Genomic DNA, 57,671 nt, shown 5'->3' with positions numbered 1-57,671 from the left:
GGTCGGCAAGGAAAACCCCTTGCTCCTGGCCTCGAATTTCTCGGGCCGCTGGCCGGGTCTCGTGGGCCTCCTGAACACGGGCGCCTGCCTGGAGAGCCTGGATCGGCCGTTCTCGCGGATCTGGACGGACGCGGAGGACTGGACCGCAGACAAGGCATTCATGGATCGGCTCGATACATGGTGTCGGACGGGCCGCCTCACCTGGCCCGAGGACGCGATCCGCGAGCCCGGCCCGGTCGCGCCGGCGGCGGAGGCGATCGCCCGGAAGGTGGCCGCGGAGATCCACAAGCGGCGGGTGCTCCTGCTCATGCTCGGCGACACCTCGATGGGCATGATCAACGGGTATTTCGGGCCGCGGCTCCTGAACAAGCACGGGTTCACGGAGCACAAGATCGATCAGGCCTGGATCATCGATCGGGGCCGCGGAATCTCGGAAAAACGGATCGACGACGCGCTCCGGTTCGTGAAGGATCGGGGGCTCACGTTCCACTGGGGCGAGAACGGCGCGGCCGATTTCGACGAGCGCGCCACGCGCGAGCAGCTCCGCGATTACCTCGTGGTGCTCGACATGGTGAACGAATACAAGGCCGATTGTCTGGGCTGGCAATACCAGCTCGGGCTGATCCCGCTGCGCCCGCCCTCGGACCTCGCCGAGGGCCTGTTCAACTCGGCCTGCCGGCCCGAATCGAACGGCACGACGATCGCGTGTGCGACCGAGGCCGATCAGGGCAACGCCATCCCGATGGAGCTGATGAAGCGTCTCCTGCGGGAAAAAGGCCTGCACGAGGCCGTGATGTTCCACGACGTGCGCTGGGGAGCCGAGCACGAGGGGCGATTCTTGTGGGTGCTCCTGAACTCGGGATCGTGCGGCGCATACGCGTTCAACCACGACAAGGACACGCTGCGCGGCGCGCATAGCTACAGGCAGCCGGCGATGTATTTCCCGACGCCGGGCGGCACGCTCGCGGGCGAGAGTTTGCCCGGGGCCATGACCTGGGCGCGCACGTACATCAAGGAAGGCGCGCTCTGGATGGATATCGGCAAGGGTGAAGTGGTAAAACTCCCGCCCGCGGTGCGTGATGCCTGGTGGGAGGGCACGACGCGGGAATGGCCGTTCATGGCCGCGGATATGGGCATCGGCCGCGATACGCTGATGGCGCATTACCTCTCGAACCACGTGGCCGTGGCCTACGGGGACGTGTTCGACGAGATGGTCGCGCTGTCGCGCGAGCTCGGCTTCAAGGTACGAATCCTGGCCGATCGGGCGGGCTAGGGCGCACGAACGCTCCGCTCGGTCGGTATCTTTTTCAGGGATATCGACCGGGCGTAGGCGAGCGAGACGAGAATGCAGTCCACGTTGCCAACGTGTTGCGTTCTCGTTAGCCTTGTCGAGCGAGACGGAAGCGCCTCGGTTCCGCCGTTCCGAGCGAGGGTCGATGCAAACAGCCGACGAATGCCGCGCAGCGCGGCTCGAGGCCCCCCGGAGCGATCATGTCGGGCCGGGGCCCGGGAAGACGTGGCCGCACGCCTACGGCCTCTCGATCGCAGTCATGCTCGTCATCGTCCTCGTCCGGTTCTCCCTGGAACCGTGGTTGGACGGCAATGCTCCCCTCCTCGCCCTGCTCCTGCCCGTAGCCATCGCCGCCGCGTACGGCGGGCTCTGGGCGGGCATCTTCACCACGTGTCTCTGCGGGTTCCTCGGGCTCGTGCTCTTCCTGAGCCCGCTCGGCAGTCTGCACGTCGATTCGCTCGCGGATCAGGCGCGCCTCGCCCTGTTCGTGATCACGGGGCTCGGCATCAGCGTGCTCAACGAGCGAGCGCGGCGCGCGCGAGAGGCCGCCGTTTCGCGTGATCTCGAAGCGCGTATTCGAGCCGAGGCCGAGGTTCGTCGTCGCAATGCGGAGCTCGAACGGAGCATCGCCGAACGCGCGGCCGCGCTGGAAGCGAGCGAGCGCGAGGTCATGGCTTCCCTCCGGGTCGCGCGAAGGGCCGAGGAGGCGCTGCGGGAGAGCGAGGCCGTCGCGCGCCGCCAGCTCGCCGAGCTCGAAGCGACGTATGCCGCCGCGCCGATCGGGCTCTGCGTGCTCGATCGGGAGCTCCGCTGGGTACGAATCAACCAGCGGCTCGCCGAGATCAACGGCATTTCCTCCGCCGCGCACATCGGCCGCTCGGTGCGCGAGCTTCTGCCGAACATCGCGGACGTGGCCGAGCCGATGCTGCGCCAAATCCTGGAGACGGGCGTGCCACAAAAGGACGTGGAGCTCGTCGGCGAGACGCCCGCCCAGCCCGGCAAGAAGCGGGTCTGGATGGAGAGCTTTTTCCCGCTGCGGGATGCGAGCGGGACCATCGTCGGCATCAACGTGGTCTGCGAGGAGGTCACCGAGCAAAGGGAGGCCGCAGCCGCCCTCGCCGAGAGCGCGGATCGGCTGCGCATGGCGCTCGACGGGGCGAAGGCCGGGTGGTGGGAGTACGACGTCGCGAGCGACCTCTACACGTGGTCCGACACCCAGTACGAGCTCTACGGGCACGACCTGAAGAACCGCCCGCTCCGCCTCGCCGACTGGCGCAGCCGGGTGCATCCGGCCGACCTGCCGGAGGCCGACGCCGACATGGCTCGTCGCACGGCGGAGCGGAGGCCAGACTTCACGCACGAGTTCCGCATCCTGCACCCGGAGAAAGGCGAGCGCTGGATCCATTCGCTCGGGCGCATCACCTACGACGAGGAAGGCAAGCTGGCCCGGATCGTGGGGATCAGCCGCGACGTGACCGAGGAGAAGAAGGCCGCCATCGAGCGTCTGTTCCTGCTGGAGAGCGAGCGCGCAGCGCGAGCCGAGGCCGAGCGGGCGAGCCGCATGAAGGACGAGTTCCTCGCGACGCTGTCGCACGAGCTGCGCACACCGCTGAACGCGATCCTCGGCTGGGCGCAGCTCGTGCAACGGCCCGGGATCCGGCCGGAGCAGCTCGCCAAGGGGCTCGCCGTGATCGAGCGGAACACGCACCTCCAGGCGCAGCTCATCAACGATCTGCTCGACGTGAGCCGCATCGTCGCAGGCAAGATCCACGTGGAGCTCGAGCCAACGCAGCTCTCGCCCGTGGTGGAAGCCGCCATCGAGGCCTGTCGCGCCTCCGCGGAAGCCAAGGGCGTCGCACTGCGCGGGCCCCCGGATCCAGCGCGCGTCGCGGTGCGCGGCGACCCGGCGCGCCTGCAGCAGATCGTGTGGAACCTGGTCTCGAACGCAATCAAGTTCACGCCGAAGGGCGGGCGCGTCGAGGTCAACCTGAAGCAAGAGGGCGAGGGCGCAGTGATCACCGTGCGGGACACGGGTCAGGGCATCGCGCCCGAGTTCCTTCCGTTTCTGTTCGAACGATTCCGCCAGGCCGACTCCTCGATGGCGCGGCGGCACGGCGGTCTCGGCCTGGGGCTTTCCATCGTGAAGCGTCTCGTCGAGCTGCACGGGGGCGTGGTGTGCGCCGAGAGCGAGGGCCACGGCAAAGGCGCAACGTTCAAGGTCGAGCTGCCCTGCGAGGCCAGCGAGCGCAGCCGTCCCCCCTCGCGGCTGCCCCCAAGCGTGCGCGCAAACGATCCGCGAAACCTGCAAGGCGTGGCGGTGCTCGTGGTCGACGACGAGGCCGATTCACGGGAGCTCGTGAAGCGCGTGCTGGAGGAGCACGAGGCAGTCGTGTGCACAGCCTCCTCGGCCGCGGAGGCGCTCGACGTGTCGGCATCGCAGACGATCGATCTCATCGTGAGCGACATCGGCATGCCAGACATGGATGGATACGCGCTCCTGCGGGAGCTCCGGGCGCGCCGGAACGGGCACGGAAAGGAGGTCGTCGCCGTCGCAGTGACCGCATTCGCGCGGCCAGAGGACCGAGAACGCGCACTCGCCGCAGGCTACCGCGCGCACCTCGCGAAGCCGTTCGAGCCCTCCGAGCTGGTGTCGTTGCTCGCAGGGCTGCGCGAGGCGAGTTAGGGGTTTTCACGGCGTTGCGCCGGGTTTTCCCCCCGGGCCCGACCAGGGGGTGTCCACCCCTGGCCCCGGACCAGCGCAAGCGCTGGACCGGTGGTGGATCGACCGCGATGCGGTCGATCCAAGGGGCATCGGTTCAGCGGCGCGTTTCGCTCGCGCGCCGCGCGCGATCGAGCGCGACCGCGGTCACGACGATCCCGCCCGTCACGATGTCCTGCACCCAGTTGTCGATGCCAAGGTAGGTCGATCCCGTGCGGATCACGGTCATCAGGAGGGCGCCAAAGAGCGCGCCCGCAACCGAGCCTTCACCACCCGCGAGGGAGCCGCCGCCAATCACCACAGCCGCGATCACCTCGAGCTCGAGGCCAATCGAGTCCGTTGGATCCCCAACCGTCAACGTCGAGAACTCCATCACACCCGCGAGCCCGGCGAAGAGGCCCGCAAGGCCGTAGACGAGCCATTTCACGCGCTCCACGCGCACGCCGCAGAGCCGCGCCGTGGCCTCGTTCGAGCCGATGGCCACGATGTGCCGGCCGCCTTTGGTGTACACAAGCATCGCGGCCACGAGCGCGGAGGTGGCCAGCATGATCCACACGCCCGGCGGAAACAGGGCCCAGCCGTAGCCAGGCGGGAGCGGGGCGACGAGGGCCTCGATGCCCGAGGAAGGCGCGTCGATCTTCTGCTCGTCCGCGAGCCCCTTCGCGAGGCCGCGAAGCGCCCGCATCGTGCCGAGCGTCACGATGAACGGCGTGATCCGCAACGTCGTGACAAGCGCGCCGTTCAAGAGCCCCGCAACGAGCCCGCTCGCCATGGCCGCCACGGCAGCGAGGATCGCGGGCGCGCCCTCTTTCAGGCAGAGCGCGCAGACGACCGTGGAGAGCGCGACGTTCGAGCCGACCGAGAGATCGATCCCGCCGAGCAGGATCACGAGCGTCATGCCACTCGCCGCGATCCCGACGACCACGGTCTGGCCAGCCATCGTCGTGAGGTTCTCCGCCCGCGTGAACGAGCCACCCGCGACGATCGCGAAGATCACATAAACGACGACGACGGCCACGAGCGGGCCGAGGAACGGGTACTTACGCAAGTACTTCATGAGGCCCCTGCCTGCTCCAGCATCACCGCGCGGACGTCGAGCTCACCCACCGGCCGCGCCGGGCCGAGCTCGCCCTTGTGCATGACCGCGATGCGATCCGCGATCCCCACGAGCTCCTCGGCCGAGCTCGACACCACGAGCACGGCCTTGTTCGATTCACACGCGAGCCGGTCGATGAGCGCGTAGATCGCGGCGCGGGCGCCCACGTCCACGCCGCGCGTGGGCTCGTCGAGCAGGAGCACGTCGACGTCGTGGTATAGCAGCCGCGCGAGCGCGACCTTCTGCTGGTTGCCGCCCGAAAGCGACGAGGTGGGCGCGTCGGGGCCCGCGCAGACGATGCCGAGCTTCTCGATGAACCGCGCGGCCGCCGCGCGCATGCGAGAAGGCGCGACGAACCCGAGCGGTCCCAGGCCGACGAGCCGCGAAAGCGTGACGTTGTCCGCGATCGAAAGCCCAAGCGCGAGGCCCTCGCCGCCACGATCCTCGCTGAGCAAGCCCACGCCCTGCGCGAGCCGGGCCGCTGGCGAGGCCGGGCCGACGTACGCGCCCACGCGGACCTCGCCGCGGCGCACGCGTTCGAGGCCAAAGATCGCGCGGAGAAGCTCGGTGCGGCCCGAGCCGACGAGGCCGGCGATGCCGAGCACCTCGCCACGGCGAAGCTCGAAGCTCGCGCGCACGGGCAAACCCGCGCCCGCGAGATCACGCGCCCCGAGGACGACGTCGCCGGGGACACGCGGCGATCGGGGGTAGAGATCCTCGATGGATCGACCGGCCATCATGGTGACGATGTCCGCAGGCGTGGCCTCCGCGACGCGCCCAGTCCCGGCCGTGCGGCCGTCACGGATGACCGTGAAGCAATCGGCGATGCGGCGGATCTCGTCGAGGTGGTGCGAGATGTACACGATGGCGAGGCCGGCCTCGCGCAGGCGCGCGACGACGGAGAAGAGGGCCTCGACATCGTCGGCGCCGAGGCTCGACGTAGGCTCGTCGAGCAGGAGCAAGCGGCAACGCGGCTCGGTGATGGCGCGCGCGATCTCCACGAGCTGCCGCTCTCCGGGGCCGAGGTCCCGCACGAGCGCGTCGGGCCGCAAGCGATGTTTCTTCGCGCCCGAAGGATCGATCGCGAGGAGCGCGCGCGCCGCGACCCCCCGCGCTTCCTCGCGCTTGAGGACGCCGAGCCGCGTGGGCTCGCCGCCGAGCAGGACGTTTTCCTCCACGGTCATGTGCGGGCAGAGCGCGCGCTCCTGGCTGACGAGGCGCACGCCTGCCGCGCGGGCGGCGGCGGGGTCTCTCGGCGCGTAAGGCGCGCCGTCGAGCGTGAGCGTCCCGCCGTCCGGCTTGACCGCGCCGGCCAGGATCTTCACGAGGGTGCTCTTGCCCGCGCCGTTCTCGCCGAGCAGCGCGTGCACCTCGCCCGCGCGGACCTCGAGATCGACCCCGGCGAGCGCGATCGTCGCGCCGTAGGCCTTCGCCACGCCGCGCGCGACGAGACCGCTCACTTGCCGAGCCACGGCGTGAGGTCGGGCGCGACGATCGCCTTCGTCTCCGGTTTGTCGAGACTCGCCTTGTCGACGACCACGGCGCCCGTGTCGATGCGCGGCGGCACGGCCTTGCCCGCGAGGACCTCGGCCATCGTGCGCACCGCCTCGTAGCCGATCTTGAAGGGATCCTGCACGACGAGCGCGTCCACGTGCCCGTCCCGGAGCGCGCTCACGAGCTTCTCCGACGCGTCGAACCCGACGAACTTGATCTTGCCGGCGAGACCCGCCTTCCGGAGCGCGAGCAGCATCCCGAACGTGGTCGATTCGTTGGGGCAGAAAACACCGTCCACGCCGCCGCTGCCGGCGTTCTGCGCGGCGAGCAGGCTCTCGGCCTTCTCGAAGGCGCTCTCCGTGGTGGCGCCGCCGTACTGGTTGTCGCTCACGACCTTGATGTCCGGGATCTTCCGGATGGCCTCGAGAAAGCCCTCCTCGCGTTTCTGCGTGCTCGCCGAGCCCTCCTGGTAACGGAGCACCGCGATCTTGCCCTTCTGCCCGAGCAGCGCGGCAAGCTTCTCGCCGGCGAGCCGGCCGGCCGCGAGGTTGTCGGTCGCGACGAAGCTCTTGTGGGCGCTCCCCGCGAGATCCGAGTCGAAGATCACGACGGGGATGTTCGCCGCCACCGCTCCCGCGACGGGTTTTTCGAGCGCCTTGTCGTTGAGCGGCGCGAGCACGATGCCGCTTACGCCCTGGGCGACGAAGCTCTGCACGACATCGATCTGTCCCTTGAGATCGTCCTCCGCGAGCGGGCCCTTCCACACGATCTCCACGCCGATCTCGCGCGAGGCTTTGACGGCGCCCGCGTGCACGGCCTTCCAGAACTCGTGCGTCGTGCCCTTGGGGATGACGGCGATCTTCTTCGCGCCGCCCTCCTTGCGGTTGCACGAGAGCAGAAGCAGCGTCGCGACGAGCACGAGGGCGAAACGAAGGGTCCGGCCAAACATGGGCGCGGAGTATAATCGGCCAGGATGCAAGACCGTCACTATCTCGGGATCGACGTGGGCACAGGCAGCGTACGCGCCGCCCTCTTCGACGGCCAAGGACGCAAGCTCGGGATCGGCGTGCGTCCGATCGCGCTCCACCGCCCCGCGCCGGACTTCGTCGAGCAGTCGTCCGACGAGATCTGGACGGCCGCATGCGAGGCCACGCGCGTGGCCCTCCGCGAGGCGGGCGATCGTCCCGAGCTCGTGGTGGGCGTGGGGTTCGACGCGACGTGTTCGCTCGTGCTGCTCGACGGCGAAGATCGCCCCGTGACCGTCAGCCCCACGGGCGACGATCGCTGGAACGTGATCGTGTGGATGGATCACCGCGCGATCGAGCAGGCGGCGCGCATCAACGCGGGCGGTCACGAGGTCCTGCGGTACGTGGGCGGCGTGATCTCGCCGGAGATGCAGACGCCGAAGCTCGTCTGGCTCAAGGCGCACCTCGCCGCGAGCTACCGGCGCGCGGCGCGCTTCCTGGATCTGCCGGATTTCCTGGCCTATCGCGCGACGGGCAACGACGTGCGGTCGCTCTGCACGACGGTCTGCAAGTGGACGTACCTCGGGCACGAGCCCGGCGCGGACGGGAGCATCGGGCGCTGGGACGACGCGTATTTCCGCTCGATCGGCCTCGGCGATCTCGTCGACGAGGGGTATGGACGCATCGGAACACGCGTGCGTCCGATGGGCGAGCGCGCCGGCGGTTTGACCGAGCGCGCCGCGGCCGAGCTGGGCCTCCGCGCCGGGACGGCCGTGGCGGTGCCGATCATCGACGCGCACGCCGGCGGTCTCGGTTTGCTTGGGATCCCAACGAATGGAGTTGCGCCGGACGAGGCCGCGATGGAGGAGCGGCTCGCGCTCATCGGCGGGACGTCGACGTGCCACATGGCCTCGTCCCGCGAAGCGCGCTTCGTGCCGGGCGTGTGGGGACCGTACAACTCGGCGATGATCCCGGGCCTCTGGCTCACGGAGGGCGGGCAAAGCGCGACCGGCGCGCTGATCGATCACGTCGTGCATTCGCACGCGCGGGGGCCCGAGCTCGCCGAGGAAGCGCGTCGGCGCGGGACGACGGTGTACGCGCTCTTGAACGAGCGGCTCGATGCGCTCGCCGCGAAACACGCCTTCCCTGCGGAGATCACGCGGGACGTGCACGTGCTGCCGGATCACCACGGAAACCGGTCGCCGCGGGCCGATCCGACGCTCAAGGGCATGGTGAGCGGGCTCGGGCTCGCGGACGACGTGGATGCGCTTTCGGTCCTGTACCTCGCGACGATCCAGGCGCTCGCGCACGGGACGCGGCACATCCTCGCGGCGATGAACCACGCGGGGTATCGGATCGAGGCGCTCTACGCGACGGGCGGGGACACGAAAAACCCGATCTTCGTACGGGAACACGCGGACGTGACGGGCTGCCGCGTGATCCTCCCCCGCGAGCCCGAGGCGGTCCTGCTCGGCGCGGCGATCCTCGGCGCCGTGGCCTCGGGCGATCAGCCGACGGTGCTCGCGGCGATGGGCGCGATGAGCGAGGCCGGCGCGGTCGTCGCACCCACGGGCGGCGAGGTCGCGCGCTTCCACGACCGGAAGCACCAGGTGTTCCTGCGCATGTACGAAGATCAGATGGCGTACCGCGCCCTCATGCGCGAAGAAGCGTGACGAGAGGACAGGGAACCGGATGAATTGGCGCGAGCGTTTCGCGGACAAGATCACGACAGCCGAAGGCGCGATACGGGCGATCCCCAAGGGACGCCGCATCCTCATCGGCTCGGGCGCGGCGGAGCCGGCGCGGCTCGTCGAGGCGATGACCGAGAAAGGGACGCACCTCGAAGGCAACGAGATCGTCCATCTGCTCACGCTCGGCCCCGCACCGTACGTGAAGCCGGGGCTCGAAAAACGCTTCCGTCACACGGCGTTTTTCATCGGCGCGAACGTGCGCGACGCGGTGGCCGAGGGGCGCGCCGACTTCATGCCCGTCTTCTTGTCGGAGATCCCGCAGCTCATCTGCTCGGGCCGCGTGAAGATCGACGTGGCGCTCGTGCAGGTCTCGCCGCCGGACGAGCACGGCTACGTGAGCCTCGGCGTGTCGGTGGACATCGTGCGCGCCGCGATCGACACGGCCGATCTCGTGCTCGCCGAGGTGAACCCGCGCATGCCGCGGACCCATGGCGACTCGTTTCTGCACGTGGATCGGATCGCGCACCTCGTGCCCGTCGACGACGAGCTCCCGGAGCGCGAAGCCGAGCCGCTCGACGACGTCGACCGGGCGATCGGCCGCCACGTGGCGAGCCTGGTGCCGGACGGCGCGACGCTGCAGATGGGCATCGGCAAGATCCCGGACGCGGCGCTCGCCGCGCTCGAAGGCCACCACGATCTCGGCATCCACACGGAGATGTTTTCCGACGGCGTGATGCACCTCGTCCAAAAAGGCGTGATCACCTGCCGCAAGAAGACGCTCTTGCCGGGGAAGATCGTGACCTCGTTCGTGATGGGAAGCCGCGCGCTCTACCGCTGGGTGCACGACAACCCCTTCCTCGAGATGCGCTCGTCCAGCTTCACGAACGACCCGTTCACGATCGCGCGGAACGACCAGATGATCGCGATCAACGCGGCGCTGGCGATCGATCTGACGGGCCAGGTCGCGGCCGACACGCTCGCCGGGCGTTTCTTCTCGGGCATCGGCGGCCAGGTGGATTTCATCCGCGGCGCGGCGCGGAGCCGCGGGGGCAAGCCGATCATCGCGATGCGCTCGACGGCGAAAAAAGGCACGGTCAGCCGCATCGCGGCGACACTCGAGGCCGGCGCGGGCATCGTGACGAGCCGTGGCGACGTCCATTACGTGGTGACCGAGCACGGTATTGCCGATCTTTGGGGCAAAAACATTCGCCAGCGCGCGCTCGCGCTCATCGACATCGCGCACCCCGATCACCGCGCGGATCTGCTCGCGGCCGCGAAGCAGCGTCGCTACATTTTCGCCTGATTTCCCCTGCCGGAAGCTGCGCCGAACCCTGGAATTTGGCCCTCCCGGGGCGATACGTCTAGGCTCGGCGCACTTCCTGCTCGGCAGGGGATCACATGCGTGGAACAAAGCGAGCCATTCGTATTGCGGTGCTGTTCGCCGCGCTCGGGACGATGTCCGGAACGATCCACGTGGCCTCCGCAGGCCAGGCGGAATTCCGTGGCCCCATCGATACCGACAGCGACGGCGTCTCGGACATCTCGGACAACTGCCCGCGCGTCGTGAATCCGTCGCAATCCGATTGCGATGGAGACGGGACCGGCGACGCGTGTGACACGGCGAGCGTGATCTCCGAGCAAAAGGTGAACGTCACGCCCGACATGGAGAGCTGCCTGCAGTACAAGTTTCACGGCTGCGCCGGGCCGAAACGCGCGATGGTGCAATACCAGTGCCTCGCGCGCGGGACGTCGTGGACCGAGAATCGCTGGTGCACGAGCGGGCAGGTGCAGCGGAGCAACACGTCGAACTTCCAGACGTGGGAGTATTACCTCCGCAACGTCCCGTGGCCGTCGTGTTCTGAGTGATGGATCAGGGCTGGGCAGGGGCGCTGGCGTCGTCCGCCTTTTTCGCGCGTGACTTCTTCTTCGCCGGGGCTGCCCTCTCGAACAGCGCCGCATAGAGCCCGCGGTGCCCGTCGTCCTCGGCGGCCTTGGCGCCGCGCTTGAGGCTCGCAAAGGCCGTCTCCCAGGCCTGCTCCAGCGCATCCCGCTTCGCCATCGCGTCCGCGCGCGCCTTTTCGAGCTTCGCGATGGGCTTGATGGCGGCCTCGACCTTGCGGGCGGCATTGCCGGTCGCCTTCGCGGCGTCGAGGCTTTGCTGGGAGAACGAGGCCTTCTTTTTGAGAATGGCCTTCTCCAGGCCGAGGAGGACTTTGGCCTCCCTGGCGTACCCGAGCTCCTTGACCTTGTTGGGCGCGGCGACGCCGAAGGGCTTGAACGGATTGGCGCGGGGCAATCCGTCGGCCGGCAGCACGCTCGCGAGGGTATCGACCGAACCGTCTTGATCGACGTCGGCCTCGGCGACCTTCTCCTGCTGCGCGCGCAGGGCCTCGGCTGCCTTTTGCGCGGCGGCCGCCGCGGCGCTGTAGCTTGTGTGGATCTTCTCGAACGCGGCGATCCGCCCGGCGATGGGACTCGTATCGATCGAAGCGGCGGCGCTGAGGACAGCGTCGCCGGCTTCGATCCGTGTCCCGGGGCTGCCTCCGCTCTGGATGGTGGGCATCGTTCCTCCGACCTTTTCAGGGGTGTCCGGATTGGAACGGATCGGGGGGAGCGGATGCAAGTCCTTTCTTTGCGTCCCGGCGTCGCGAGGCCGAGGCGCGCCCTTCGCCGCCGCTGCGGAGGTGGATGCGGCGGCGAAGGGCGCTATCGGAGGTGGATCAGGGATCCACTTCGATGATGCAGGTGTAGGTCCCGGGCATCAGGCCGTTGGCCGCGGCCGTCGCGGGATCGATGAATGCCGCTCCCGAGCTTGCGATCACAGTGCCGCTCGCGTCGCGGCAGGTGATCTTGCTCTTGGTGCCGTTGACGGCCTGGCTCGTGGCCTTGCACTCGATGTTGGTGAGCGGCGTGTCAGTGAACGTGACCGTTGCCGCTCCACTGGCGCACGTCCCGTTCGCGCTCACCACCACGGGTTGCGCGTTCGGATTGTCGATTGCGTAGCCGCTCGGCGCGCCCGTCTCCGTCACGTTGTAGGTGCCGAAGTCCAGATTGTCGACGCACGCGGTGCCATCGGGACCGGTGGTGACGGGGATGGAGCTGCCGGCCGGCGTCGTGATGGTGAAACTCGCCCCGGGGAGCGACGGAACCCCGGCCTTGATCGAGTTCTTGATGATCTTGAGGGCACCGCGCTGTTGGCTGTTGACGTAGATGCACGTCACCGAGCCGCCCGCCGTGAGGTTGATGTCGACCTCCTTCGGCGTGGCCGGGTCCTGCGTCCCGGTGGAACCTCCCGTGCCGGTGCAGCTCACGCTGGTGAATTGGAACCCGGCCGGGTCGGCCCCCTCGGTCACCGTGTACGTGCCGGCCTGCACCTGCGTGATGGACTTGGTATTGCCTGCGCTGTCCGAGGTCGTGTTGCCGACGTCGTTCAGGCTGAAGCTCGTGTTACCGGGGATGGTGGAGGTGAAGCCGAAGTTCTGGTTGAGGCCCCGCGGGTTGGTGCGCTTGATGATATTGATCTCGCCGCAGTTCGCGATCCTGAAGTCGCCCGGGCCCACGAGATCCTTCATCGCCGCGGTCGCCGAGTTTCCGGAAGAGCGGCTGACCGCGTAAGCCTTGCCAAAGCCCTCGCAGACGCCCGGCTGGAAAACCCCGGCGGCGGTCAAGTTGATCCCAGCCTCGCCGAATTCATTGGTCCCGAGGTTATCCGGGGGGCTGGGGCTGATCCCGTCCGTGACTGCCCCAGATGTATTGACCCGCGCTTCGGCGAACCCGAGCGCAGTCAGGTTCGTGGCGGGCCCCCAACATGGCGCGGAGCTGCTGCCTACCTCGCATGGCCCGGAGGTAACCCACCGCCGCAGGGTGATGGTCGGCGTATTGGTCGCACCGCCCTCGAAGTCGTACACGATCAGCATGTCGCCTGCGGTCCGCTGGACCAAACCACCCGAGCCGGCGGGACAAGCGCCGCTCGTGGCCTTGTTGAACTCGAAGCCAATGTGCGCCGACGGCGAGGTCGTGTTCTGCGGGATGCGGACCCAGGCGAGGTTCAGAAAGACGTTCCCGTTCACGGTCTTGGTCGCAAAATAAGCCCGCTCGAGGTCGTCCTTGTTCGGGGGCTTGCCCGTGCCGACCGACGCACAGTTGTTGTCCTGCTTCACCCCGCCGGCGAATGAATTGTCGCTGTTCGAGGCCTGCCGGTCTTCGAAACCGGCGAAGTCCCAGCCCGCGGTCGACTTGGTCGTGGCCCGGTTCGGCGCAGACCCGGTCCACGTGGTCGTGGCGAAGCTGTTCCAGTCGAAGCCGTCGGGGGCCGGCCCCGGCGCGAGGTTCCCATCATCATCCTCGAACCCTGACGCCGTGCCGACCGGGCCAGCGACGATGGCGGACACAGCCGTGCCGACGTGCTCCTCCGGCGGCTCATCCGAACCGCACGCCAGCATTCCCACCATGGCGAGGCATGCCGCTGTGAAGCCACTCCTACGATAGCTGAGCATCGATCCCCCTCCCATTGCGAACAAGACAAGACCCCGGAGTCCGCCCTCGCGCCCATTGCTCGGATCGGTCCCTGTCGTGACGCGCAGGCGCATTCGCGCTCGGGCTCCTCCCGATCGAGCGAATGCGCCGGCATCATCCCGATGCTTCGTCGCCCTCGTCGAGGGCGCCCCGTGGTCGCGCCCCGCCACTGCAACAGCGGGACCTCACCGCGGCGCGAGGCGGGACATTGCTCCCCGTTTGACCGGTCCGATCATCCCGCGTCCGGGCCGAGCCTGGATTTCCATTCGCCACATTCTGCGGCGTCTCGCGCAATTTCAGGTCTGCCCGCGGCGGTGGGGACGCACTGCGATCCAGCATGGGCGCCGTCTTCTGGGCGCCATCGTGTGTAAGTTCCACAACAGGAAACCGACGCGAGGGTGTCCCCGCGATAGCCAGTGCCCCGCTTTTGAACACGAACAGACGACCGGACGCGTGCTCAGCCGTAAAATGGATGGCCCACCGGGAGCCCCGGTACCCGATCCGAACGCTTCGGTGCACCTACCGGGAGCCCGGGTACCCGATCCGAACGCTCCGGATCGCCGACCGGGACGCAGGGTACCCGATCCGAACGCTTCGGATCGCCGACCGGGCCTCCGGGTCCCGAAGCCGAACGCTTCGGATCGCCTACCGGGCGTCCGGGTTCGTCAACAGGCTCCCGTGAAGGACGGGCGCAGCAAGGATGGACTGCCACGCTTGTCGATACGGCCTCGTGTGGAGCGGGTCGTGCACGAGCGCCACGAGTTCCTTTCCCTTCGGTGGCTTGGAAGGATGCGTCTTCTTCGTAGAGAACTTGCCAGCAATGCGGATCCCGGCGGCAGGGCCGTGCTTCCTCTTCCAATCGCGAAAGGAGTGCTCCTTGCCGCGCGCGGCGGCGGCCCAGTCCTTTCGGGCGAACCGGCGGAGCTCCTCGGCGTCGTGCACGAGGAGCTCCGTATCACGGATGGAGGAGAGGAGGCTCGAAGGCGGGAACTACGTCATTCCCCACCCGGCGCCGGGGCCGGATTGGGATCGGCGGTCGGGGCTTCGTCGTCGCTCGAGCCGAACTTGAACGTATTGCGCGCCCAGACCGAGAGGTCGTCGAAGAGCGAATACGCGACCGGCGTGGCGAGCAGGGTCAAGAGGAGCGCGAGCGACTGGCCGCCGATGATGACGAAGCCCGTCGCGCGGTTCGTGCCCGCGCCGGCGCCGCTGGAGGCGACGAGCGGGACCATGCCGGCCACGAACGCCGCCGTCGTCATCAGGATCGGGCGGAGACGATCCTTGTTCGCGAGCAGGATCGCTTCAAGACGCGGCAGCCCCGATTCGCGCAGCTTCAGCGTGTGATCGATCTGGAGAATCGAGTTCTTCTTCACGACGCCGAAGAGCACGAGGATGCCCAGCATCGAGAAGATGTTCAGCGATTGCCGGAAGATGATCACGCTGAGGATCGCGAACGGCACCGTCAGCGGCAGGCTGAGCAGGATCGTGATCGGGTGCAGCCACGACTCGAACTGCGCCGCGAGCACGAGGTACATGAAGATGAACGAGAGCAGGAACGCGAGACCGAAGTTCTTCGCCGCGCGGCCGAGCTCGCGGGACCGGCCCGTCGCGCTCGCCGAGTAGCCCGGCTCCATCCCGAGATCCTTCGCGGCCTTGTCGAGTGCCTCGATGACCGTGCGCTCCGAGAAGCCCTTCTGCAGGTTGCACATGAGCATGACCTGCCGCTGCCGGTTGTAGCGGTCGATCTTCGACGGGCCCGAGCCCTCCGTGAACGACACGAGGTTCTCCAGCGAGACCGTGCCGAGCCGCATCGAGGGCACCGTGAGCCGCTTGAGCCCCTCGACGTTCGAGCGGTAGCTCGGCACCGCGCGGACGTGGACCTCGTATTGCTCGCCCTTCTCGTTGTAGTTCGTCACCTCGTAGCCACCGACGAGCAGGCGCAGCGAGCTCGCGATGTCGGCGACGCTCACGCCGAGATCCGACGCCTTCTCGCGATCGATGTGCGCGCGAAGCTCGGGCTTGCCGAGGATGAGCGAGGTGTCGGCGTCGACGACGCCCGGCAGCGTCTTCATCTTGGCGAGCAGCGCCTCGGCGTAGGACGAGATCTTCGTCATGTCCGGGCCGGTGATCTGGTACATGACCGGGTAGTTCGCGCCGCCGCCCATCGAGTTCACGGGGCCGATCGAGATCCGGTAGTCCTTGCCGTACCTGGGCAAGAGCTCCGCGCGCGCCTTGTCGATGAGCTCCTGCTGCGAGAGCTTGCGCTCGTTCGCGGGGACGAGTTTTACGTAGAGGCTCGCGAGGTTCGGGGTCTTCTGCGCGTCGTCGCCGACGGTCGTGATCGCGTACGCGACGCCCTCGATCTTCTCGAGATCGCCGACGATACGCGTCGCGATGAGGCGCATCTCGTCGAGACTCGTGCCCTCGTTCGCGCGGATGCTCGCCTGGAACTGCGACTCGTCCTCGTCGGGGAGGAAGTTCGCGTTCGCCCGGCCCGCGAGGACCGGGATCGAGAAGAGCGCGACGACACACGAGACCACGATCACCCAGCGGTGCGACATCGACCAGCGGAGGATCCGGACGTAGAACCGCTCGATCGCCCCGTAGATCCCCGTCGACTCGCCGTGGCCGTGGCCGTGCCCATGGCTCGGGGCCGGGGCCGGGGTCGGGGTCGCGGCGGCCTTCTCTTGGCCGGCGCTCCCCTTCTTCACGTGCTTGCGCAGCCACCGCGCGCACATCATCGGCGTCAGGGTGAAGCTCACGAGGAGGCTCACCATGATCGAGAACGACATGGTCAAGCCGAACGAGCTCATGAAGCGGCCGACGATGCCGCCCATGAACGCGACCGGGAGGAAGACGGCGACGAGCGAGAGCGTCGTCGCGAGCACGGCGAGGCCGATCTCCTTCGTCCCGTTGATCGCGGCCTGCATGGGCCGCTCGTCGTTCTCCTCGATCCGCTTGAAGATGACCTCGAGGACCACGATCGCGTCGTCGATGACGATGCCGACGGCGAGCGTGAGGGCGAGGAGCGTGATCGAGTTCAGCGTGAAGCCCGCGGCGCGCATGATGCCGAAGGTGCTGATGACGCTCGTCGGGATGGCGACGGCCGCGATGATCGTCGAGCGGGCGTTGCCGAGGAACGCGAACACGATGAGCGCCGCGCAGAGGGCGCCGAGCACGAGGTGCTCCTTCACCGAGTGGATCGAGTTCTCGATGAACTCGGACTGATCGCGGGCAATGTCGATCGTGTAGCCCTGGGGCAGGCGCTTGCCGAGCTCCTCGAGGCGCTCCTTGACGGTGTTGACGACCTCGACCGTGTTCGTGCCGCTCTGCTTGCGGACGTTGAGCACGACCGTCGCGCGCTGGCCCTTGAAGCCCACGGACTCGGGCTCGGCCGTGCCGTCCTCGACCTCGCCGATGTCGCTCAGGCGCACGCCGTAGCCGTCACGCGTGGCCACCACGATCTCGCCCATCTCCCGGATCGACTCCACGCGGCCGCGCGTGCGGAGCGTGAGCTGGCGCGAGCCCTGCTCGACGCGCCCGCTCGGGAGCTCGATGTTCTGCGTCTTCAGCGCGCGCTCGACCTCGGGGCCCGAGATGCCGTACTTCTGGAGCTTCTCCGGGTCGATCCACACGTTGATCTGTCGCGGGCGACCGCCGATCAGCGTCACCTGGCCGACGCCGTTGATCGACTCGATCTGCCGGCGCACGGTCTTGTCCGCGATCTCCGTGACGTCACGCACGTTGCCCGGGCCCGAAAGCGCGAGCGTGAGGATCGGCGCGGCGTCCGGATCCATCTTCGCGATCACGGGCTGCTCGATGCCCGGCGGCAGCTCGTTGAGGACCGCGTTCACCTTGTCGCGGACCTCCTGCGAGGCGACGTCGACGTCCTTCTCCAGGACGAACGTCACGATGACCATGCTCACGCCCTCGGAGGAGGAGCTGCGGAGCTCGTCGATGCCGCTGATCGTGTTGACCGCGCTCTCGATCTTGTCGCTGATCTCCGTCTCGACCTCTTCAGGCGCCGAGCCCGGGAGGATCGTGGTGATCACGACGGCCGGGAAGTCGACCTTCGGGAAGCGATCGAGGCCGAGCTGCACATAGGAGAACAGCCCGACCACGGTCAGAATGAGCACGAGCACCGTCGCGAAGACGGGTCGTCGTACACAAATCGCTGCGAGCCATTGCATGGGTTACTTCGCTCCGGACGCGGGGGCGACGTTCACGTCGACGCCGTCCTGCAAAAGGTCGACTCGCTCGGTCGCGACCTCGTCGCTCGGGAGGACATTGCCGCGGATCTCGACCTCGCCGTCGATCTCGCGGCCAAGCGTGACGATGCGCTCGACGACGCGGTTGCCCGAACGAACGAAGACACGATTGGCGCTGCCGCTCGATCCGATGGCGGCGCGGGGGACGAAGAGCGCGTTCGTGTCGGCCTCGCCGAGCTCGACGTACGCGCGCGCGAAATAGCCGGGCTTGAGCAGGCCGTCGGCGTTCGCGACCTCGGCCTCGATCGGCAGCGTGCGCGACTGCGCCTTGAGGCTCGCGCCGACGCGCTTGACGAGGCCCTTGAAGGTCTTGCCCGGGTGCGCGGAGACGGTGAGCGTCACCTCCTTGCCAACGGTGACCTTCGACGCGTCCGTCTCCGGGACGTCGATGCGCAGCCGCAGCGTCTCGTCGCGCACGACGACGGCGACGACCTTGCCCATCGGCGCGAACTCGCCGACCGTGGCGCGGCGCTCGGCGACGGCGCCGTCGAAGGGCGCGCGGATGCTCGTGTCGGCGACCGATTTGCGCGCGAGGTTCGCCTGGGACTGCGCGGCCGCGAGGCCGGCCCAGCCTTGCGCCGCGCCGTTCAGCGCGGCCTCGTACTGGGCGCGCGCCTGCTCGGCGCGGGATCGCGCCTGATCCCACTGGGACGCGGCGACCGATCCACCCTCGTAGAGCTTCTTCGTCCGGTCGGCCTCGGACACGGCGAGGTCCATGCTCTCCTTCGCGGCGCGCACCTCGGCCACGTTGTTCGCATCGAACTTCTCGCCCCTCTTCACGCCGAGCTTGGCGAGCGCCTGGGCCGCGGACGCGTCGGCGGCCTGGGCGCGGAGGGCGGGATCGCTGCTGTCGAGCTGCACGAGGATGTCGCCCTTCTTCACGCGCGTTCCCACGTCGATCACGACCTTCGTGACGATGCCGGAGGTCGCGGCGGCGACCTCGCTGGTCTCGTCGGCGGCGAGCGTGCCGGTCAGCTCGAGCGTGGGCGACAGCTTGCGCTCGGTGACCTTCGCGAACTTCACCGCCGGCGCGGGCTCGGCGGTGGCGCTCTCCGCGGGTTTTGCCTTCTGCTCGGCGCTCTTTCGTGCGCACGACGGCGTGAACGAAAGGAGCAGCGCAAGCGCGGCGACGTACGCGGATTGATCAAGACGCATCATCGTTCTCCAAGATCGTTTTCATCACGCGGGCGCCCGGTGCGATCGGCCCGGCCCGCGCCGTTCAAATAGAGGTCCACGAGAAGCGAAGCCTCGGCTTCGAGGTCGGGGTGGCTCTGCTCCATGAGCATGCCGATGGAGGAAGAGCGGATCAGGCCGCCGAGCGCGCGCGCGAGCGGCACCGGATCCATCGGCCGGAGCGCGCCGGACTGGAGCCCTTCGTTCACGAGCGCGAGCATCGTGGCGCGGAGTTTTTCGAAGTGCTCCACGGCCTTGTCCTTGAGGATGCTCGACGCCGAGGCCGTGCCCTTCGCGAAGAGCCCGCAGTCGAGGGCCACCTGATGGAAGTCGCGGTGCGCCTCGACAAACTGGAGCGTGCGGATGACGCAGCACGTCAGTTTCTGCTCAAAGGGCTCGGGATCGGTGGGCTGCGGCCGGAGGTTGTCGATCATCTGATCGAGCCGCACCTCGAGCAGCGCATGGAGCACGTCTTCTTTCTGCTCGAAGTGGTTGTAGACGGTGCCGACGGCGATCCGCGCGTGGTCGGCGATGTCCTGGATGCGCGCGCCGTGGAAGCCCTGCTTGGCGAAGACGTGCTCGGCGGCGTCGAGGATCGCGTTGCGGAAGAGCGCCTTGGCCTCGTCACGGCGACGTGGAAGCGTTGTTCGTCGATCGGACGAGTTGCTCACGGGATGAACCGTCGCTCATCTTTTGAACGTGCGCAACGACCGTTCGTAACAAATGTGGGGATCTCGGGGGGTGGCTCACGGTCCGTGGCCATCAAGACGTGTAGCGCCACCGTCGAGCGCGTAGTGCAGGTCACGTCAACTCAACGAGTCCGAGTCCCGCGCGCTCGAACGCGCCGCACCCGGCACGCCGACCGCGCAGGACCCGTCGTCGAGGTCACCCTCGACGGTGCTCGTTCAGGGGGAGAGCACGGCAGCAGCGGTTGGTGACATCGAGGCCGATACCGCGGGCGAGTGGCTCGACGTCAGGCGACCTCGATCCCAAGAGCTACGTGGTGGACGGACGAGCGGCAGCGACGGGCGCATTTCGCCCCGTGGCTTGCCGAATCCGTCTCAGGGGGGAGGCGTTCATGAAGTTCCTGAAGATCGCAGCACTGCTTTTGGCCGCCGCCGCGCCGGTGGCATTCGGGGGTACGGCGTACGCGGACGAGTCGGTGAACGACGCGCTCACGATCGCAAGCGAGGAGAGCACGCCCGAGGAGTCCACGACTGCGGAGGCGGAAGACGCGCTCGCGGCTGATATGGGGTGCCCCTCCAACCCGTGGCTGTGCATGAGGCATTGTCAGTCGGTGCGTCCCGGCTCGCGGGGGAAGTGTGTTGGACCGGGTCGCTCCAAGTGCGTTTGCCAAGGAGGCTGGCCCCGCCCCCCCCACTGAGCTCATGGGCTAGCCGAGTCCGCTAGGCTCATTCCCACGACAAGAGCTCGGGTACGGCCATCCTGCCCGAGGTGCCAACGCGGAACAGCGGGCGACCGGCTCGACGTCGGATCGCTCGTGCCGGCATACCGAGAGGTAGTTAACGATTGAGGGCCTTGTTGCGCCTCCTCCGAGCGCGTCGCGAGACCCAGCCCAGCACGACGAGCCCGAGCCCCGCAGCGCCGGAGGGCGCCCCGCCCGGCACGCCGACCGCGCAGGACCCGTCGTCGCCGCTGCTGCCGCCGCCACCACCACTTCCGCTTCCGCCGGCGCCTCCGCTTCCGCCGCCGCTTCCGCTTCCGCTTCCGCCGGTGCCGCCGCTTCCGCCAGCGCCACCGCTTCCGCCTCCGCCAGCGCCGCCGCTTCCGCCTTCGTCACAGACGCCGCCGGGGTGGACGTCGGCCGCGGTCCACATCGGCTCGTCGGGGGGCCACTGCGAGGTGCCCGGCGGGTCGACGCGCACGTGGCAGGGCGACGAAACCACCCACGATCCGCCCTTGTTTCCTGCGGCGTCATGCGTCGTCACGCGGAACTTGAAGGCCGTCGCCGGCTCGGCGCCTTGGAGCTCCAGGGCGAGCTTCTGGAACCGGATCATGCTGCCCGCGCGCACCGATCGCTCGAATGCGAGGTCCTGCATCGCCGCGTCGCGGAACGCCTCGACACGCCACACCTCGGGCGCCGCCCCCGCCTCCGGCGCGTCCGTGTCGACGTGCAGAAAATACGCGAGATCACTGTCGATCTGGCAATCGCCGCCGCTCGACTTGAAATCGGGGTAGTCGTAGACGTTGAAGAGCAGGCTCTTCACCGGCGCGGGCGACGTCGTGTCCGGCGCGCTTGCCGTGAACGCAATTGATTTGGGTTCACACGTCACGTCCGGGGTGCAGAAGTTGCCGCTCACCTTCACGACCTGGCCGAGCGACGGGGTCGGGTCGATACGCACGGCGAACCCGCCGAGCCCGGTGAGCACGGCGTCCCCGGTTGGCACGAACGACGCGGGGTTTCCATCGACCGTGACCGTGACGGCGTCGAGCGAGATCGAATGACCCCAAAAGAATAATGCAGCGTTGGCGGGGTACGTTGCCCCGCTCTCGGGGATGTGGTTGGAAAGGCCCGGCAAGGGCGGTGGGCAGGCGCGGGCAGGCTGCGAGGCAGCGGGGATCAGCGCGACGGCCGCCACAAGAGCAAGCGACAAACGGGGGAGCACACGCATGGAGAGCCTCCTCGAAGAAGCAAGGACGCCCCATCGTAGCGCGGTCGCGATGGGGGTCCGAGTCCTCTTGACCGGAAAGGGGCATCCCCCCATAGTGACCCACCGGTCAGGAATGCCTCGTATCGCCGATCCACGCGCGCGTATCGACCTCTTACGAGCCGCTGAAGCAATCTTCGCGGAGAACGGCCTCGCCGCGGCCAAGGTCGAAGACATCACCATCCGAGCAGGCGTCTCGAAGGGCGCCTTTTACCTGCATTTCAAGAGCAAACAGGACTGCTTCCGGCAGATCGTGGAGGGCGTGGTCGCGCGGCTCTCGGCGTGCATCGAGGCGGCGCGCTTCGACGAGTGCGCGCCGCCCGAGAGCATGGAGGCGCTGTTCGAAGGACGGCTCGCGCACGTCGTCGACTTGCTCGAATTTTGCTGGCAAAACCGCGGGATCCTGGGGATGATCCTCACGGGCGGCGGCGGGACGCCCTACGCGTACCTGATGGACGCGTTCGCCGAGCGCATCGAGCGGCAAGCCGAGACCTGGCTGCGGCACGGCGTGGAGGTGGGGCTTTATCGCGACGACATCGAGCCGGCGATCGTCGCACGGCTCGTCGCGGGCACGCACGAGCGGCTGGTGCGCGAGATCATCAAGCAGCCGCGGCGCCCGGACATCGAAAGCTGGGCGCGTCAAGCGCAGGATTTGCTCGCGCGCGGGCTCTTCTCTGCCGCGTCGAGTGCGGTAGTTGACCGGACGGTCACGAAGAACCGGGAGCGGGACGAACGTCCGCGAGAACCCAGGGCGAGAGCGAAGACAGGATGAGCACCGTGGCAACGACGGGTACGACGAAAAAGTTTGGCGCGGGCAAGCTGATTGCCCTCGTGATCGTGCTGGGCACCGGGGGTCTGATCGGCGTCCGGGTCAAGGCCAAGATGGACCAGAAAAAGGCCATCGAGGCGCAATCGGCCGTCACGGCCGAGCACGCCGCGGCGCCGGGAAATGCGGCCGCGCCGCCGAAGGTGACAGCACACGGCGGCACGCTGATCGCGAAGCCCGAGCCGATGCGCTGGCAGCCGAGGGTCGCCGTGACGGGCACGCTCGAGCCGATTCAGCAGGCCGACGTGGGCTTCAAAGCAGGCGGGCGGCTGCTCGCGATCAAGGCGAAGATCGGCGACGTCGTGAAGCCGGGGCAGGTCCTCGGCGTGGTCGACGCGGCGGAGGCCTCGGCGCAGGCGAACGTGGCGCAGACGGGCGTACGCGTGGCGGAGATCTCGCTCGAAATGGCGAAGGACGCGCAAAAACGCTCGGATACGCTCTACCAGCAGAGCGCGGTGCCCGAGGCGGAGAAGACGACGTCGACGCAGCGGGCGCTGCTCGCGGCGGCGCAGCTCGAACAGGCGCGCGCGCAGGCGCGGCTCGCCTCGGTGTCGGTGGGCAATGCGACGCTCGTGGCGCCCTTCGGCGGGCTCGTGACGCGCGCGCCGAACGGCATCGGCAAGATCGTCGCGCCGGGCGAGCCGCTCTATCACGTCGAGGACACGTCGGTGCTCAAGCTCGCGGCTTCGGTCTCCGAGAACGACGCGAACGTCTTCGAGGTCGGCGCCGCGGTGTCAATCGATGGCGCGCCGAAGGCCACGGGCAAGGTGACGGCGGTGCTCGGCTCGCTCGATCCGCAGACGCGCAGGGTGCCGGTGATCGCGGAGATCCCGAACGGGCCCGAGGTCGGGCTGCTCTCGGGATCATTCGTCCGCGCGCAGATCGTGGCCGCGGAGACGATCGAGGTGCTCAGGCTCCCTGCTTCGGCGCTTCGGCCCGGGGCGCAGGACGAGATCGTCGTCGTGCAGGACGGCAAGGCGCACATCGTGCGGGTCTCGTTCACGATCGCGCCCGACGGCTCGCTGTACGTGCGCAAGGGGCTCGAGGCTGGGGCGTCCGTCGTGGCGAACCCGAGCCCCGAGGTGAAGGAAGGCGAAGCGCTCAATCTCGGACCCGCGGCGCCGGCGCCCGCGAAGTGATCGGCTCCCATTTCCAGGCGAACGAGGACCTCTCATGAACCTCTCGGCGATCGCCATCAAGCGCCCCGTTTTCACGGTGATGGTCGCGGTGGCGCTGCTCGTGCTCGGCATCGTGGGCTACAAGCGCCTCGGCACGGATCTGTTCCCGGACGTCTCTTTCCCCGTCGCCAGCGTCACGATCGTCTATCCGGGCGCGAGCCCGGCGGAGATCGAGACGCAGATCTCGAAGCCCATCGAGGACGCGGTCGTGTCGCTGAATGGCATCGACCGCGTGCGCACGTTCTCGCGGGAAGGCGTGTCGACCACGGTCGTGATCTTCAAGCTCGACGTGGACATCCAGGAGGCCGCGCAGCTCGTACGCGAGCGCGTGGCGCAGGCCCGCTTCAAGCTGCCCAAGGACATCGAAGAGCCCGTGATCTCGCGCCTCGACACGGGCGCGGCGCCGGTGCTCATCTACACGCTCCGCGGCAAACGATCGCTGAGCCAGATCCGGAATTTTGCCGATGACGTGATCCGGCCGTCCCTCGAGCAGGTCGACGGCGTGGCGGCGGTGAACATCCGCGGCGGCGCCGAGCGCGAGGTGAAGGTGCTCCTGGATCGGGCGCGGATCGACGCGCTCGGCGTGCAGCCCGCGCAGATCGTGGCGGCGATCAAGGGCGCGAACCTGACGGTGCCCGCGGGGCGCTACGAGCAGGGGACGCGCGAGATCAGCGTGCGCGCGATGGGCGAGCTCGAAGCGGTGGATACGCTGCGTGATCTCGTGGTCTCGATGGCCCGCGACGGCTCGTCGGTGCGCCTGCGGGACGTGGCCGACGTGCAGGACGGCTTCGAGGACATGCGTACGCGTATCCGCGTGAACAACGAGGAAGCCGTCGCCTTCGAGGTCGTCAAGCAGAGCGGCCGCAACACGGTCGAGATCTGCGAGGGCGTGCGGAAGAAGCTCGCGACGCTGGAGAAGACGTTCCCCGAGGATCTCAAGACGTCGCTGATCATGGATCAGTCGACGTTCATCCAGGAGAACGCGCACGAGGTGCAGATCGCCATCTGGTTCGGCGGCGCGATGGCGATTCTGATCATCCTGATCTTCATGCTCGATCTGCGCTCGACGCTCATCAGCGCGGTCGCGCTGCCGACGAGCGTCGTGGCGACGTTCTTCCTGATGTACGTGCTCGGCTTCACGCTGAACATGATGACGCTGCTCGGCCTTTCCTTGGCGATCGGCCTGCTCATCGACGACGCGGTCGTGGTGCGCGAGAACATCTTCAAGCACCTGGAGCGCGGCGAACCACCCATGGAAGCGGCGCTGAACGGCACAAAAGAGATCGCGCTCAGCGTGCTCGCGACGACGCTGACGATCGTGGCGGTCTTCGTGCCGGTGGCGTTCATGGGCGGCATCGTGGGCCAGTTCTTCCGTCAATTCGGGCTCACTGTCTCGGGCGCGGTGCTCGTGTCGCTCTTCGTGGCCTTCACGCTCGATCCGATGCTCTCGTCGCGGTTCTCGAAATCGCTCGAGCACGGGGCCAAGGATCCATTCGCCTGGCTCAAGCGGCCGTTCGAGTGGGTCTTTCGCGCGATGGACGACAGCTACCGCGACGTCCTCGGCTGGGTCGTGAAGCACAAGCTCGTGGTCGGGCTCGTCGCGTTCGGCACGCTGATCGGCTCGGGGCAGCTCATGGCGCTCATGGGCTCGGACTTCGTCAACCCTGAGGATCGCGGGGAGATGATGGTCGAGATCGAGCTGCCGGCGGGGACGTCGCTCGACGAGCTCGCCACGCAATCGCTCGAAGCGGAGAAGAAGCTGCTCGCGCACCCGCAGCTCAGGACGCTCTACGTGACGCTCGGGCCGAACGGCGAGGTGAACAAGGCGCACTACCGCATCCTGACGACGAAAAAACACGAGCGGGCGGTGCCGCTCGACGCCATCAAGGACGACGTGCGCGCGATTGCGAAGGCCGTGCCCGGCGCGAACGTGGTCATCACGGAGCCCGAGTTCGTGGAGGGCGCGGGCGTGCAGGCGCCCATCATGATCAACGTGCGGGGCGAGTCGTACGACGACATCCGCGCGCTGGCCGATCAGGTCGCGGGCGTTCTCCAGACCACGGCGGGCGTGACGGACGTGCAGGTGAAGTTCTCCCCCGGCAGGCCCGAAATGCGCGTGAAGGTGGACCGGCAGCGCGCGGCCGATCAGGGCATCAGCGTGGCGCAGGTCGCGATGACGCTGCGCACCGCGATCGAGGGCGAGGAGGCGAGCAAGCTCCGCCAGGGTAAGGACGAGGTGCCGATCCGCGTGCAGATGCGCGAGGAGGACCGGGCTTCGCCGGCCGAGCTTTCGCGGCTGACGTTGTGGTCGCCGCGAGGCGCGGTCGCGCTCTCGGACATCGCGCGGCTCGAAATGGGCGAGGGCCCGCAGGTGATCGAGCGCGAGGATCGGCAGCGTCAGATCGCCGTGTGGGCGACGCCGCGTGGCCGCTCGCTCGGCGAGATCGTGGGCGAACTCACGCCACGGATCGACGCGCTGCAGAAGCCGAAGGGCACGTCACTCACCTACGACGGGCAGATCGAGCAGATGAACGACACGAACTCGTCGATGGGGACGGCGCTCCTGCTCGCAATCATCTTCATCTACCTCGTGCTCGCGTCGCAGTTCGAGAGCTTCATCCACCCGCTGACGATCATGATGACCCTGCCGCTCGCGCTCGTCGGCGCGATCCTGGGGCTCTTCCTGATGGATACGTCGATGGCCATGGGCGCGATGATCGGGATCATCTTGCTCATGGGCCTGGTCACGAAAAACGCGATCTTGCTCGTCGACCGGGCGATCGTGCGCGTGCGCGAGAACAACGAGACGCCGCTGCAGGCCATCCTGGAGGCCGGCCCGGAGCGGCTCCGCCCGATCCTGATGACGAGCGCAGCGATGGTGCTCGGCATGCTGCCGACTGCGATCTCGAACGGCGAGGGCAGCGAGTTCCGCGCGCCGATGGCCATCGCGGTCATCGGCGGCGTCGTGAGCTCGACGTTGCTCTCGCTTGTCGTGATCCCTGCCCTGTACCTCGCCATCGAGAATGCGAAGGCGTGGCTGCGGGCGCGCGGCATCGTGAAAGGCGACGCCGAGCCCGCCCCGGCCGCCGAGTGAGCAAGCGGGGCCCACGCGGCCCCGCTTGTTGACGTCATTGCACCAGAGCCCCAAGGAGCCCGCTGCCCTGCCTGCGAGGGAGGAGGCGCGCGCTCTCATGGTCGGCAAGCTCAGCCCAGACGAGATTGAACGGGTCCTTGGGACCCAAATGATCGCCCACCTCGGCTGCCATGCGGGCGGCCGAACCTACGTCGTGCCCATCACGTACGCGTACGAAGACGACTACGTCTACAGCCACACGAGTGAGGGCCTGAAGCTCGCGATGATGCGCGAAAACCCGGAGGTCTGCGTCGAGGTCGAGAAGATCGACGGACCCGCGCATTGGCGCAGCGTGATCGCGTGGGGCACGTTCGAGGAGCTCACGGGACGGGATGCCGCGCATGCGCTGCAGGTCCTCCTCGAGCGTTATTTCTCGCGCGAGGCGAGCGAGACGGCGCGTGGCCCGCTTGGCCCGCATCGTCAGGGCGCGGTTCACCCGGACGCACACCTTTATCGCATCCACCTCACCGAAAAAACCGGGCGGTTCGAGGACGGCGCGCGAAAACACCCGCGACCCACCCTCGTCCGTTAAGTTCGTCACATCAAACCACCGCCAAAAACCTGGCTCTGCGCAGGTTTCACCGGGAACATGTGGGGGTTCGTCCTCGTGCGTGACGTTCGGGTGAAGCCGCCCGGGCCGTCTCTGGTTTTGCGTTCGTCCCGACCGGCCTCCGTGGTAGACGCGGTACGGAGGGACAAAAGATGCGCAGGACCACGAAGCTGACCTTGATGGCATTCGCCATCCTTTCCACCGGTACGGGGTGTGAGATCATCGCGGCGGTGGATCGGAGCCAGATCGACCAGTCGCCGGGCGCCGGCACGGGAGGGACCGGCGGCACTGGCGGGATGGGCCCCGGCTCGGGCGGCATGGGTGGCACCGGCGGCATGGGCGGCGTCGGCGGCATCGGCGGTATGGGCGGAGTCGGCGGCATGGGTGGTACCGGCGGCATGGGCGGCGTCGGCGGCATCGGTGGTATGGGCGGCGCCGGCGGTATGGGCGGCGTCGGTGGTATGGGCGGCGTCGGTGGTATGGGCGGCGCCGGCGGGATGGGCGGCGTCGGCGGGATGGGCGGCGCCGGCGGGATGGGTGGCGCCGGTGGCGGCAGCGCGCAGTGTACCGTTCCTGCAGATTGTCCTCCCACGGGGAACGAATGCATCGTCGCCACCTGCGACGCAGGGATGTGCGGCACGGCGTTCGCGAATGCCGGCACGCAGGTCGCGACCCAGCAGGACGGCAATTGCAAGGTCGATCAGTGTGACGGCGCCGGGAACGTGGTCAGCGTCGACGACGACGCCGACCTGCCCGACGACAACAACGAGTGCACGAGCGACGCCTGCTCGGGCGGCACGCCGACCTACACGAACCTGATGTCCGGCACGGCGTGCGGCGCCGGCATGAACCTGTTCTGCAACGGAATGGGCGCGTGCGTCGGCTGCGTGAGCCCGGACGATTGCCAGGGAGCGGACACGGCCTGCCAGACCCGCACCTGCACGGCGGGGGCTTGCGGCGTCAATAACGCCGCGCAAGGGACCGCCGCGGGCGATCCGACGGACGGCGATTGCAAGCGTGATGAGTGCGACGGCAATGGCAACATCGTGGCCGTGGACGACGCCACCGATCTGCCGGCCGACGACGCCAATGCATGCACGGTGGCGGCGTGTGATCCGACGAACGGGCCGGTTCAGAATCCGGTCAGCGTCAACGACAATGACGCTTGCACGGCGGACGCCTGCGATCCGATCAGCGGCGTCTCCCACACGCCCGTCGGCATCGACGACAACACCGTGTGCACCACGGACGCCTGTGATCCGGCGACCGGCGTCTCGCACACACCCGTCAACATCGACGACAACAACGCTTGCACGGCCGACGCCTGTGATCCGGTGAACGGCGTCTCCCACACGAATCTTCCGTCGGGCACGGATTGCGGCAATGGCAATCAGTGCAATGGCATGGGCCAGTGTGTCGGGTGCACCACGGCGGCGGATTGCCCCGGCCAGGTCACGGAGTGTGGCGCGCCGGTCTGCAATACAGGCGTCTGCGGCATGACGTACGCGCCCTCGGGCACGCCGGTCGCGACGCAGGTGCCCGGCGATTGCACAGCGGCCGTCTGCGACGGGATGGGCAGCACGACGACCGCGATCGACAATAGCGACCTGCCGATCGACGGCAACGATTGCACGCTCGACAGCTGCAACAACGGAACGCCGACGCACACGCCCCTGAGCGCGGGCACGCCGTGCAACCAGAATGGCGGCACGCAATGCGACGCCAATGGGATGTGCGTCGCGCCGGCGGCGCCGACGGTCACGGGGACGACGCCGGCGGACGGGGCGCTCGATGTCCCGGTGGGCTCGACGATCGCCGTCACGTTCAGCACCGCCATGAACCCGGCCACGCTGACCGCGACGACCGAGACCGGGGCCTGCACGGGGTCGATCCAGATCTCGACGGACGACTTTGCCTCGTGCCTCGGATTCGCGTCGGCCGCGCCGACGATGAGCATGGGCAACACGGTCGCGACGCTTGCGCCTGCACCGACGCTCTCGTACTTCACGGCGTACAAGATCCGCGTGACGACGGGGGCGCAGAATGCATCGGGCACGCCGCTCGCCACCAATTACACGTCGGTGGACGGTTTTTTGACGGCGGAGCCAACGACGACCTCGTGCACGGGCTCGGTCGTGATCAGCCAGGTGTACGGCGGCGGTGGATCCACGAATGCACCTTATACCCATGATTTCGTGGAGCTCCACAACCGCGGCTCGTCGACCGTGAGCGTCGCGGGCTGGACCGTCCAGTATGCGGCCGCGGCGGGGACGAGCTGGCAAACGGTGGCCCTGACGGGTTCGATCCCCGCGGGTGGCTATTACCTGGTTCAATTCGGATCGAGCGGCGCGGTCGGCAACCCGCTGCCCACGGCCCAGGCGACGAGCGCAACGAACATCGGCCAGAGTGCCGGCAAGGTGGCCCTCGTCAACACGACCACGGCCCTCTCGGGTGCCAATCCGACGGGCGCGCAAATTCAGGACCTCGTGGGTTACGGGACGACCGCGACCGGCTACGAGGGGACAGGGCCGACGCCGGCGCCGTCCGTTTCGCTCGCCGTCGTGCGAGCCGGCGCCGGGTGCACGGACACGAACCAGAATGCGACCGATTTCTCGACGGCCGCGCCTGCGCCCCGCAACTCCGCGACCGCCGCGCTCGTCTGCACCTGCCCTCTCGTAGGCGCGATCAACGAGTCGGCCGACCCGACGGAAATGGATTATTGCAGCGTCCAGTTCCCGGCGAGTGCCACCGTGTCCGCCGGTCAAATGAGCCCGACGATCTACGGCCGCGTCTACGAGACCGGCTTCACGGATGCGGCCGGCGCGAACGCCGCCATCGTGGCCGAGCTCGGGGTCGGCCCTGCGAACGTCAACCCGACCACGCAGAGCGGGTTCACGTTCGTACCGGCGACGTTCAACATCCAGGTGGGTAACGACGACGAATACCAGGCCTCCTTCAGCGCGCCCGCCACGCCCGGCTCCTACCGTTACGTCTATCGCTTCAGCCGCACCGCCGGGTCGAGCTGGACCTATTGCGACCTCAATGGCGCCGGCTCGAACCCCGGCCTCTCCTTCGAGGTCACCGAGCTCCCGGTCCTCAGCGTCACGCCCTGACGCCCCGCCTTCCCGACGAGGGCCCCACGCGGGCCCTCCTTCCTCCGGACGAGCCCTTCTCGCCGCGTCTCCGATGGGGTATCCATCGACCTTCGTCGTATGCTTCCGCAGCGCGAGGGATCGATGCGCAGAGACCTTCTCCGCCGTGCCGTGCTCCTGGGCTTTGCCACCCTGCCCGTCGCCGTCGCGGCGAGCCAGTTCGCCGCGGGTTGCGGCTCCAAAGAGCCCCCCGACGTCATTGGACAACCTAGCTCGTCGTCTTCCTCGACCGGCTCCGGCGGTAACGGCGGAAACGGAGGCACCGGCGCCGCGAGCTCGGTCACCTCGGGCACGGGCGGCGCCGGCACGGGCGGCACAGGAAACGGAGGCACGGGCGGCGCCGGCGGCATGGCCGGCGCGGGAGGCATGGGCGGCGCAGCGAGCTCCAGCAGCAGCGGGATGTTCATCGACGACGCGGGCGCGAAGACATGCCCCTCCATCGCGAACACGCCGGCCATGGTCGCGGTGCCCGGCTGGGACGGGAAGGCCTATTGCATCGATGCCACCGAGGTGACGAACGCACAGTATGCGACCTGGCTCGAAACTGGCCCGAACGTCGCGAACCAGAACTCGGTGTGCGCCTCGAATCTCTCTTTCACGCCTTCCACCGGCGCCCCGCCGAAGGACGATTACCCGGTCGGATCCGTCGACTGGTGTGACGCCTTCGCGTATTGCAAGGGCGTGGGCAAGCGCCTTTGCGGCCGCATCGGCGGCGGCCCGGCGCCGTATTTCGCGGACGACGACGCCTCGCGAAACCAATGGTACAGCGCGTGCAGCCACGGCGGCACGCAAGGCTACCCCTATGGACAGGCGTACGATGCGAATGCCTGCAACGTGAAGGACGCCGCCTATGGCGCGGTCCTGCCCGTGGGCACGCTTCCAGGCTGCGAGGGCGGGTTCGAGGGGCTCGTCGACATGAGCGGGAATGTGTGGGAATGGGAGGATTCGTGTATCCCTGGGGACAGCGGCGTGGATCTCTGCCGTCGCCGCGGCGGATCGTTTTCGAGCTCGGCCGACAACGTCGATTGTGACGTCGCGAGCTCGCGTCCGCGGGACGCCGCTGAGGCGAATACGGGCTTCCGATGCTGCGCCGATTGAGCTTCGCGGTGTCCGGGCTCGGGCTCGTCGTCGCCGCCTCCGGCTGTGACGGCGGGACGGAATCGAGCGGCGGGACGACAGGCAGTTTCGTGGACGACGCAGGCGCCTTGACGTGCCCGGACGTACCCGGGACCCCGCCGATGATCGCGCTCGGCGGCTGGGACGGCCGGGCCTATTGCATCGACACGATCGAGGTGACGAACGCGCATTATGCCGCGTGGCTGGAGACGTCCCCGGACACGAGCGGGCAGCGCCCCGATTGCGCCGGGGACACCACGTTCGTCCCTCCGTCCGGGCCGCCGCCGAAGAACGACTATCCCGTCGCGAACGTGGATTTCTGCGACGCGCTCGCCTTCTGCGCGGCCTTTGGCAAGCGCCTCTGCGGGCGCCTCACCGGCGGGCCCACGCCTTATTTCGGGCACGACGATCCCGCGCAGAGCCAGTGGCACAGCGCCTGCACGCACGGTGGCGCGAAACCATTCCCCTACGGATCGACGTACGATTCGAACGCGTGCAACGGCGCCGACGCGAAGTACGGGGCGCCGCTCGTCGCGTTCGCGCTCCCGGGCTGCGGCGGCGGTTCGTCCGGGCTCGTCGATATGAGCGGCAACGTGTGGGAATGGGAAGACGCCTGCATTCCGGGCGACGGCGGCGTCCCCGAATGCCGTCGGCGCGGCGGATCGTTTTCGAGCTCGGCGAAATACATGAGCTGCGACGCGAGGAGCTCGCGGCCCATCGACGCCGCCGAGGACAACACGGGCTTTCGCTGCTGCGCGGACGGCTCATGAGCCGGGCCGTCGTTCCCGTCCTGCTCGCATGTGCGGCCGGTTGTGGCGGCGGCGAAGCGACCCCGCCTCCACGCGCGGCGGTCACGCGGCCCGCGCGCCCCCCAAAAGCGCAGCATGATCGGGCACACGCCGAGCCGAGCGACGCGGAGGACGACGAAACATCCGCCTGGCGGCCCGGTCGATTCATGACCCAGGCCGTCGGACGCGTGACGGGCGCGGCGCAACGATTCGAAAAACAATCGAGCTTCGGCTTCGACGAGGACGCCTCCTGCGTGCTCGGCGCCTTCCTCGAAAATGGCCGCGAGGTCTCGGTCACGCGCCCGCTTCGGGCCGGCGTGAGGTACGTGATCCTCGGCGGAGGCTCGGACGGCGTGGAAGATCTCGACCTCGCCGTGGAGAGCCCCGAAGGAAAAATCGTCGCGGCCGATACGATGGACGACGCGCAGCCTGTCGTCGAGCTCACGCCGAAGGCGGAGGGCAAATACCGCATTCGCCTGGGGAACGCGAAAAAAGGCGAAGGCGGCGGGTTTGGCGTGGTCGCGATCATGCGCGAGGGAGGCCTATCGATCCCGGTGAACCGTTTCGTCGAGTCCTTCGGCCGCACCCTCTCGAATGCGGCGCAGGCCTCGCACCTCGTCGCGCGACGGATGAAGGGCTCGCAGGGCCTCGCGTTCCACGCCGACGGCGAGTGGTCGTTCTTCGGGACGATCCTCGCGGAGGAGGAGAACATCCAGACGGGCGGGCTCGAGCTCGAAGCGCCGCTCAGCGTGATCCTCGCGGGCGCCGATCGTCTGGCCGACGACGTCAATCTGGAGGTCCTCGACGCGACGACGAACGAGATCGCCGGCCGCGACGAGGCCGACGACGCGGCGCCCGTCGTCGCGCTCGAACCCACGAAAGGGCACAAGTACAAGGTCTCGGTCGCGAACGTGAAGGCCCGCGGGACCTCGCTCGTGACGATGCTCGTCCTCGACCTCGACGTCCCGTGACGAGCGGCGCGGCTCGGGCTATAGCTTGCCCGCTGTGGCGCCGGGGAAGACGACCGCGCCGCCCACGCGTCTTTCGTGACCATGTCGCCCCTGCTCGATTCCTCGATCCGCCGCGCCGCCCCCGCGCTCCTCGCTCTGGCCCTCGCCGCGTGCTCGTCCCCCGAGACCGGCGAGAACGAAGCCGCTCCGGCCTCGTCCCTCCCCTCCCCGTCCGCGTCCGCTGCCGCCGCGCCCACGCCGTCCGGAAGTGAGCCCGCGCCGCCCGCGCCGAAGGTATTCGCGCCCCTGCCGCCGCTACCGGAGGAAGAGCTCTATCCGGACACGATCGAGGAGCAACGCGAGGCGCTCTTCCGGCGCATGGTCTCGATGCTCCACGTCACGGACGAGCAAATGGCCGCGGTGCGCGCCATTTTCCAGCGCTCGTCGGTGCTCGGCCAGGGCAACCCCAAGGTCACGAAATACCCGATGACCCGCAAAGAATGCCGCGAGGCGCGGAACACGGCCGGGGGGTTCGAGCAGGACGAACCCGCGTGCGGCGCGCCGTTCATGACGCCGATCTACGACGCGCTCGCCGGCGAAAAGGAGGCGGACGCGCGCGTCTGCATCGACCGGTACGAATTCCCCGGCATTCCGTGCGAGCACCCGATCACCGGCCCGAGCGCGAAGGAGGCGGCCGAGCTCTGCGCGGCCATCGGAAAGAGGCTCTGCGACGCGCACGAATGGGAGGGCGCGTGCGCCGGCGCCGTGCACGCGCCGGAGGTCGAGTATTCGTTCGGCAAGGCGCGCAAGGAATCGAAGGACCTGCACAACCGCGATCGAGAGATCGTCTGGGCGTACGGCCGCGAGAAGGACCATTCGAAGTGCGCGACGAAGAGCCGCAAGACGAAGGGGTGCACGTCGAGCGGATGGAAGCGCTGCGGGACGAACACGTTCCCGGCCGGATCGTTCCCGGAGTGCAAGAGCTCGTTCGGCGTGTACGATCAGCATGGGAACGTGGCTGAGCACATGAACTTACCGCTCCGCCCCGAGGAGATGACGAGCCGCGGCGGCACGGGCCAGACCGAGATGAAAGGGAGCTGGTTCATCTTCTCGGACTTCGAGGCGCACCCGGACGATTGCCGGTGGCGCGCGCCCGACTGGCACGGCACGCGCGTGACCGATCCCAACAGCCACGGCAATTACCACCTCGGATTCCGTTGCTGCAAATCGACCGGGAAATGACGGAGAAGCCGTGCTAGACCCCACGCCATGCGAGTCGTAATCACTGGAGCGAACCGGGGCATCGGCCTCGAGCTCGCCCGTAGGTATCTGGAGCGCGGCGACCATGTGGACGCCGGTGTCCGAAACCCTGAATCCGCCCACGATCTCGCCGCGCTCGGCCAGGGCGCGGGCGGGCGGCTGCGCGTCCTCGCCTGCGACGTCGTGGACGACGCGAGCGTGCGGGCCTTTGCCGCCGCGCTCGGCGATGTGCCCGTGGACGTGCTCATCAACAACGCGGGCGTCATGGGCAAGTGGCTTTCGCTCGCGGACCTCGATTTCCGGGACGTGACGCAGACCTTCGACACGAATGCGGTGGGGACGCTGCGCGTCACGTCGGCGCTGCTCCCCCACCTCCGGCGGAGCTCGGTGCGCAAGGTCGTGAACATGTCGAGCCGCATGGGCTCGATCGCCGAGAATACGGACGGCGGTGCGTACGCCTATCGCATGTCGAAGGCGGGGCTGAACATGGCGACCAAGTCGATGTCGATCGACCTGCGCGGCGAGGATTTCACGGTGGTCTCCCTCCACCCGGACTGGGTGAAGACCGATATGGGCGGGCCGAACGCGCCGATGTCCGTCGAGGAGTCGGCAGCGGGCATCCTCAAGCTCGTCGATCGCCTCTCCCGCGCCGAATCGGGCGGGTTTTACCATTTCCGCGGCGATCCCATTCCGTGGTGATCATTCCGCGGATCGACCTGTAAAGAGATCGAATAGCGTGACGTCCACGCTCGCGGCCACGCCGAGCTGCAAGGCGTGCGCGCCCGGCATGCTGAGCCCGGACTCCCACGCGCGGAGCCCGGGCCGAAGCACACCGTATACGCCGATGTTGAAGGGGCTGTCGAACAGGCCCGCGCGCAGGTACAGGCCGGGCGAAAGCAACGTGAGGACCTGCGCCCCGGGCAGACGGCCGGCCTGCTCGACGTCGTATTGCAGGTAGGCTGCCGGATCGATCAACGAAATGAATGCGCCGAGGTTGTAATCGCCGCGGCCGGTCGCGAAATCGAGGCCGATCGGCATGGCCAGAGTCGGCGCGACGACGTGCGGCACGCCGCCGCGCTCGGTGGTGGTCCCGTAGGTGCCGAAGCGCAGCTCGCCGCCGACGAACATGCCCGGGAATGCGCCGAGCGAAATCGTGGTGACGCCGGGCGTGTTTTTCCGTCGCCAGCCGCCGATGGGCATGGCGGCCGCGTCGAGGGCCTCGGCGATGCGCGAGGGGTCGGACTCGAAGGCGATCGTCGCGAAGAGGCCGCTGTGGCGGGCGATGGCGTCGAGGGGGCGGCACGGCCCCTTCCCCGCGGCGCAGAGCTTCTTGCATTCCTCGTCCGTGCACATGCGCTCGAGCTCGGCGCGCGCGGCCCCGACGACCCGCGCGACGACCCGGCCCCAATCTTCGGCGAGCGCCGCTTCGAGGGTCTCGAGGCTCACCACGAGGCGCGCGAGCTCGGCCCGCGCCGCGGCGAAGCTCGGGGAGATTTCGCCGGGCGAACAGGTGGCGGCCTTGCAGAGGCCGGGGAACGAGACGGCCTCGGAGAGCTGCTCGCCGGCCGCGACGAAGGCGAGGGCGAGGTCGAGCGACGCGCGGGCAAGGACGATGGACGCGCGCTGGAGGGCGAAGGAATTCGTTTGGCTTGCCAACCGTGAGGTATCGCGGGCGTACGCTTCGAGGGCCCGTACGATCTCGCCGATCTTCTTTCCGTCGACGTCGACGCCGATCTGGAGGGCCGGCGGGTTCACGAGCTTGGGATCGACCGTGGCCCGGAGCGCCTCGGCGGCGGCGCGATAGGCCTCGAAGGCGGTGAGGACGGCGCTCCAGCGGGCCCCCAGTTCGACCGCGGGAAGACGCACGTACTTCGACCAGCGCACGATCGTCGAGAGTTTTTCGAGCGGCGCGGCAGCTTCGAGCGCCGAGACGAGGGCCGCGTCCACGTCGCCCGAGGCGGCCGGGTCTTTCCGGTGACATGCGTGGGATCCGATTGCGTCGGGGCTTTCGGAGAACGCGGGGCAATCCTTCCGGGAAAAACCTCGGCCGACGAGCGTGAAACACGCGGGCGACGTGGTGAGCGCGGCGAGCAGGAGCGCCTCTGTCTCCTCGGCTCGGCCGGGGCGGGTCTGGCGGACGAGCTCGCCATACTCCTGGAAGACGTGCGGGAGGGACGCGGCGCACGCCGCGATCTCGAGGCGCTGGCTGAAGAGCTTGCGCGGGGTATTGCGGAAGATGCGATATCCGTTCGCGCGATCGAGCTCGTCGCCGAAATGCGAGAGGCTCAGGGCGGCATTCGCGCCGGTCGAGAGGTCCGAGGCGAGCTTCGACGCGGCCCCGCGCACGCGTACTTCCGCGCCGCACACGAGCTGCCGCTGGGCGCGGGCCTGGCAGGTGACGCGGTCGGGCGCGCCAGCGTCGCAAATCACCGGGGCGGAGGGGTCCTCCGCGCAAGAAAAAAGGTTCCCGCCGAGCTTCACGTCTGCCCACAACGAGGCGCCGAAGCCGAGGCCGAGGGCGACGCCGGGCCAGTTCTTCACGTCGGAGGCGACGGCGCCGCGGAGCGCGCCGAGCAGGCTCTCGCCGCCGCCATATTGCGCGAAATCGAGGCGGCGCGTGGAGAGCGCGCAGGTCGTGGGGAGCCAGAAGGACCGGATCTCCCGGTACGAATCCCCCGGCGTGCCGGCGGGCGTCATCGCGGGGCCGCAGGCGTCGTCGTGCAATCGCTCGAGGAACCACACGAGCGCCTCGCGCCGGGCCCGGTCGCCGACGAGGTTCGCGAGCGCGCGCACGCCGACGTCGAGTGTGCCGGCCGTGAAAGCGGCGACCTCGAGGCCGGTGTGCTGGACGGTGAAGACACGCGTCGCCGCGGAGGGGATTTCGAGAATGGGGTATCTGCGGGCGAGGAGTGGGTCGGCCTCGCCGATCTCGGCGAGGGAAAACACGCTTCGATCCGCGAGGACGATCCGGATCGGCTCGAATTTACGCGTCACGTACCGCGCGACCGCCTCGACACCGCGTTGGTCCGCAATGACGGCCGCATTCGCGAGCGTAGGCGCCGAAAAAGCGCAAAGGTTGACCGGAGACGCGGCCGTGTCCCCGCCGGCGCAAAGTTCGGCGCAGAGCTCGGTCCGCAGGCCCGTGAGATTCCGCGCGGGCTCGTCGAGCCTCCCCGCGACGTCCCGCCGCGCGGCGTCCTCGAGGGCCTTCCGCTCGCGTTTCGCGGCCTCCAGCGCCGCGATCGTACGAGCATCGAACGGTTTCGCAGAGACCTCTTGCTCGAGCTTCTTTTGCCGCGCTTCGACGGCCTCGATGCCCTTTTGCTGGGCCACGAGGCGCGCCGCGGCCTTTTCGAGCGCGGGTTTCGGATCGTCGGTCGCCGGCGCGGCGCAGGTGGCCCGCAAAGCACGCGCGAACGAGGCAAGGGATTCGACGCGGCCCACGTGAACCTGAATGGGATCGCCCGCGTCGCCCTGGGGCGCGGTCGCAATCGCCGCGGGGGACGTCACGGGCGGCGCGACGGGCGCCGGGGTCGGGGAAGGCGTGGGCTGATCCGAGGGGACGACGACGGGCGTGACCTGGGCGCTCGCCTCCGCGAGCGGAAGCAAGGCCGAAAGCGCGAGCCCGAATCCGACGATCGATGGTTGGGTCCTCGTCCTCATGGCGTCTCTTTGCAGGCAATCAAGCGCAACCCATCGCGGCTTCCATGCTGGCGAGCACCGACGGGGCGGCGAGGGCCTGAGCCCGTGCGCCTCCATTCGGGGCAGGTCCGAGGTAAATGCCGACGACCGCCGTGGGCGGCCCCTCGCCGACGACGGCGACCACGGGCCCGCCGCTCATGCCGATGCGGCCCTGGCGATCGAGCAGGACCTTCCCCTCGCTCGGCCGCGCCTTCGCCGGCACGACCAGAGGCGCGCGCGGCGCCTCGCTCCCGAGCGGATACCCCCATATCTGGCCGGCCACGAACGCGTCGAGCGTGGCCATGCGCAGCGCGCTCGTGCACCGCGCGTTCACGCGGACGATGGCCACGTCGTCGGCCGCGACGCCGCCCGACGGATACGCGACGGCGACGGCCTCGAGTTCGACCCAGCGTCCGCCGGCGAGGACGCGCACCGAGACCTCCGCGGGCGCCGCGCCGTCCGCCAGCGCGACGACGTGCCGCGCCGTGACGATCGAGGAGAGCCAGTCCGCGATGAAGAACCCCGTGCCCGAAGCCGCCCAGGTCTTGCCGAAACGCGCGCGGATCCGGACGACCGGGCCGTCGAGCCGAGGCTCGACTTGCTCGGCGGTCGCAGCCCGGAGCTTCTGCGCGACGAGGCTCATGAGCCCCGCCCCTGAACGAGGGTGCCTTCGCGATGGGGAGAGCGGGGCGAGGCGTGGAGCACACCTCATCTTAACGCGCCTCGGCCCGGATGGGGCGTTTGCTGCGAACGGTGGAGATGGTGACCGGGCCCTCATCGCGGCGCCGGAAACGCCACGAGGAGCTCGGGCGGGATCCGGCGCTCCTCGGCGATGATGCCATAGGTCTCGGCCGTCTTGCGCGGCGTGCGGTTCTTCTGCGGATCGGATGCGTCCACCGCATAGAGCCCGAAGCGCCGGTTCATGCCCTGGTTCCACTCGTAATCGTCGACCAGGCTCCAGAAGAAGTAGCCGCGCAGATCGACACCTTCCTGCATCGCGCGGTTCGCCCAGGCGAGGTGACGGACGAGGAAGCTCGGGCCCGCGTCCTCGTCGTCGAGAGGGTGATCGAGCCCGTTGCCCGTCACGTAGAGGGGCAATCCATATTCGCGGTAGGCGAGCGCCAGCATCTCGTGAAGGCCCTCTGGATCGACCTCCCCGCGGCGCACTTCCAGCGGATCGAACGTGCCAAGCGGCGTGAGGTCCGGCATGAAGGGTCCGCTCATGCCCCGCACCGTGGCGCGCGCGTCATAATTGATGCCGAGCCAATCCATGCGGCCCTCGAGATCGGCGCGCCGCGCGCTCTTGCCCGCGAGCTCCTCGTCGAGCTCCCCCTTCGCGACCGCGTCGAGGTACGCAACGTTGTACAGATAAAACATGTTCTCGGCCGACTTCACGTCGAGCTCGCTCGTGGGATCGGCCGGGGACGCGGGGGTCATTGCATAGACGAGGCCGATGTCGGAGGGGTTTCCGTCGCCGTCAGCGTCGGCCACGTCGCTTTCCTTCACCGCGTCGTACATGCGCGCATGCGCCTCGACGAGCGCGACGAACACCTCTTTCACCGCGCCCGACGCGAGCGCGACGGCCGGCGGATGGCTGCGCTCGGCGCTCGGCGCGAGATACCCGGAAAGGAGGACCGCAAACGGCTCGTCCAGCGTGGCCCAGCGATCGACGTCCGCGCCGAACTCCCGCGCGACGAACCCCGCGTACTTGGCGATCTCCTCGACCGTTCGCTCCCGATCGAGCCATCCCCGCGGCTTACACGCGGCGAGGTTCAGGTGGCATCCGACGGCATCATGAATCCATGCTGGGAGCGTACCGTGATTCAGGGTCACGATCGGCGACATTCCACGCACCCGGAGGCCATTCAACATCGCATGGTAATGCGCAAGCGCCGCCTCGTTCGCGACGGCGCGCAATGCCTCATACCCCTCGATCCCGTCGGTCGGATCGGGAAAGATGCGACTCCATTCGATGCTGAAGCGAAATGCGCCATTGTGGAGCTCGCCCCGCGCGCGGTCGAGATCCTGCTCGTGGAGCTCCCAGAAGCCCGGCCCAACGACGGCCGGATCCTGGCCGGACAGGTATGTCATGGTAGAATGTACCGTTTCAGGCGAGGTGGCGAACGCATACCAATCGGATCCGTCATCGACGCAACCGGCGAGGCCGGGCGTCGGGCACCCCATCTCGGCCTGGAATCCGCCGATCGCGGTCCCGAAGAGAAATCCCTCGGGAAACGAGAGATCCTCGGCCACCTCGGGGACCTCGGTCACCGGAGGGTCCTCCCCGCACGCGGCCAGCAAAAGCGTCATCGGTATGGCGAGGCGGAAATCGGTTCTCATGAAGGGGAAACCTAACATGGAACGGAAAAACCGCTGGGTGAGGTAATTCGGAAAATCGATGTATGATCCAGCCTTGACGAACCCTCAAACAATCGAACGTCCGCCGTCCACGGCGAGCACCTGTCCCGTCACGAAGTGGTTTTTCGCAAAAAACAGCACCGCGCGCGCGACATCCCCAGGATCGCCGATCCGCCCGAGTGGGATCTTCCCGCGCAGTCGCTCGCGCACCTCGTCGTCGACGCCTTCAGGCGGGAGGACCGTGCCCGGTGAAACCACGTTCACGCGTACGTCGGGCGCGAGCGCGAGGGAGAGGCCCTGCATGGCCGAGACGAGCGCCGCCTTCGAGATCGAATAAGGAATGTAATGCTTGAACAGCCTTTCAGCGCTGACGCAGCCGATCGCCACGACGGACCCGCTCACCGCCCGGAGCTCCGCCGCGAGCGCGAGCGTGAGCAGATAAGGCGCGGTCGCGTTCAGCGCCATGGCCCGATCCCAGGCGCCCGCATCGAGCTCGTCCGGACGAACACGCTCGAAATGGGCAGCGTTGTGCACGAGGAGGTCGAGTTTGCCCGCGCCGAACCGGCGCGCCCGCGCGGCGAGGGCGCTCACGCCCGTTCGATCGGAGAGATCGGCCCGGCAGAGCTCGACACGCGCGCCACGCGAAAGGAAGTGCTCCCGCGCCTCGCGTGCGCTCTCCTCACTCGCCGCATAATGAATGAGGACTTCGTATCCGTCATCGACGAGCGCTTCCACGATCGTCCGCCCCACACGCACCGCGCCGCCCGTGACGAGCGCGATGCGTCCACCCTTCTGATCGCTCATGCCGACGATGTTACCGCGCTCGCGCGCCCGCCGCGCACCTGGAATCGAGCAGGGTCGGAAAAAGATACCACGATTCGCAAAGCACGCGCTCGATTCGCTTGACGAGCGCCCCGCCGATCGGTCGAATACCGGCCTACTTACGAGAGAGGAGAATCAACATGGCGACCGAAGAGCTCCAAATCGAGAAGCTCCAAGAAGGGCAGGGCGAAGAGGCCAAGGTCGGACACAAGGTCCGGGTGCACTACGTGGGCACGCTCACGGATGGCAAGAAGTTCGACAGCTCTCGCGATCGAGGCCAGCCCTTCGAGTTCAAGCTCGGCGCCAAGCAGGTGATCCAGGGCTGGGACCAGGGCGTGGCCGGGATGAAGGTGGGCGAGATCCGGAAGCTGACGATCCCAGGGCACCTGGCCTACGGCGAGCGCGGCTTCCCAGGGCTCATCCCGCCGAACGCGACGCTCGTCTTCGAAGTCGAGCTGCTCGGCGTGTCCTGAAGGGGTGCTCCACGACGTAGCGCCGGGGTTTCACCCCGGACCCGACCAGGGGCTCTTCGCCCCTGGACCCGAACCAGGGCGCAGCCCTGGACCGTTGGTGCATCGACCGCGATGCGGTCGATGCAAGCAGGTTGCGGCCGTAGGTAAGGCTACGATCACTGCTGGAGGCCGAGCCGCCCGCGATCGACGCGCAGGTTCGAGAGAGTTCGCGCGACCGCATCCGCGAGCGGCCGACCCCGGGGGATGACCTCGCCTTCCACGCCCCCCGGCCGATCGAACGACCACACGAGCACCGATCCCGCCGCATCCCACGGCACGAACCGCGTGCGGCCCCGGAGCGGCATGCTGCCCACGATCTCGCGGCGCGCAACGTCGAGCGCCACCACGCGATCCGCCGAGAGGAGGAGCATGGAGCGGCCGTCGGGCGCGACGGAGACGTCCTCCCAAACGGTGGCGCCCGAAGCTTCGAGGAGGCGTTCGGGGCCGCGCGCGCGGAGGACGACGACCCCCGTGTCGTCAGCATAGACGAGCTCGCCCGGCGCAGGACCATCACCAAGCGCCGTCGCGCGCGGGCTCGCATACCCGAGGACCCGAACCTCCGACGTCGCCTCGTCGATCCGCGCAAGCGCGCCGGAGCTCACCGCGATCCAGAGGCCCGCGCCCATCCCGTCACGCGCCGCGCTCGGGCGCACGTCGTACACGTGGCCGTCCGCCGAGGCGATCACGCGGGGCGCAGAGGCCGCGCCGTCGAGAGGCGTCGCCACGATCGCGCCGTCGAGCCGCTGCGTGTAAAGCGTGCGGCAAGTGCTGTCGACGGCGAGGACGAGGCCGGGCTCGCGCGGGATCTTTCCGATGCTGGCGCCGCTGCGGGCGTCGAACACGTGCCAGGCCTCGCCCTCGCGCTCCCACGCGGCGACGCGGCCGTCCTGGCAACGGCGGAGCAGGTTGCCCTTGCGGCCGAGCTCGCGCTTGCCGTCGGCGACGCGATAAAAGCGGACCTCGTCGTCGACCTGGAACGCGACGACATCGTTGCTCTCGCGCACCACGGCGCGCACCGAGCTCGTCGGCGAGGGCGCAGGGCCGCCTTCGGCGCGAAAGCGGACGAGCGAGTCGACCGCGCCCGTCGCGCCGGAGAGGAGGACGAGGTCGCCCGTCACGACATGGCCGTTCTCCAGGCGATGGCCGCCGAGGAGATCCCGCGGGCCGATGGGGACACGCGCGAACGCGGGGACCTCGTCGGGCGAGATGATGGGCGCGGGGCGCCTGGAGCGAGGCGCGGGCGAGCAAGGCGCGCCTTTGGGCAGAGCGTCGCCGGGCGCGCGGCCGCCGAGGCGGAGGTAGTGGAAGCGGCCGACGATCGACTTGTCGGTGCCGGTGGGGTCGGTACCGCAGACCGCGAGATCGAGGCCGCCTTCGTCCCAGCGCAGGAACGAGGGCGCCTCGACGCTGGGGCCGCGGAAGAGCGGAGTCTCCGGCCGCGCGGGATCGACGATCTCGAAGGCGCCATGCTCGGCGAGGGCGAGCAAGGGCTCGCGCGGGCCAAAACGCGCGAGGACGACCGCGCTCGTCGGCTTGACCTCGAGGATGCTGCCCACGGCCGGTCGCCAGATCACGAGCTTCGATCCGGAGGCGGCCGCGACGAGGGAGCCGTCCGGCGAGACGTCGAGCACGATGCCCTGGAACGGGTGCGTGTCGACCTCGCCCGCGCGGCGGAGATCCCAGCGGAGAAGGCCGTTCTCCGAGGCGCACGCGAGCACGGGCGCCGCGTCCGCGACCTCGAGCGCGCCCGTGCAACGGCGGGGCGCGATGGCCGCGAGCATGACCTCGCCGTCGGGACGAAGCCGGAAGATGCGCACTTCGCCGGTGACACTGCGCGTCGCGAGCGCGGTGTCGAAGGGGAGCGGGACACGCTCCACGAACGGAGCATCGTGCGGGCGCACGACGAGCGCGCGCGGATGCAGCTCGGCGGCCGCGGCCGGCTCGGCGCTGTCGGGCGGCGTGGCCTGGTAGAAGGGGTCGAAGCGGAGATCGACGACGACGAGGCGCGTCTGGCCCTGCGTGGCGACGAGCCATCGATCATCCCAGGGGAACGCGGGGTTCGTCGAGGGTTCGAGCGTGAGGAACTGCGCGCGTGGCAGGCCCATGGCCGCGCGGAGCAGATCGAGCGGCAGCGCCGGATCCTCCGCGCCGAACTCGATCGCCTCCGCGATCCAGGCAGCACGATGGTACGGGTCGTCGACGCGGCGCGATCGGAACAGGACTTCGGCGATGTAGGCGCGCTCTTCAGCCTCGACGCGTGCCCGTTCGGCGTGTGCTTGGCGTTCATCGATCGCGCGTTTCCCCACGACGGCGGAGGCGAGGAGCGCGAGCAAAAGCGCGATCGACGCGCCCTTCAGCATCGTTCGCCGCCGCGCGAGGCGCCGGCTCCTCGCGACGAGCTGGCGTTCGAGCGTGGTGAGCAAGCCGCGCGTCCAGGTGGGCTTGCGCTCGACTTCCTCGAAGAGCCAGCCCGTGAGCAGGAAGTCCGGGTGGTAAGCCGCCCGATCCCAGGCGATCGCCGCGTCGCGGAGCCGTTCGAGCAAGACGAGCCGCTCGGCCTCGCGGCTGCGGACCTGCTCGATCCGCGGGAGCGCGGCGATCGAGGGGTGCGAGAGCTCGACGCGACCGTCGCGCCGCCGGAGGAGGCCCTCGCGTTCGAGGCGCGTGATCACGCGTCGCACGAGCGCCGTGTCCTCGCCGAGGACCGACACGAGCTCGTCCTCGTCCCAGCGGATGGGCTTGTGATCGGTCGTGGAGAGGCGCAGCACGGCTTCGATCGCGATCTCCCGCGAAGCGTCGTCGATCGAGGCCAGAAGCTTCTCGGTGTGCTTGGCGAGCGCGCCGACGAGCCCGCCGAGCGCGCGCCACGTCTCCGCGGAGAGCACGCGTTTGTCCCAGAACGCGGCGAGCGTGAGCGCGACGAGGGGCAACCGATCGTCCGCGCCGCGAAGCTCACGCTGCACGTCGGCGACGATCGCGTCGGCGCCGCTCATCCGCACGCCCGCGAGCCGCGCCGGCCCCGTCACGATGTCGTGCACGGCCGCGGCCGGCGGCGGCCCCACGAAGCGGAGCGCGGCGCGCAGGGACGCGAAGGGCGCCGCGGGATCCGCGAGGTTCGCGACGTGTTTTTCGCCGAGCGTCGCGAGCACGCGCAGGCCTGTCCGCTCGCCGCCCTCCGCGAGGTCCGCGAGGAGCCGCGCGAGCCGCGTGTTCGTGCCTTCCGGCGCGGAGAGCGCGTCTTCGAGCGGATCGACGAGCAGGACGATCCCGACGGACGAGCTCGCTGCGTGGCGCGCGATCTCCGCGGACGACGCGCCCACGAGCGCCGCGTCGACGCCGCCGAGCGCCACGTCGAGCGCGTGATCCGGATCCTCCCCGGGACGAATGGCCACCGCGATCCAGTCGTCCTTGCCGTCCACCGCGGCGCGCGCGAGGTGCGGGACGAGGCCGGCGGACGCGAGGGAAGACTTTCCTGCCCCGCGTGGCCCGTACAGCACCACGACCGGCTCGAACGCGAGCTCACGGCCGAGCCGCGCGACGTCGTCGTCGCGCCCGAAGAGCTGTCCCTCGGCCTCCTTCGGCAGCGCCGAAAGCCCGGTGTAGGGCGGATCCATCACGCCGTACGGCCGCTCCCAGGTCGCGTCGAACAGCGCCGCGAGCTTGCCCGGCGTGACCCCTCGTTGCAGCGGATCCACGGACAGGAGGCGCACGAGCAGCGCTACGAGCCCACGCGGAAGACCGGCCGGATCGGCCGCGAGATCACGCAGGCGGCCGCGAAGCGTCGCGTCGCGCAGATCCGACCACCACGCGCTCATCGCGGCGGCGCCTTCGAGCTCCATCGGCTCGTCCGCGACGTCCTCGTACGGCATGCGCCCCGTCGCGAGTTTTACGATGGTCGCCGCCAGGGCATATGCGTCGGCCGCGGGCGTGGGCTCGGCGAGCTCGAGGATCTCGGGCGCCATGTACCCCGGCGTGCCCACGACGGCGCGCCCCGAGCTCTGCGCGCGGGTCGGTTGGGACGATCGCTCGTCCTGCGCCGCGACGAACGCCGCCGTCTCGAGCCCCGCCACGTCCCCGCCGGCGAACGCGGGTGGCGTGATCTCGGGCGCCTTCGAGCCGGCCCGCCGCGAGATGCCGAAGTCGAGCACCTTGAGCGCGCCGTCGTTCGAGACGAACAGGTTCGCCGGCTTGAGATCCAGGTGCACCACGCCGCGCACGTGGATCACGTCGAGCGCCGCCGCCGTCGCGCGCGCCCAGCCGAGCACGCGCCGCCAGGGCACGCGTTTTCGCTGGAGCAGCACCTCCGCGAGGTTTTTCCCCTCGAGCAGCTCCATCGCGACGAACGGGACCGCTTCGGGCGCGCGGAGCAGGCCCGCGGCGTAGATCGTCACGAGGGAGGGGTGCCGGAACGAGGCGAGCAGCTTCGCTTCCTCGGCCCAGTGGGCGGCGTCGTACGCCGTCCGCTGCAGGAGCTTCAGCGCGACCGTGCGCAGCGGCACCCCGTCCGGCAAGAGTTCCTCGGCTCGCCAGACGTCGCCGAATCCGCCACGACCGAGCCGCTCGAGGAGCAAGAACCGGCCGTCGAGCAGCTCCCCCGGCGCGTGATCCCGCGGCGCTTTGGCGCTCATGCGCTAACGAGGCTACCACGACCCGCCGCGAGGGCGGCGAGCCGCGCGGCTACGAGGGGAGCTTCCCCTGCGCAAAAGCCTCGGCTTGCGCCATCGCGATCTCGGCCTCCTCGTGGAGCTCGTCCGATTTGATCGGCTCCTTGCCCTCTTGTTCGGCCTCCCAACTGAAGCCGCGCCGCTCTCCCGGGGCCTCGGGTTTCCACGTCAGCTTGAGCTTGTAACCGTTCAGCTCGGCCACGTAGGTCCCGTCGTGCTCCCTCTGCCAGATCGACACATTCGCGTGAAGCCGCATCCCTACCTCGTCCTCGTCTTGCCCCGCGCTCCTCAGGAAGCTCGTTCCATCACGATCCGCAAGAGGGGCGGGAGCCTTCGTACGTCGCCCGGCACCTTGATGGAGGGGCCGCCGACCACCGAGCTCATGACGCACGTCCCGGCGCGCGGCAGGTGCTCCATCCAGTACACGTCGAACTTGTCCTCGTGCGCCACGCGCCGCAAGAACGGTTCGAGCGGCAGCACGAGCCCCTCGCGCCAGCGCGCCAGGTACGTCACGTTCGCGAGCCGCATGGGGCTGTTCAGCCCGAGCCGCCGCCGCGTCCCCGTGTTGAACGCGCCCGTGTGGTCGATGAACTCGACGGTCTGCAGATCGCCGTAGAGATCCGGCTCCGTCTTCTCGACCGTGACGAGCGTCCACGCGCAAAGCGGCCGGAGCGCCCGCAGGAGCGTGCGCGTCATCTGCTCGAACTCGGGCAGATCGGCCGCCGCGCGGGCCTCGTTGTAGTGACCGTGCGCGAAGCTGTTGCGCTCGACCTGCATCAGGTTCGAGAGCGTCTCGAACGTCTGGTTCTGCGAGAGCCGAACGCCGAGCACGTCACGCACGAGCGCGCCGATCGGATCGTCGCGCCCTTCAAACCCCTTCGCCGCGGCCCGCGCGATCTCCCGCCACGTCCCGAGCGCGAAGCCGTCGCGGCTCCCGTGACGCTTGTAGAGCTCGACCATCGCGTCGAACCCCGGCGCGGCCTCGCCCGAGCCTTCGGCCGGACGCCGCGCGAAGTACGCCGAGAGCAGCACGGTCGCGATGAACCGCCAGGTGCCTTCGAGCACGTCGAAGAGCATCTTCACGCGCTCGATCGCGCTCGACGCGGCGATCGCCGCGTGCACCCGCCCCGAGATCGGATACGGGAGTCCGCCGCTGAGCGCCGAGAGCACCCCGTGCGGATCGGCGCACTCGCGCGCGAGCTCCTGCGCCCGCGTCTGCACGTCGCCGTGCAAGACCTCCCACGACAGCGTCCGCGGCAGCTCCACCTTGCCGTCGAGGATCGGCGGCCGCGCGTGCCAGTCGCACTGCACCGCGCTGCCGAGCGCGACCGCGTCGACCTTCCGTGTCACGCACGCCGCCACCACGCCCGGCGCCATCGGCGCGACGAGCGCGGCTTGCCCCGCATGCGTCGCCGCCACGGCCGCGAGCTCCTTCTCCAGCGCCGCGATCACGTGCGGACCCACCGCTTCGAGCGCCTTCTGCTCCTCGATCGCGAAGAGCAGCGTCGTGCGCTTCGTGTCGATCGACGCGCCGAGGACCTCTTGCACGCTCGACACCCGCGCGCCCGGCACGCTCGACCGCAGCGCCGCGACCGCTTGCCCCGATGTCTCCGAGAACGCGGTCATCGCGTGCAGCGCGAGCTCGAGCTCGCGCCCCGCGTCGCTCCCGTCGCCGGACAGCGTCCAGTACCCGCAGGTGAACGATCGCCCCTCCGCCGCTGCGCGCGCCGACGCGGCCGCCGCGCGCCCCTTCTCCGCGACCTCCGCGGCCTCGCCGGTCACGAGCGCCACGGCCAACTCCTCGACGAGCCCCACCGCGACACTCGGCGACGCCCGATGGATCGCCACCGCCGCGATCGCGCCCGGCGGATACTCCGCGCCGCCCGCGCGCACCGCCGACGGCTGCGCCTTCACGAGCAGCAGCGCGCCGCTGCGCTTGCGCTGCAGGAACGACGCGATCTCCTGCTCGAGCCCCGCGCGCCCGAGCAGACCCGTCGTCGGGTCCACGGTCCCCGCGGGCACGGTCGGCGTCACGTAGCGCCGATCCACCACCGTCGCCCGCATGCCTCCGACCTGCACGAACGTCCCGTGCACGAGCGCCGCCTCTTCGCCTCGCGCGAGCGAATGCGCGCCGACCTGCACGGGCACGCTGCACTCGGTGCGCCGCCGGAGCCACCAGCGCACGCCGTCGTGCCGCAACGTCGCGGCGAGGCGCGAAGCCACGTCCGGATACACGAGCTCGTTCCGCTCGTCGCCCACCCGCTCGACGCGACCGAGCCGGAGCACGCCCACCGGCGAAAGCCTGAGCTCGAACAAGCCGCCGTCCCGCGTCTCCACGCGCAGCCGATCCGGCGCGTTCACCTCGCCTCGCCAGAGCGAGAACGCGGGTGACGCGCTGAGCCACAACGTTGCACCTCCCACGGTGTACGTGCGTAGCTCCGCGCCCGGTGCCTCCGCGCCGCTGTCGCTCTTCTCGTGGGACGCCTCGACGTCTCCCGGCGCGGTCGGTCCCGGCCGAACGTTCATCGGCGTATCCGCGCCCGAGGTCGGCATCGGCGGGCGCGGCGGCGTTGGGTCCGTGGTCCGTGACCCGGGCCCTTGCGAGCGCTCGAGATCCGGCACGGCCTCGAGCAGCGCCGTGAGAAACGCCTCGGCCGTCGCAAACCTCGCGCCGCGATCCCGCGCCATGGCGCGCTGCACCACGTGCCGGATCGCCTCGGGCAGCCCGGGCACGAGCGTCCCGAGCTCCGGCGCATCCCGATGACAGATCGCGATGACGAGCCGCGCGAACGTCGGCTCGGAGAACGGCGGCGCGCCGGCGAGAGCCTCGTACAGGATCGCGCCCATCGACCAGATGTCCGTGCGCGGATCGATGTCGTCCTGCGCCTCGATCTGCTCGGGCGACATGTAAAACGGCGTCCCCACCGGCGTCCCGACCCGCGTCAGCGGATCCTGCGCGGACAGGTTCGACGCCGCCACGAGCTCCGCCTCGCTGCCGAGCACCTTCGACAGCCCGAAATCGACGATCTTGACCAGCGTCTTCCCGTCATCGGCGTCGACGAGGAACACGTTCTGCGGCTTCAGATCACGATGCACCACGCCCGCCGCGTGCGCGCGCCGAAGCCCGCGCAGCGCCTGGGCCGCGATCGCCACCGCTTGCGGCACGCTCATGCGCCCGAGGCGCCGGAGCCGCGTCGCGAGATCCTCGCCTTGCAAGAGCTCCATCACGAGGAACGGCTCTCCGGCCTCCGTCTCCCCCGTGTCGAAGATCTGCACGATGTGCGCGCTCTCGATCGCCGACACCGCGCGCGCCTCCCTGTGGAAGCGCGCCCGTACCGAGGCATCCGCGCCTGCCGGCGTGCGGAGGAACTTGAGGGCGACGCGCTTGCCGATCGCGACGTTCTGCGCCTCGTAGACGCTGCCCATCCCGCCGCGCCCGATCAGACGCAGGACCTTGTATTTCCCGGCGGCAAGCGTACCGATTCGAGGGTCCGTCCCGCTGCTCTCCGCGCCCGTCACACGTAGGCCCCGTCCCTGCGCGGCTCCGTGCCGCCACTCTGTATCGGGCCACCATTCGCCCTTCGAGGTCAACGGCATAGTGGGGGGACCGCCGGGACCTCAACGCGTTGCGGTTCAGGTCGTGGGGGGGACCGCCTGAACCTCAACGCGTTGCGGTTCAGGTCGTGGGGGGGACCATCGGAACCTCAACGCGTTGCGGTTCGGGTCGTGGGGGGGACCGCCTGAACCTCAACGCGGTGGACCAGCGCAAGTGGGAGGGACTTCCGGTATGCTCATCGGCCGGCGGTGGGATGGGAACGCCCCTGCCGCGACGTTGTCAGGAGCCGTATGGGAGACACGCACAAGGATTTGGTCTTCTTGATCCCCCTGCCCGGCGGCCGTGTCGCGCGGGTGCCGATCGACGTGCTCGAGCAATACGTCGACCCGAGCGCCCGGCTCTCGCACGGCGGCGAGCCCGAAGAAGAGGACGTGACGGCGCACTCCATGTCGGTCGATCCCAGGACCGGCGCCAGCATCTGGCACACCGAGTGGGAGCTCGGGCAATGCGATTACACGGACGAGAACGGCTTCCCGCAGTCCGCTTACGCCTGGCACCGCCACCCGCTCGGCAACGAGTACACCGAAATCTACCAAAAGTGAGCTCGCCTCCTCGCTCTTCCGCATCTCGTCGGCCTGGCCGCATGCTGCGTGCGGCGTTCGGCGCTTCCTTCCTCGTCCCGCTCGCGTTTTCGGCCTGCATCGAGCCGGGGTATCCGCTGGCCCCGAACGGGCAGGTCGACATCCGCGTCCACGTCGCGGGCTCCCTCTTCGCGGCGGACACACTCGACGAAGCCGGAAAGCCCGTCCTGCCGCGTCAACAACCCTCCGAGACCGGCGTCACCTTGTTCCTCGCGGAGGGCGGCGCGCCAGCGTACGGCGGGTTCGTCACGGTACGCGTCGACCCGCCGGAAGCCCTCGTCCTCGGGCCCTACCCGGACGAAACCGACCCCTCCTGCCACGAGGTCGAGGGCGCGTTTCGATGCACCGCGTCGAGCGAGGGCTACGCGCGCTTCATGGTTTCTTCGCAGAGCGACTGGTCCGGCAGCGCGTCGATCCTCGTGAGCTGGGCCGAACAAACGAAGGAAGAGCCCATCACGATCCTGCCGGCCGGCCTGCCGGACTCCGCCACGAACTTCACGATGCTCGTCGCCGGCCTCGACGAGTCGCTCGACGGCGCCCGCGTCCTTCCGACCTTCCTCGCGCTCAAGTGCACCGTCGGCCCGCTGCCCGATGATCTGGGCTCCAAGTGGCGGCCCGGCGCCATCCGCTCCCGCGAGGCGTTCGTCCGGGCCACACCGCCCTCGAACGCGCCCGGCGTCGTGGAGAACGCGCCCGTCATCGTCGAATCCCTCTTCAGCGAGGCCGCCCTCTCCACCTCGTCCGATTGCGCCGATCGCAAGACGCGCCTGCGCGTGCTGCTCGGATCGACCGGCGAGAGCGAGCGCTTCTTCCTCTGCTTCAGCGACATCGGCGGCGAGGCCGACTTCGCGGTCACCTCGGGCCAGAAGCAGATCGATCCCGGCCCGAAGGTCCTCGTCGATCCGGAGCCGCGCCTGCTCCGCGTCCGCGCGCTGCAGAGCGTCGTCGGCACCGGCACCGGCACCGGCGAAGAGGTCGATCTCTTCGAGGTCAGCGCCTTCGACGTGAACCGCGTCCGGCTCGCCATGCCCGTCGATCTCCGCGTCGACGACGATCAGCTCCTCACCATCGATCAGGCCAGCGTGACGCTCGACAAGGAGCCGACCCCCGCGACGGTCATCCCTGCCACGCCGAAATCCCCCGGCCAGGTTCGCCTCCACGTCACGCCGCGGCTCCTCTCGAGCCCCGACTGCGCCTCCGATCCGATCAGCATCGTCGAAGCGCCCTGACCTTCGCCCCGCCTCCACCCGAGCGATGAACCCCATGCGACAAGCCCCCCTCGCCTCCCCTCGCGTCCCCGACGAAAGCGCCCCGCGCGCCCGCGCCGCGTGCTTCCGCTTCCTCGCGCTCTTCGGCGTCGCAGCATCGCTCTCGCTCTCGCTCGCGGGCCCCGTCGCCGCGCAGGACGAAGACGCCGACACGACCAGCGACGACGATACGGACACGGCCGAGCCGACGACCACGCGCGTGAACACGCCGGCCTCGGGCTCGGCCCCGATGCCCGCGGATTTCAGCGGCAGCCTGCAGATCGTGCGCGGCCCGGCGACGGTGAACGGCGGCGCCACGCCCGGCACCGCGCCCGAGATCTTCCCCGAGGCGAGCCGGGTCTTCATGAGCGTCCGCGACACCGACCCCGTCCCGATCGAGACCGCGCGCCGCGGCGGCCCGTGGCTCTGCTCCACGGGGCAATGCTCGACCACGCTCGGCGAGGCCGGACAGAGCCGCATCGGCGACGACATGCTCCGCTCGATCAAGCTGCAGACGCCGACGCTCCCCTTGCCGCTCACGATCTGGGGACGCCTCGACGAGCAGGGGAAACGCACGCTCGACTTCGACCCTGTCCTCCTCGGCCGCCGGGACTACCGCCACGTCTGCGCCTACCCGCCCATCGGGCCGAACGACAAAGCCGGCCCGCGCAAGGTCGAAAAGGCCCCGCTCTGCCGCGACGACATGCCCGTCCCGCCCCTGCCCGACTCGGCCGAGGTCCTGCTCGGCATGCAGTGGCCGAAGCAGTCCGAGATGGCCGACTTCCGCTACATCGCCATCGTCGACAGCTGCGGCAACGCCCGCGTGCAGCCCTTCCAGCGCACCTTCACCGTGCCCGTCTTCGAGGTCGCCTCGGGCGGCTGCGGCAAGGCCGACGGCAAGGTGCTGCGCATCTTCCCGAGCGGCGGCTGGCTCCGGGTGACCGCGTTCAACCTCGACAACACCGCCGCCGGCACCGTCGTCAACGCGACCTACCGCGTGTCGGTCCCGCCGCTCGAAAACCTCGTCGAGTCGAACCCGGCGCGCATGCTCTTCCCCGATCCGCAGCTCGAGGATCTCAAGGTCGACTGCGGCCCCGCGATGCGTAGGTCCTCGGGTCTGCCGTCCGCGCCGCCCTCGAGCCCGTCCGCGCCCCCGCCGGGCGTGAGGCCGTTGCAGGCCGCCGCCGCGCCTCCGCCCGACGCCGCGCCAAAAACCGCGCCCCGCGAGCCCGAAGCCTCGGGCCTCACGCCGCGCACGGCCCCGAAGCCCGGGGACAAACCCCAGGTCCAGGCCACAAGTAAAAACCCTGCGCCAAAAACCTCGCCTGTCGCGCCGAGGACTTCGCCGATGGGGCCGCCGCGTCCGTCGCTCCCGATGAAGGCCACGGCGCCCGCGGGCCCCGGGCCGCAGCCGCTCGCGCACATGTCGCTCGTCATCGCGCCCGAGCCGCTCCGACAAGGCGTTTGTCGCGTCCGCCTCTCCGGCTCGACCAAGGGACGCCTCGTCGCCCCGCTCGCGCTCTACGTCTCGCTCACGCGCACCGATCGCACCTCGAACGGCGCGCCTATCGAGCTGCTCACCGACCACAAGTGGATCGTCACGCCGAACTCCGCCGAGTTCCAGCTCCCGCCCCTCTCGGAGAACTTCGACGGCGACTCGCGCCTCCGGCTCGCGGTCTACAGCGATCCTTTGAACACCGACGGAAAGGTCGTCCTCGTCTCCGACGCGTCGCGCGTCGCGGCATCCTTGCGCTCGGGCGGCGAGGCCACGCCCGAGGCGGCGCGCAGGCTCATCGGCTCGGCCACCATCCACTCCGTCCCGCTCTGCGGCGAGTCGAACTTCGAGACCCTCGAAGCCGCCGGGAGCTGCCTCCGCGCCTACCTCACGATCCCGGCCATGCTGGCCACGCTCCAGATCACGCGCGCCCCCTGGCTCGAACGACCCCTCGTCACGCGTAGCGTCCTCAGCGCCGTCGGCGTCGCCCTCGCCGTCGACAGCTACGACCCCGTCCGCCGCCGCGCCTTCCCCGTCGCCGGCCAGCTCGGCGGCTCCATCCAGCAGCTCGGCGACGGTCGCGTGGGCCTGCTCGGCTACCTCGGGGTCGCCCCGACCATCCCGGTCCTCGGCGACGGCGGCAATACCACCTCCTTCGGCTTCCTGGCCGGCATCGGCCTGTCCTACATCACGAACGAAAGCGGCCCCGACGAAGGCCTCAAGCCCGCGGCCTTCCTCTCCGTCGTCGTTCAGGTTGGACAGGCCACACCTCAAGTCTCCAGTTCCGGAAGGGCTGTGTTCGGCACTTACCAGGGGGAGTGATAAGCTCGTCGACCAGGGCTCCCGCCCGACCCCACACGCCTGCCGAACTTGCCGATCCCCACGTGAACGAAGGAGACCTCGTCGCCGGACGTTACCGACTCCTGCGCCCCATCGGGCGAGGCGCGATGGGTACGGTCTGGGCCGGCCGGCACGAGCTGCTCGGGCGTGACTTCGCCCTCAAGTTCGCGAGCCTCCCCCTCCGCGCCGGCCCCGAGGCGCGCGCGCGTTTCCTCCGTGAAGCGCAGGCCATCGGCCGCCTCCGCCATCCAAACGTCGTCGACGTCGCGGACTTCGGCGAGGTCGCCCCCGGCGGCGGGCTCTACCTCGCGATGGAGCTGCTCGAAGGCCAGTCGCTCGCCGCGCGCATCGAGGAGCAAGGCGCGCTCCGCCCCGCCGAGGCCGTCGCGATCGCGGCCGAGATCGCGCGAGGCCTCGCCGCCGCGCACGTCGCCGGCATCGTGCATCGCGACATCAAGCCCGAGAACATCTTCCTCTCCCGTGGAATGCGCGGCGGCCTCGTTCCGAAGCTGCTCGACTTCGGCATCAGCAAGCAGCAACAAGCCGACGAGACCCTCGCCACGATGAACGGCGTGCCCTTCGGCACCCCCGCGTACATGAGCCCCGAGCAGGCCCTCGGCGAGCTCGACGTCGATCACCGCACCGACGTGTGGTCGCTGGGCGTCGTGCTGCACGAGATGCTCGCGGGCAAACATCCGTTCGTCGCGCCAAACTACCAGGCGCTCATGACGAAGATCGCCGAATCGCCTGCCGCGTCGCTCGATGTGTCGGTGCCCGAGGTCGTTCGCAACATCGTGACGAGGTGCCTGCAGAAGAACCCCGCGGACAGGTTCGCCGACGCCGACGCGCTCGCGACGGCGCTCGAAGATGCGCTCGCGAGGATCGGTCCGGGTGAGGTCGCGATAGAGCGCCCGCGCGCCTTGCCTTCGTTGCGCCCGCCCACGAGCGCCGACGCGGCGCAGCCTGCCTCCTCGCCCAAACGTGGACCCGCGCTCGCCGCCGCCGTCGTCGCGACGGGTCTGCTCGCGGGCCTCGCCGTGGTCGCCCTCGCCGGCAAGCGCGACGCAGATCCCGCGACGCCCGCGCCTGTCCCGAGCGCGCCGGTGGCCGAAGCTCTCCCGACACCACGCGAAACTTCGCTCCCCGCGACGCCTCCGAGCGCTACGCCCACGGCCACGACGACGCAGGCTCCTGTCGCGCCACGCAGCGCCAATCCCGTGACGCATGGGCCTTCGGGATCGGCCTCGGGAAAGGCCTCGGGCCCGACGGGGAAGCGCCCCACGACGAACGTCAACGACCCTGGTTTCTGAGGCCCACGTGCACCCAGCCCATGGAGAAGCGTGGTACCATCTTTCCCGAGGGTTCGTTTTGCGTCGGTTTCACTCTCAGGCAGCCTGCATGGGGATCACCTTGCTCGCTGGCACCTCGTGGCCGGCGAGTGTGTGGGCTAACGAACCTCCCACAGCCGCAGAGCTGAAGGAGGCGCGGGAGCAGTTCACGCGGGGGCGAAAGCTCGAAGACGAGGGCAAGTTCGCCGAGGCACTCGCGCTGTTCCAGAGCGTAGGTCAGGTGAAGATGACCCCGCAGGTGCGCTTCCACATCGCACTCTGCCTGGAGCACACCGGGAAGCTGGTCGACGCCCTGGAGACGTTCCGGATCGCCGCGCGCGAGGCAACGTCCACCGCGCCGAACGTGGTGGCCGAGGCAAACCAGCACATCGACGCGCTCGAAAAACGTGTGCCGACGCTGACGGTCCTGGTCGCGAAGGGTCACCCAGGCGACGCGATCTCCCTGGACGGGCGGCCGGTCACCGCAGGGTCCGCGCTTCGTGTGGATCCAGGGGGATACGCGGTGACGTTGCGGCGGGACGGCGCGGTCGTGAGCGAGCAACGCGTGACGCTGGAAGAGGGCAAGAGCCTGCGGGTAGAGCTCGCGGCGACACCAGGCGGCGAGGGCAGCGGCCCGTCCGCGCCCTTCTCACTTCAGCGAACACTCGGCTGGACGGCAGTCGGCGTGTCGGCGGCCTCGCTCGTGACCATGGGCGTGTTCATCGGGCTGCGCTCGGATCGGCTCTCGAAGGTCGAGGCCGCTTGCCCGACGCTCACGAACTGCGATCCGTCGGTCGCGCCGATCGCGAACGAGGGCGCGACCTACGCGACGCTCGTCAACGTGTTCGCCGGGCTCTCGGGGGCAGCGGCCGTCGCAGGCGTCGCGCTGTTGCTCACGGCGCCCGCGCCCGCCCCGAGCGCCCCGAGTGCAGGCTTGCGTTTGAACCCCGTGTTCGCTCCCGGGGTCGGATTCGTATCGGTCGAAGGGAGGTTCTGATGCTGCAAACGAGCCGCGAGCGCTCTCCGCTTTCGTTCTTCTGCTGTCTGCTCCTCGGCGTCTCTGCGTGCACGTTCCCGGCGATCGATTACGTCGAGCCGGGCGAGGCCGACATCGAGGCCGTCGCGTGCGCGGCCACGCCCCAATGCGCGAACGAAGTCGACACCTGCGCGAAGCAGGCCTACGGGCAGCGGAGCGCGTGCGTCTCCCAGTGCGAGAAATCCGGGCCCATGAGCTTGAACCCGGATTGCTCGTCGTGCGACTCCGCGCTCGAGACGAACCTGAACATCTGCGTCGCGAAATGCGAGTCGTGCAACGCGGCCGACGGCTGCTCGAACGCCACCGACAGTTGCCGCGCCCTGCTCGGTCTCCCCTGACGCGCGCCGCGCGCGCCTTCCGTCGGAGGGTGGTTGGCAGCGTTTCGCTGGGGCTTTGCCCCAGGCCCCACCGGGGCTATCCGCCCCTGGACCCGGACCAGCGCAAGCGCTGGACCCGGGGTCGATGAACTGCGCGATGCGCAGTTCATCGAACAGGCCAAGGCAAGACCAGCGAAGGCCCTGCCAATCGAGACAGCCGCGCTGACGGTTCTGCCGGCAACGTGCCCGTCGCCAGCGGGCAACGCACCTTCCTGGTCTTGCCACCGGCCCGTGGAAGAACAGCGCATCGCGCAGTTCTTCCAACACGAGTCCAGGGCTT

39 protein-coding genes (1 of these 39 running past the window's edge) are annotated in these 57,671 nt (G+C 69.2%); 22 read left to right on the top strand and 17 right to left on the bottom strand.

The features are described from left to right. Positions 1-1,273, top strand: partial view of a hypothetical protein gene (locus KEG38_RS43535; protein ID WP_272426674.1) — the 3' portion only. 248 nt of this gene lie to the left of the window's left edge; the window shows 1,273 of its 1,521 coding nt (coding positions 249-1,521); its start codon lies off the left edge, out of view; it ends in the stop codon at positions 1,271-1,273. 163 nt (positions 1,274-1,436) lie between these two features. After that, positions 1,437-3,974, top strand: coding sequence for a hybrid sensor histidine kinase/response regulator (locus tag KEG38_RS43530; RefSeq protein WP_272426673.1), 2,538 nt, complete (start codon positions 1,437-1,439; stop codon positions 3,972-3,974). Between the two features lie 133 nt (positions 3,975-4,107). On the opposite strand, the gene KEG38_RS43525 is transcribed toward KEG38_RS43530, so the two are convergent. The 3 genes from KEG38_RS43525 to KEG38_RS43515 are packed head-to-tail and all read right to left on the bottom strand — an operon-like array spanning position 4,108 to position 7,549. Next, on the bottom strand, positions 4,108-5,067 hold the full coding sequence (locus KEG38_RS43525) for an ABC transporter permease (RefSeq protein WP_272426672.1): 960 nt from the start codon (positions 5,065-5,067) through the stop codon (positions 4,108-4,110). Next, entirely contained in the window at positions 5,064-6,566 is a 1,503-nt protein-coding gene (locus KEG38_RS55835) for a sugar ABC transporter ATP-binding protein (RefSeq protein ID WP_272426671.1), read from the bottom strand. The genes KEG38_RS43525 and KEG38_RS55835 overlap by 4 nt, the downstream gene beginning before the upstream one ends. Continuing rightward, positions 6,563-7,549 (bottom strand): ABC transporter substrate-binding protein, encoded by a 987-nt coding sequence (locus KEG38_RS43515; RefSeq protein WP_272426670.1) that lies wholly within the window; start codon positions 7,547-7,549, stop codon positions 6,563-6,565. Before KEG38_RS43515 ends, KEG38_RS55835 begins: the two co-directional genes overlap by 4 nt. A gap of 24 nt (positions 7,550-7,573) precedes the next feature. On the opposite strand from KEG38_RS43515, the gene KEG38_RS43510 reads away from it, so the two are divergent. The 3 genes from KEG38_RS43510 (at position 7,574) to KEG38_RS43500 (ending at position 11,122) form a co-directional block, all read left to right on the top strand. Then, positions 7,574-9,238, top strand: a complete 1,665-nt coding sequence (locus tag KEG38_RS43510; RefSeq protein ID WP_272426669.1) for an FGGY-family carbohydrate kinase — start codon at positions 7,574-7,576, stop codon at positions 9,236-9,238. Positions 9,239-9,257: 19 nt separating this feature from the next. Beyond that, positions 9,258-10,559, top strand: coding sequence for an acetyl-CoA hydrolase/transferase family protein (locus tag KEG38_RS43505; protein ID WP_272426668.1), 1,302 nt, complete (start codon positions 9,258-9,260; stop codon positions 10,557-10,559). A 95-nt stretch (positions 10,560-10,654) separates the two neighbouring features. Then, positions 10,655-11,122, top strand: coding sequence for a thrombospondin type 3 repeat-containing protein (locus KEG38_RS43500; protein WP_272426667.1), 468 nt, complete (start codon positions 10,655-10,657; stop codon positions 11,120-11,122). A 4-nt stretch (positions 11,123-11,126) separates the two neighbouring features. On the opposite strand, the gene KEG38_RS43495 is transcribed toward KEG38_RS43500, so the two are convergent. From KEG38_RS43495 to KEG38_RS43465, 7 genes are all read right to left on the bottom strand, one after another. Beyond that, positions 11,127-11,819, bottom strand: coding sequence for a hypothetical protein (locus KEG38_RS43495; protein ID WP_272426666.1), 693 nt, complete (start codon positions 11,817-11,819; stop codon positions 11,127-11,129). A gap of 157 nt (positions 11,820-11,976) precedes the next feature. Beyond that, the gene (locus KEG38_RS43490; protein WP_272426665.1) at positions 11,977-13,752 is read right to left on the bottom strand and encodes an MSCRAMM family protein; all 1,776 of its coding nucleotides are present in this window, start codon (positions 13,750-13,752) and stop codon (positions 11,977-11,979) included. Between the two features lie 664 nt (positions 13,753-14,416). Then, positions 14,417-14,713, bottom strand: coding sequence for a hypothetical protein (locus tag KEG38_RS43485; RefSeq protein WP_272426664.1), 297 nt, complete (start codon positions 14,711-14,713; stop codon positions 14,417-14,419). Between the two features lie 53 nt (positions 14,714-14,766). Continuing rightward, complete coding sequence (locus KEG38_RS43480) at positions 14,767-17,961, bottom strand: efflux RND transporter permease subunit (protein ID WP_272426663.1); 3,195 nt, start codon at positions 17,959-17,961, stop codon at positions 14,767-14,769. 3 nt (positions 17,962-17,964) lie between these two features. Beyond that, complete coding sequence (locus KEG38_RS43475) at positions 17,965-19,197, bottom strand: efflux RND transporter periplasmic adaptor subunit (protein WP_272426662.1); 1,233 nt, start codon at positions 19,195-19,197, stop codon at positions 17,965-17,967. Beyond that, the gene (locus KEG38_RS43470; protein ID WP_272426661.1) at positions 19,194-19,883 is read right to left on the bottom strand and encodes a TetR/AcrR family transcriptional regulator; all 690 of its coding nucleotides are present in this window, start codon (positions 19,881-19,883) and stop codon (positions 19,194-19,196) included. The genes KEG38_RS43475 and KEG38_RS43470 overlap by 4 nt, the downstream gene beginning before the upstream one ends. Before the next feature lie 852 nt (positions 19,884-20,735). After that, positions 20,736-21,845, bottom strand: coding sequence for a hypothetical protein (locus KEG38_RS43465; protein ID WP_272426660.1), 1,110 nt, complete (start codon positions 21,843-21,845; stop codon positions 20,736-20,738). Between the two features lie 112 nt (positions 21,846-21,957). Between KEG38_RS43465 and KEG38_RS43460 the strand changes: the two genes are divergently transcribed. The 10 genes from KEG38_RS43460 to KEG38_RS43415 all read left to right on the top strand — a co-directional run bounded on the left by KEG38_RS43460 (position 21,958) and on the right by KEG38_RS43415 (position 35,533). Further along, complete coding sequence (locus tag KEG38_RS43460; protein WP_272426659.1) at positions 21,958-22,653, top strand: TetR/AcrR family transcriptional regulator; 696 nt, start codon at positions 21,958-21,960, stop codon at positions 22,651-22,653. Between the two features lie 5 nt (positions 22,654-22,658). Next, positions 22,659-23,846 carry an efflux RND transporter periplasmic adaptor subunit gene (locus KEG38_RS43455; RefSeq protein ID WP_272426658.1) on the top strand — a complete coding sequence of 396 codons (1,188 nt, stop codon included), beginning with the start codon at positions 22,659-22,661 and terminating at the stop codon, positions 23,844-23,846. A 34-nt stretch (positions 23,847-23,880) separates the two neighbouring features. Continuing rightward, positions 23,881-26,979: an efflux RND transporter permease subunit gene (locus tag KEG38_RS43450; protein ID WP_272426657.1), complete on the top strand. Its 3,099-nt coding sequence runs from the start codon at positions 23,881-23,883 to the stop codon at positions 26,977-26,979. Between the two features lie 97 nt (positions 26,980-27,076). Next, the gene (locus KEG38_RS43445) at positions 27,077-27,550 is read left to right on the top strand and encodes a pyridoxamine 5'-phosphate oxidase family protein (protein WP_272426656.1); all 474 of its coding nucleotides are present in this window, start codon (positions 27,077-27,079) and stop codon (positions 27,548-27,550) included. A gap of 170 nt (positions 27,551-27,720) precedes the next feature. Further along, the gene (locus KEG38_RS43440; protein ID WP_272426655.1) at positions 27,721-30,681 is read left to right on the top strand and encodes an Ig-like domain-containing protein; all 2,961 of its coding nucleotides are present in this window, start codon (positions 27,721-27,723) and stop codon (positions 30,679-30,681) included. A 123-nt stretch (positions 30,682-30,804) separates the two neighbouring features. Next, positions 30,805-31,818, top strand: a complete 1,014-nt coding sequence (locus KEG38_RS43435) for a formylglycine-generating enzyme family protein (RefSeq protein ID WP_272426654.1) — start codon at positions 30,805-30,807, stop codon at positions 31,816-31,818. Then, positions 31,803-32,606: a formylglycine-generating enzyme family protein gene (locus KEG38_RS43430; RefSeq protein WP_272426653.1), complete on the top strand. Its 804-nt coding sequence runs from the start codon at positions 31,803-31,805 to the stop codon at positions 32,604-32,606. Before KEG38_RS43435 ends, KEG38_RS43430 begins: the two co-directional genes overlap by 16 nt. Further along, the gene (locus tag KEG38_RS43425; protein WP_272426652.1) at positions 32,603-33,595 is read left to right on the top strand and encodes a hypothetical protein; all 993 of its coding nucleotides are present in this window, start codon (positions 32,603-32,605) and stop codon (positions 33,593-33,595) included. The genes KEG38_RS43430 and KEG38_RS43425 overlap by 4 nt, the downstream gene beginning before the upstream one ends. Positions 33,596-33,676: 81 nt before the next feature. Further along, positions 33,677-34,816, top strand: coding sequence for an SUMF1/EgtB/PvdO family nonheme iron enzyme (locus tag KEG38_RS43420; protein WP_272426705.1), 1,140 nt, complete (start codon positions 33,677-33,679; stop codon positions 34,814-34,816). A gap of 27 nt (positions 34,817-34,843) precedes the next feature. Continuing rightward, a complete protein-coding gene (locus KEG38_RS43415) occupies positions 34,844-35,533 on the top strand; it encodes an SDR family oxidoreductase (RefSeq protein WP_272426651.1) in 690 nt (229 codons plus the stop codon). Here the strand turns inward: KEG38_RS43415 and KEG38_RS43410 are convergent, their stop codons facing one another. The 4 genes from KEG38_RS43410 to KEG38_RS43395 all read right to left on the bottom strand — a co-directional run bounded on the left by KEG38_RS43410 (position 35,534) and on the right by KEG38_RS43395 (position 41,677). Next, a complete protein-coding gene (locus tag KEG38_RS43410; RefSeq protein WP_272426650.1) occupies positions 35,534-38,497 on the bottom strand; it encodes a hypothetical protein in 2,964 nt (987 codons plus the stop codon). A 19-nt stretch (positions 38,498-38,516) separates the two neighbouring features. Continuing rightward, a complete protein-coding gene (locus tag KEG38_RS43405) occupies positions 38,517-39,158 on the bottom strand; it encodes a S1 family peptidase (RefSeq protein ID WP_272426649.1) in 642 nt (213 codons plus the stop codon). Between the two features lie 131 nt (positions 39,159-39,289). Beyond that, on the bottom strand, positions 39,290-40,855 hold the full coding sequence (locus tag KEG38_RS43400) for a glycoside hydrolase family 1 protein (protein WP_272426648.1): 1,566 nt from the start codon (positions 40,853-40,855) through the stop codon (positions 39,290-39,292). An 84-nt stretch (positions 40,856-40,939) separates the two neighbouring features. Continuing rightward, on the bottom strand, positions 40,940-41,677 hold the full coding sequence (locus tag KEG38_RS43395) for an SDR family oxidoreductase (protein WP_272426647.1): 738 nt from the start codon (positions 41,675-41,677) through the stop codon (positions 40,940-40,942). A gap of 158 nt (positions 41,678-41,835) precedes the next feature. On the opposite strand from KEG38_RS43395, the gene KEG38_RS43390 reads away from it, so the two are divergent. Then, a complete protein-coding gene (locus tag KEG38_RS43390) occupies positions 41,836-42,168 on the top strand; it encodes an FKBP-type peptidyl-prolyl cis-trans isomerase (protein WP_272426646.1) in 333 nt (110 codons plus the stop codon). Positions 42,169-42,323: 155 nt separating this feature from the next. Here the strand turns inward: KEG38_RS43390 and KEG38_RS43385 are convergent, their stop codons facing one another. Genes KEG38_RS43385 through KEG38_RS43375 form a run of 3 tightly spaced genes read right to left on the bottom strand, consistent with a single transcriptional unit; the run spans position 42,324 to position 50,390 of the window. Next, on the bottom strand, positions 42,324-46,835 hold the full coding sequence (locus tag KEG38_RS43385) for an nSTAND1 domain-containing NTPase (protein ID WP_272426645.1): 4,512 nt from the start codon (positions 46,833-46,835) through the stop codon (positions 42,324-42,326). 49 nt (positions 46,836-46,884) lie between these two features. Continuing rightward, the gene (locus KEG38_RS43380) at positions 46,885-47,127 is read right to left on the bottom strand and encodes a hypothetical protein (protein WP_272426644.1); all 243 of its coding nucleotides are present in this window, start codon (positions 47,125-47,127) and stop codon (positions 46,885-46,887) included. Between the two features lie 32 nt (positions 47,128-47,159). After that, positions 47,160-50,390, bottom strand: a complete 3,231-nt coding sequence (locus KEG38_RS43375) for a serine/threonine-protein kinase (RefSeq protein WP_272426643.1) — start codon at positions 50,388-50,390, stop codon at positions 47,160-47,162. A 357-nt stretch (positions 50,391-50,747) separates the two neighbouring features. On the opposite strand from KEG38_RS43375, the gene KEG38_RS43370 reads away from it, so the two are divergent. The 6 genes from KEG38_RS43370 to KEG38_RS43345 all read left to right on the top strand — a co-directional run bounded on the left by KEG38_RS43370 (position 50,748) and on the right by KEG38_RS43345 (position 57,352). After that, positions 50,748-51,029: a hypothetical protein gene (locus KEG38_RS43370; RefSeq protein WP_272426642.1), complete on the top strand. Its 282-nt coding sequence runs from the start codon at positions 50,748-50,750 to the stop codon at positions 51,027-51,029. Positions 51,030-51,070: 41 nt separating this feature from the next. Further along, positions 51,071-52,297, top strand: a complete 1,227-nt coding sequence (locus KEG38_RS43365) for a hypothetical protein (RefSeq protein WP_272426641.1) — start codon at positions 51,071-51,073, stop codon at positions 52,295-52,297. A 34-nt stretch (positions 52,298-52,331) separates the two neighbouring features. Then, the gene (locus tag KEG38_RS43360) at positions 52,332-54,632 is read left to right on the top strand and encodes a hypothetical protein (protein ID WP_272426640.1); all 2,301 of its coding nucleotides are present in this window, start codon (positions 52,332-52,334) and stop codon (positions 54,630-54,632) included. A 62-nt stretch (positions 54,633-54,694) separates the two neighbouring features. Next, complete coding sequence (locus KEG38_RS43355) at positions 54,695-55,960, top strand: serine/threonine-protein kinase (protein ID WP_272426639.1); 1,266 nt, start codon at positions 54,695-54,697, stop codon at positions 55,958-55,960. Between the two features lie 88 nt (positions 55,961-56,048). Continuing rightward, positions 56,049-56,975, top strand: coding sequence for a hypothetical protein (locus tag KEG38_RS43350; protein WP_272426638.1), 927 nt, complete (start codon positions 56,049-56,051; stop codon positions 56,973-56,975). Next, positions 56,975-57,352 (top strand): hypothetical protein, encoded by a 378-nt coding sequence (locus KEG38_RS43345; RefSeq protein WP_272426637.1) that lies wholly within the window; start codon positions 56,975-56,977, stop codon positions 57,350-57,352. The genes KEG38_RS43350 and KEG38_RS43345 overlap by 1 nt, the downstream gene beginning before the upstream one ends. Positions 57,353-57,671: the final 319 nt, after the last annotated feature.

Source organism: Polyangium jinanense (assembly GCF_028435265.1).
In the GTDB taxonomy this organism is placed as follows: Bacteria; Myxococcota_A; Polyangia; order Polyangiales; family Polyangiaceae; genus Polyangium; species Polyangium jinanense.
Note: the sequence above shows the minus strand (reverse complement) of the source record. Positions and strands in the feature narration are given on the sequence as shown.

Bases quoted from the DNA above. Each gene is read 5' to 3' on its own strand.
- KEG38_RS43345 (WP_272426637.1), top strand. From the start codon at position 56,975: ATGCTGCAAACGAGCCGCGAGCGCTCTCCGCTTTCGTTCTTCTGCTGT.
- KEG38_RS43380 (WP_272426644.1), bottom strand. From the start codon at position 47,127: ATGCGGCTTCACGCGAATGTGTCGATCTGGCAGAGGGAGCACGACGGG.
- KEG38_RS43425 (WP_272426652.1), top strand. From the start codon at position 32,603: ATGAGCCGGGCCGTCGTTCCCGTCCTGCTCGCATGTGCGGCCGGTTGT.
- KEG38_RS43460 (WP_272426659.1), top strand. From the start codon at position 21,958: ATGCCTCGTATCGCCGATCCACGCGCGCGTATCGACCTCTTACGAGCC.
- KEG38_RS43505 (WP_272426668.1), top strand. From the start codon at position 9,258: ATGAATTGGCGCGAGCGTTTCGCGGACAAGATCACGACAGCCGAAGGC.
- KEG38_RS43400 (WP_272426648.1), bottom strand. From the start codon at position 40,855: ATGAGAACCGATTTCCGCCTCGCCATACCGATGACGCTTTTGCTGGCC.
- KEG38_RS43450 (WP_272426657.1), top strand. From the start codon at position 23,881: ATGAACCTCTCGGCGATCGCCATCAAGCGCCCCGTTTTCACGGTGATG.
- KEG38_RS43500 (WP_272426667.1), top strand. From the start codon at position 10,655: ATGCGTGGAACAAAGCGAGCCATTCGTATTGCGGTGCTGTTCGCCGCG.
- KEG38_RS43510 (WP_272426669.1), top strand. From the start codon at position 7,574: ATGCAAGACCGTCACTATCTCGGGATCGACGTGGGCACAGGCAGCGTA.
- KEG38_RS43525 (WP_272426672.1), bottom strand. From the start codon at position 5,067: ATGAAGTACTTGCGTAAGTACCCGTTCCTCGGCCCGCTCGTGGCCGTC.
- KEG38_RS43395 (WP_272426647.1), bottom strand. From the start codon at position 41,677: ATGAGCGATCAGAAGGGTGGACGCATCGCGCTCGTCACGGGCGGCGCG.
- KEG38_RS43415 (WP_272426651.1), top strand. From the start codon at position 34,844: ATGCGAGTCGTAATCACTGGAGCGAACCGGGGCATCGGCCTCGAGCTC.
- KEG38_RS43365 (WP_272426641.1), top strand. From the start codon at position 51,071: ATGCTGCGTGCGGCGTTCGGCGCTTCCTTCCTCGTCCCGCTCGCGTTT.
- KEG38_RS43480 (WP_272426663.1), bottom strand. From the start codon at position 17,961: ATGCAATGGCTCGCAGCGATTTGTGTACGACGACCCGTCTTCGCGACG.
- KEG38_RS43390 (WP_272426646.1), top strand. From the start codon at position 41,836: ATGGCGACCGAAGAGCTCCAAATCGAGAAGCTCCAAGAAGGGCAGGGC.
- KEG38_RS43385 (WP_272426645.1), bottom strand. From the start codon at position 46,835: ATGAGCGCCAAAGCGCCGCGGGATCACGCGCCGGGGGAGCTGCTCGAC.
- KEG38_RS43410 (WP_272426650.1), bottom strand. From the start codon at position 38,497: ATGAGGACGAGGACCCAACCATCGATCGTCGGATTCGGGCTCGCGCTT.
- KEG38_RS43430 (WP_272426653.1), top strand. From the start codon at position 31,803: ATGCTGCGCCGATTGAGCTTCGCGGTGTCCGGGCTCGGGCTCGTCGTC.
- KEG38_RS43490 (WP_272426665.1), bottom strand. From the start codon at position 13,752: ATGCTCAGCTATCGTAGGAGTGGCTTCACAGCGGCATGCCTCGCCATG.
- KEG38_RS43530 (WP_272426673.1), top strand. From the start codon at position 1,437: ATGCAAACAGCCGACGAATGCCGCGCAGCGCGGCTCGAGGCCCCCCGG.
- KEG38_RS43350 (WP_272426638.1), top strand. From the start codon at position 56,049: ATGGGGATCACCTTGCTCGCTGGCACCTCGTGGCCGGCGAGTGTGTGG.
- KEG38_RS43495 (WP_272426666.1), bottom strand. From the start codon at position 11,819: ATGCCCACCATCCAGAGCGGAGGCAGCCCCGGGACACGGATCGAAGCC.
- KEG38_RS43515 (WP_272426670.1), bottom strand. From the start codon at position 7,549: ATGTTTGGCCGGACCCTTCGTTTCGCCCTCGTGCTCGTCGCGACGCTG.
- KEG38_RS43465 (WP_272426660.1), bottom strand. From the start codon at position 21,845: ATGCGTGTGCTCCCCCGTTTGTCGCTTGCTCTTGTGGCGGCCGTCGCG.
- KEG38_RS43435 (WP_272426654.1), top strand. From the start codon at position 30,805: ATGCGCAGAGACCTTCTCCGCCGTGCCGTGCTCCTGGGCTTTGCCACC.
- KEG38_RS43360 (WP_272426640.1), top strand. From the start codon at position 52,332: ATGCGACAAGCCCCCCTCGCCTCCCCTCGCGTCCCCGACGAAAGCGCC.
- KEG38_RS43405 (WP_272426649.1), bottom strand. From the start codon at position 39,158: ATGAGCCTCGTCGCGCAGAAGCTCCGGGCTGCGACCGCCGAGCAAGTC.
- KEG38_RS43440 (WP_272426655.1), top strand. From the start codon at position 27,721: ATGCGCAGGACCACGAAGCTGACCTTGATGGCATTCGCCATCCTTTCC.
- KEG38_RS43445 (WP_272426656.1), top strand. From the start codon at position 27,077: ATGGTCGGCAAGCTCAGCCCAGACGAGATTGAACGGGTCCTTGGGACC.
- KEG38_RS43475 (WP_272426662.1), bottom strand. From the start codon at position 19,197: ATGATGCGTCTTGATCAATCCGCGTACGTCGCCGCGCTTGCGCTGCTC.
- KEG38_RS43420 (WP_272426705.1), top strand. From the start codon at position 33,677: ATGTCGCCCCTGCTCGATTCCTCGATCCGCCGCGCCGCCCCCGCGCTC.